A 57671-nucleotide genomic window follows, 5' to 3' on the forward strand; every position below is an offset into this window, starting at 1 on the left:
CAAAGCCGACCGATCCAAAGCCGACCGATCCAAAGCCGACCGATCCAAAGCCGACCGATCCAAAGCCGACCGATCCAAAGCCGACCGATCCAAAGCCGACCGATCCAAAGCCGACCGATCCAAAGCCAACTATTAGTTCACCGTTTGCTCAGGCTGTGTATAAGCAGTCTAATCGTTCAGCCTTAAGCCTTGCTTCTGTCTTAGATAGAGCGGTTGCAGACCGAGTAGCTAATGGTAACAATGACTTGGCTAATGATTTAATTAGCTCAACCACTAGCTTTAATCAATCGCAGTTGGCAGCAGCGGCGAATCAATTACAGCCATTATTTATGGGTGCTACTAATCGTATCATTACCGATGCTAACTATGCAGTAAGCGACGCTATTACTGAACATCGTCCAGCCACATCGCAAAGCAGCATTTGGGCCAAAATAATTGGCAATGACAGCAGTCATGATGCCGAAAATGGCGTTACAGGTTATGACTCTAAAGGTTACGGAGCTATCGTTGGTTTAGACAGCCCTGTTAGTAACAACCTAAATCTAGGACTTGCCGTATCTTATATCCAAAGTGATGCTGATACTGCTGATAGCCGCTTAGATCATGAGCTAAAAGCTAAGAGCTGGCAGGTATTAGGCTATGGTAATTATGCAGCAAGCGACGCTACTCATGTCAATTTCCATGCTGGTGCTGGTAATAGTAATGTTGATGGCGAACGTCATTTGTCAATAATATCTAACGCTACTGCAAATTCTGATTACTCAGTCGATACTTTGCAAGCAGGATTTGGCGTGAGTCATCGTATTGGTACAGAGCTACGTAATGTGACTCCTTTCACGCAAGTGAATTATGCTCGTGCTGAAAGTGATAGCTATCGCGAAACGGGCGCTGGCGTCTACAACCTAAATGTCGATGAGAACACTTATGAGTCAATGCGCTGGACCGCTGGTCTGCGTCTATCGCAAGCGTTAACCCCAACAGTCTCGGTCACTGGACAATTAGCAGCGGCTATTGAAAATGGCGATCGTCGCTCTGACATTACAGCAAGCTTTATTGATATGCCAAATGATAAGTTCACAACTATTGGTCAAGAAGTCGGTCGTGAGATTGGTATTGCAGGTATTGGTCTAAGCTATATGCCAACCATCAATACTAAGCTGTCCGTCGGCTATCGCGGCGAGTGGCGTGACAATTATGACGATCAAGGCGCGAGCATTGCCTTGCAAACCAAGTTCTAATCATAAATATCGTTATTAATTAATACGCTTATAAAATGTAAAAGCTTGAATCTAGTTATCCTAGGTTCGAGCTTTTTTTATGCTTCTCAATTAATTAAGGCCGTTTAAACATAATGACTTAATGAACTATGCATAAAGAAACACCCACTGCCTGAGCAAAGGGTGTTTTTTATTTAAAAATAAACTTTATGCTTGCTAAGTTAACTCTAAACTCTCGAAGCCTCATAGATCTCAGCAATCGAATTATTAATAGTATCAGCAAACTCTTTATCACTCTGCTGCTTGCTTAAGCCTTGAGTGAAGGCGCGCGAGAAGCTGGCAATCATCCCTGGGTTTTGCTTGAGCTTATCACAAGCATCGCTACGGCTGTAACCACCTGATAGAGCAACCACCTTTAACACTTTTGGATGGTCAATTAACTCTTGATAGAAGCCTGCTTGTTCTGGCAAGGTTAGCTTAAGTATCACTTGCTTATCCTCAGCCAAACGATCCAAATTATGCAAAAGATTGGTTTTTAATAACAGCTCACAATCATGTTTATCAACGCTATTGATGTCAACTTCTGGCTCAACGATTGGCATCAGACCCTTAGAGATAATTTGCTTGGCAACATCGAATTGCTGCTGCACCACTAACTCGATACCATCAACATTTGGCTCATAGATTACTGAACGCATTTTAGTACCGAATACTGGATATTGTTTAGCCTTGTCTAATAATAAGTCTAAATTAGTTATCGGACGCATCACTTGTACGCCACTCATTCGCTCTGCTAAACCTTTATCTACCTTTAAAAAAGGTACAATATTTTTATCTTCCCACAGATAGTTAGCGGTAGGCTTACCTTCGACTTCACGCTCCATAGTATCTTCAAATAAGATCGCTCCAAGCACGCGAGTACTATCGAAGCAGTCACAAGTCATAATACGAGAGCGCATCTCATGCACTTGACCAAACATCGCCTCGTCATTGTCATAATCTTCACTAGTAACCCCATAACTCTCTAGCGCTTTAGGCGTGCTGCCGCCACTTTGATCTAGCGCTGCAATAAATCCTGAACCTGCTTTTATACGTTGTAATTGCTTTTGATATTCCATTGAATAATTATCCTATTATCGTAATAAAAAATTTAGCTTAAATCGTTAATTTAAAGAGCTGCAAGTATGCCAATGGCTACTATCCTACATTTGTAAATCACCTTACCATATGCTGCGCAATGTGCCTATATACAATAAGTTAACAGCAAATCACCAGCCATAATTATATTGATATGAGCAGTACATCTTAAGCTAAGAATAATACTGTCACACAGCTAATAGCCAATAGTATGCCAAGCATATTGATACGATTGAGCGTTTCTTTAAAGACACTGACACCAATAAGCGTCGCTACGGTGATGACCCCAACATTCATGCCAGTAAATACGATGCTTGGTGATTCAGATAGTAACTGATGAGCGCGTACGTACGCATAAATATTGCCCATATTTAGCACACCTAATAACAGTCCTGCCGCTAAAGCATTGCCTTGCCAGCGCACCCGAGTGACCAGCAAATAAATGAGCAATAGCAAGCCTGCCAAGCCAAAGCTAACAAATAACGTTAGCGGAAATGCAACGCCTTGCTTGGCCACTTGTTTAAACAATATATCAATGACTCCATAGCCTATCCATACCCCAAACAGCCATAGAGGGGTACGTAGCGCCTGTTTATTGATCGCCTTGATCGTTGTAGCATGACTATTAATAGTTTCATTAGTTGATGGCTGCTGTGGCCGATAGACTAATGCCGCTAACGCTAACAACCCTAACGCTAGACCGAATATGCGAATGCCCGTCAGCACTTCGCCAAATAACAAAAAGGCCGCAACAATAGGAATAATTAACGATAGCCGTTGAGCTGCGTCAGTGGCGACCATACCCACTGCTGCGATTGCTCGACCCAGAATGACAAACACTAAGGGTAATAGGATAGCCAAAGCGATGATAATGCCCCAAGCGCTACCAAGAGTATTAATACTGCTAAGGTCAGGCTTTAATAACAGCCAAGTCAGTAAAAAAGCCACTGGATAACCAGCTACAATAGTCTGGCGAATATCTATATTGCGTTGACGTAGCAGTTTTAACAGGACGGAGACGGCGACACTACAAAGTACCGCAATCGTTAGATACAGCATAAAACTTCACCTTATAAATTATAATTTTTTTAGCTACTATTATTTGCTGCTAGTTATAAGATCAATATAGCCAATAGAAAGTAGTCAAATGTAACAAGGTATGTCAAAAATATCAATGGTTATATTTTCCCATTTGATACTAATACGCACACTTTTTGATCAGTAATAGTAGCCTTGGTTATAACCATGAATATTAAGCTATCTATTCAGCTGTATGCTGCCTATATACCCTTTATCTTGTGCAAATTACAATTAGCATGCAGGACTAGTTTCGAGATTTTGTTAAAATAGAAGCTATTTTAACCCCACAAGTTACAGCGCGAGATAACCTATATTGGTGTTTATCTTGACGTTCTGCTATTGATGTACTGCTATTGCCTATGAATGCTCTATTTCGTTTTTTTGAAAACCGTTTGTCCGCTTTTCCTGACACGCCTATGGTACTGCCTTCATCTCGTGATGGACTGTTGAAGTTTTTGTGGGCTTGTACTAAAGGTCTACGTGGTTGGCTGTTAGTGTTCATGATTCTATCCGCAGGGATTGGAATTTATGAGGCGATGCTGTTCGCTTGGATTGGCAATATAGTTGATTGGTTGGGTACTTATACCCCACAGAACTTATGGGCCGAAAAAGGCGATATTATGCTGTTGATGTTAGCAGTCATGATAGTCAGTCCTTTTTGGATTGCCTTGTCGTCATTCATTCACTTTCAGACTATTCAAGGCGTATTTCCAATGCAGATGCGCTGGCGGTTCCATCAGCGTATGCTTGGCCAATCGATGCAGTTTTATCAAGATGAGTTCTCTGGACGGGTCTCCGCCAAGGTGATGCAAACCGCGCTTGCTGTCCGCGACACGGTGATGACTGTCACTGACATGTTTATGTATGTCACGGTTTATTTTATTACTACAGGGGTTATTTTATTCAATCTAGATAGCCTGCTACTCATACCCTTTATTATTTGGTTCGTGCTGGTTGGCCTGACCATGTGGTACTTTATTCCTAAGCTCAAACTGACTGCTATTGTGCAAGCTGATGCCCGTGCACTGATGGTCGGACGCATCACTGATGCTTATGCCAACATCATGACGGTCAAGCTATTTAGTCATTCGCGGCGTGAGTTGGGCTATGCTCAAAATGCTATGGGCCAGTTCTTAGGTACTGTACACGCGCAAATGCGTTGGGTCAGCTATCTTGAGGTTTCAACTCACCTTATTAGTGTTATTTTGGTTAGTAGTACTGCTGGTATTGCCTTATATCTGTGGCAACAGGGTGCAGTCGGAGTGGGTGCTATTGCCGCTGCGACAGCGATGGCGCTCCGTCTCAATGGCCTAACTCAGTGGATTATGTGGCAAACGGCTAGCTTGTTTGAGAGCATCGGTACTGTACAAGACGGTATGCGCACTCTTTCTGCACCGCAAACTATCGTTGATATTCCTAATGCTCCAGAACTAAAAGTCAGCGCTGGTCATATTGTCTTTGATCATGTCAATTTTAGCTATGAAGGTCATGTCGAGGGCGTTGATATAGAAGGCGAACTAGTCGATGGAGTGCAAACGGTCGAATCAGCGCTTATTAACTCACAAACAAAACTGTTAGATGACTTTTATTTAGATATCAAAGCAGGCGAAAAAATAGGCTTAGTGGGACGCTCTGGTGCCGGTAAATCAACCTTAGTTAACTTACTATTACGCTTCTTTGATGTCGATAGCGGTAAGATCATTATCGATGGCCAAGCTATTGACGAGGTTACTCAAGAGTCATTACGTCAGCAGATCGGTATGGTGACTCAAGATACGTCTTTATTACATCGTACCGTACGCGAAAACATCGCCTATGGTCGTCCTGATGCGAGCGATGAAGAGATCATCTTTGCGGCTAAGCAGGCACAAGCATGGGACTTTATCAAAGACTTATATGACGATAAAGGCAATAAAGGTCTGGATACTCAAGTTGGTGAACGTGGGGTAAAATTGTCTGGCGGTCAGCGTCAACGTATCGCGATCTCACGAGTCATGCTTAAAAACGCGCCTATTTTATTACTCGATGAAGCTACTAGTGCTCTAGATTCTGAGATTGAGTTTGCTATTACTGAGAGCCTCAATGACATTATGACTGGCAAAACGGTTATCGCTATCGCCCATCGTCTGTCTACTATTGCCGCCCTCGATAGACTAGTAGTAATGGATCAAGGTCGTATCATCGAACAAGGCAGCCATGAAGAATTACTAAATATGAATGGCATTTATGCCGGATTGTGGCATCGTCAAAGCGGTGGCTTCTTAGGTGAGTCTGAATAGTACCAGCTGGGTACTAGTTGTTAGCTAACTACTAAGTACCAACTGCCTTAAACGGACTTCATCAGCTATTAGCTACCTTAATTTGAAAAATACTAGGATGAGTCGCTGTATGCAAGCCTTAGAAAAAAGCATCGAGATTAAGGGTAAACAAGCACTCTACTATCAACTAGAGCCGCTTGATAAGTCGGTAGTCGCTGATACTCGCCAGCCAGCGCATTTTTATGGGGGCAATGGCTTTACGGTAGGTGTCTATAGCCCACTACTAACTAACCTTGCAAGAAAATTTGATCTATCTTCGCTTGCTATGCGTGGCTACTGGTATGATAAGCCAACTGCTAAATGCCTAACTCGTGAGCAAGATGCCGACATGCTGATTGAGTTTTTAGAGCGCACGCAAAAAGCTCCTATCGTGGCTATCGGCCATTCACAAGGGGCTACTGCTACCGCTATTGCTGCTGCCAAGCGTCCTGATTTGTTTTCACAGTTGTATTTGATAGAGCCGGTGACTTTTACTAAAACCCAAACCTTGCTTTATAACTTACTACCACGCTCGCTAAAACTAAACCGTGAACCTTTCAAAAGCACGTCTACTAAACAAGCCCACTGGTCAACGGTAGCAGACTTTTATACCCATCTACGCAAGCTGCGTGCCTATCGCCGTATTAGTGATGAGCACTTGCAGATATTCGCTCAGAACAGTCTCACTCAACAACAGGACGGCAGTTATACTTTAATGTTTAGCCCTGAGCAAGAGATGGCTAACTATTTCGGCACTCCCTATATCGATAAGGCGCTAAAGAGCTTAAATAGGCTTAACTTACCTTATACCTTAATCACTGGCAAACCTACTTTATTCATTAGCGATAAAGTTCGCAATAACTGGTGTAAGTTTGTGCCGACTGAGCGCTTAGTATCTTTGACAGATTACGGCCATCTACTGCCAATTGAAGCACCAAAATTATGCGCGGACACTATCTTTACTTTAGCTAATGGCACTAATGATTAAGGCTAGTGTCTTAATTTAGACTAGACTCTAGATCAAAGTAACGCCAAAATCTAACTGTGAGCCCGCGCTATGAATGACTTATTTGGCAATGAGGCTACTGATAATTTACTGCCCTTTGATGGCCAGCTCTATGACTTGGGTACTCTAGCCTTAGACACCGTAGCAGCTAGCGATAAACAATTATATCAGCAGCTATTAGCGACTCTACCTTGGCAATCTGACATAGTGACTTTGTTCGGTAACACTCATATAACTAAGCGTCAAATAGTATGGATGGGCGATCAAGGCTTAAGCTATCGTTATGCTGGACAGACTCATAACGCTCATGACTGGTATCCTATCGTGTTTCACGTGAAACAAATTATTGAGGATAGTATTCGTACTTTGTTGGGTGCTATGAATAGCACTGATGGGCAAGCTATTAATAAACAGCACTCATATTTTAACGCTTGCTTGCTGAATTATTATCCTTCAGGTTCTGAGGGTATGGGCTACCATGCTGACGATGAAAAGGAGCTAGGTGAGCAACCACTAATCGCCGCCTTATCTCTAGGCGCTACTCGCAAAATGCTATTTAGACATAAGACATCTAGAGACAATCCTAAGTCCAATAAAGTGGATATCTATCTAAACTCAGGACAGTTAATAGTCATGGCTGGTGTGACTCAACAATATTGGAAGCATAGTATAGCCAAGACGACGACTGTCAATGAAGGCCGTATTAGCTTAACTTTTCGACGTATGATAAATATTTAGCGGCCTTACTAATTCAAAAATACTACTATACAAAAATTTTAGCCATAAAAAAACGCAACTTAAAGCATAGCTCTATTTTGCGTTTTATCTTATCTTTAATTTAAAGACTGTTGGACCAACCAGCAGAACACTGACAGAGACTGTTTTTTAAGCGCTACTCTTAAAATAATAGCAAATTAAAAGAAGCGAGCTTAATCATAAAACCATCCTGCCAGCTAGACTATTAGCTACAGTATTAGCTAGACTATTGTCACTGCTAATACTGTAAAAAATATAATCAAACCGCTAATACTATTTTGCCAAAAGTATTGCCTTTTTGTAGTTCAGTATGAGCGGTAACCACTTCTGACAAAGGATAACTGTGTTGGATATGCAACTTAAGAGTGCCCTCAGCGACTTGAGCTAACACTTTTGCCATATCGTTCCCGTTAGGTTTGACCGTATAACCCTCTATAGTCAACTCATCACTACCAGCTGCTTTGAGTTTATCAACCCAGATTGAGGGCAGCACATAAACTCGGCCATCGGACTTAAGAGTCTCTAGTGCCCTTACGCCGGCCTCATCACCAACCAAGTCTAATAGCACATCCGCTTGCAACTTTGGAAAGGCTAGGTCTTGAGTGTAGTCAATCCAACCTGCCAGCTTATCCTTATTGATTAAGTGATCGAGCTGATCATACTTTTCTGGCGAGCAAATAACGGTAACTTTAATATCATCTTTAGCAGCTTTGACCATCAATAGCTGAATCACTAATTGACCAACGCCCCCTGCTGGCGCATTCATCACTACTTGCTCACCCGCTTTGATACCGGCAAACTCGACAAATTGTAATGCTGTTTGACCCACGCAAGGTAGCGCTCCAGCTTGCTCTAAGCTTACTGCTTCGGGTACAGTAGCTAACAACTTTGCATCAACGGCCACGTACTGAGCATAACAAGCACCGCCAAAGTTCAGCGCGGCTACCCTAGCACCAACGGCAAACTCATCACTATTACTCCTGACCACAGTACCAGAGACATCGAACCCTAATCCTGCTGGTTGATTTTTGTCGAATTTCTCTTTACGTATACTATCAGCGCCCCAGCCTTTACCCTGACGGGTTTTATAATCAACAGGATTGATTCCGGCGTAGGCCACTTTTATTAATACCTGCTCAGGCATCAACTCTGGAATGGCCACATCATCTTGATACTTCATGACCTCAGGGGCACCAAACTCGGTAATAAGCACGGCCTGTTGCTGATTAGGTAGATTGTTAGTAGTGGCAGACATAAATAGTCATCCTTATAGTTATTAATCACTATGTAAAATGGCATTATTTGGCCATTATTGAAAAGCTTCGTTATAAAAACTTCAGTGTGGTAATAGCTTGCCAGCACATAAGCTATCTACAATAAGGCCAGCTCAGCGCTTATCGGCAAATGATCTGACAAAGTAGACCAAGGTTTTCCAGTATGCACCCAAGCATTTTTGACTATCAAATTGCGCACATAAATACGATCTAAACTCAGTACTGGCAACTTAGCTGGAAAAGTCGGTAATAGCTTGCCATGATGGTGTTTAAAAGCTTCTGTCAGCCCCAAGCTATTAGCCAACTTATCACAAGACATTTTTTTCCAGTCATTAAAATCCCCTGCTAAGATCAAGGGCTGATCATCACTAATTTCATGACGCACGTAATCAGTAATGGCTTGGTACTGTTTGACCCGATCATGCTCAAATAAATTAAGGTGTGCGCACAATACTACTACTGGTCTCTCCCATCCTATCGGCTGAACTTCACAATGCAATACCCCGCGCTGTTCAAGCTTATTAACGCTGATATTGACATTGTGTTTAGGATCAAGAGGAAAGCGGCTCAGTACCGCATTGCCATGATGACCGTTCTCATACTCTGAATTTTTACCATAGCTATTTTGCAACTGTAAAAACTCTCCAAACCACTCATGTTGCGACTGATCTGGGTATTCGTTATATTGCATGTTACGTTTTAAGTTCTGTCCCTGCACTTCTTGCAGGCATAAGATATCTGCGCCGACCGTTTCTAATGCTTGCGCAATACCTTGCATTTTGACTTGGCGGTTTAATGGTGACATGCCTTTGTGGATGTTATAGCTAGTTAGAACAAAGGATTTAGTATTAGTCATAGGCTTATAGTCATAAAATAAGGGGTCGGACAAAATAGATAGTGATGATTAAAATCATGCCGACTAAAGTTATAGAATCAAATCATAACAGCTTAACCCAATAACAGAGGCTAGCGAGAATTATTATATAAGCTTTTTAGAGCCACCCTACTAGAATCGTCTCAAGCATAATGTATATCTAAATAATCAATAATATCTTGCGACTCGTACATCTTAGTATCTGTATTAGGGTCTACCAGATAGGGGAACAGGAGCTTGCCCTTAATCTGCTCATTCATAAGACGATCTCTCTTGCCGCCTTTGATAGGCTGATACTGATTTAGGGTGAGATGAAAACCAAAAGCACCAATATCCTGTAGACGCTCACGAGCAACGTTATGATTGATATAACCCACTTCCAGCTCGCTAAGTTTTTCGCGTACTAAGCGACAAAAAGGACTGGCCTCAAAACCGTATAGATGCAGTAATTGCTCCGGCTTACCACGAGCATGGTTTTTTTTAGGATGGTCAGCGATAGCACCACGCATCATCGAGGCCAGGCTAGCTGCCTTATTGGCTACGGATGCATTATCTCTTTTGGTTTGACGCTGATATTTAGCGGGTGTAGACCCTTTTTTAGAATAGTTAGCAAATAGATGATCGATAATAGCTTGCGAGTCTAATATCTTATTATTTTCGTGCTCATCAGCAAAGTTCTGGTCAAGCAAAAAAGGCACTTGCGCTTTTCCCGCCAGCTCTTTTAACTCATCACGATAAAGCTGGCCTTTATGGGGACTTGGGCGACTCTCGAAGTCTAAATTAAGCAAAGTCATCACTTCTCGTACCCGACGTGAATAAGGACAAGCCTCACACTCATATAATACTAGTGCTTGCTCTGGCTGCATAGGTTTTGGCGTGCCCATGACTCCACGTCCACCACGTAGCAATAGCGAGGTAAAAGCTTGGGCACTTTTGAGTTTATGACCTAGAGCGTTATTGGGAATAATCATTATCTGGTCCTAAGTTGCCCATATAAATGGCTGCGGCAAAGGTAAAAGAGCATTGATCCGTAACGAACCAATGCTCTACTTTATATCTACTAATACTAATACCAATCTATCCGTACTTTTTATCTATACTTCTTATCAGTACTTTTATCAGTAGTCATCATACTGTACTAGTAGCGAGTTACTAGAGCAATAGGTTGATCGGCACTCATAATATCTTGTGGCATAAATACCGCTTTACCACCATTATGTATTACGTGTTCGATGATCTCACCAACTGCATCATCAGTAACGCCCTCAGCAGCATCATCCACTAGGGTTAGCGTTTGTGCTGTCTCATCAATCTTAGCAGATTGGATATAACCACGACGCACATACAGAGTCTCACCTGCACCTTGGAAAGCGGCACGATAGACATCTTGTAAGTCTGTACGTAGCATATTGGCACCACGAGCTTTATCAATCTCGCCTAGGGCAGCTTCATGTAATGAAGTACGATACTTCTCTACTGCTTCTTGCACACTATCAACGATATGCTGCGCACTGCCTTCTTCTAACTCTGTAACGTTAGATACCGTTGCAATGATGTTCTCTGGACGATCACAAACATCTTTATAGTAGCCGATGTTACGAATATCGCCAACGATTACTAGAGGCATTTTATGCTCGCCCCACAGCTCTTGCACACTCTTATCTACTTGGTTAAAGAACTCTTTTAGATAGCTACTTTCGTTATTAGATGAGCGGTCAGAGCCGCCATCACCTGTAGTATATAAGCCGTTATTATCGATAGGAAAAGGAATACTTTCCATATTGTTTTGCTTATCGTTATCTTTGTCGAACTCTGCAACCACACGGTCATTAGAAGCTTCGATCAGACGCGCACCATCACGAGTCAATACTACAATATAGTAGTGTACAGCACTGGCCATATCACGCACTAAGTCACGAGTAGCAAAGCGATAAGAAATAACCACACGCTCGGTAGTATCTAAAGGCATACGAACGATTTGCACATCATCAGTACTAGCAAAAATAGCTAAAGTGTCTAAGTTATAATTATGATTTAGCTCTTTAGTCTTAGCATGGATGTTATCAAGAATAGTAGTTGCCGTACGCTTATCGTACTCTTTAATCAGACGCTCTTCGGCTACTTTTAATTGATTTTTCAGAGCAATAGGATCTTGGTCATTAGCAGGATGCTCACGATGAGTTTTAACAAAGATGCTAACGGCTGGGTCAGCTTTAGTCTCACGTAAACTTTTGAGAGTTGCTTTCATAAAGGACACTCCTTGTTTTATTATCATTGATTTTTGGGGTTGAACAGTAAAACTAACGATTATTGTAGTGATTATGACTTATCTCGATACTAGCTTAGCTCGATACTAATTATCTAATGCTACTCATCCGATATTACTTCTTCAATACTACTCAGTACAACTAACTTCAGTAGAACAAAATTAATCGAACAATATTGTTATTTTATAAATCACTACATCATCTCTATTAGCCTACCAACTTAGGCATCTCGGCTATAGGGTTAGTTTGCAAGCAAATGATAACGCTTTGTAAGTGAGTCATTTAAAATAGTAGCTCATACAAGCTACTGTCACTGTATACCTTTGCTGTTAGCTTGTATTTTCACTCGGCCATACCCATCTTTTAGGTAACTAGTATGAATTAGTCAAACCCTGAAAGTATGGTCTAGCTATAGGACCGCTTTGAGTTGAACAAATTGTTAAAACTATAATAAATCTGATTTAGCGTTACCTATTAGATATTCACTTATTAAATTTTTACCTACTGGAAATACTTATGCCAACTTTAGATCCTAATCTACACCTCGTTGACTTTTTACAAACAGCGCCAGACACCTTAAAAACACAAGTTATTCAAGCAATAGATCAAGCCAATAGTTTTTTGGACAATCTAACAGCACGCCAAGACAAAGAGTCTACCTCTATAAGTGCTGAGCAAGCGCTACAAGATGTCATAGCCTTTGATCATATCAATTTGGGTTTGGAGCGTAGTTGGGGTGTACTCTCGCATCTTAACGGGGTGATGAGTAACGATGAGATTCGCCATATTCATCATGAGCTGTTGCCTACTTTATCAGCCTACGGTACTCGTGTTGGCCAACATCAAGCACTGTTTAACTGTTATAAAGCTATCGTCGCTGATGAGGCGTTTGTTGCACAGCTTGAGCCTGCAAGAGCTCGGGCTATCGAGCTTGCTATCCACAGTTTTGAGCTATCTGGGGTGGCGTTACCTAAAGCCCAGCAAGATAAGTTTGCGGCTATCCAAAGCGAACTCTCTACCCTATCAGCAACTTTTTCAGATAATATTTTAGATGCCACTCAAGCGTTTGCGCAGCCACTACAACCAGAACAGCTAGCAGGTCTGACTGAGAGCGGTTTGGCGCTATTAGCTGATAATGGTGAGCAATATAAAGCGCAAGCGTTATCAAAAGGCACTTTGAGCCAAGCTGAAATCGATGCGCTACCTAGCCCTTATTATGTGGCTAGCCTAAATATCCCCTTATATATTGCGGTGATGACGCACGCGGATGACCGTGAGCTACGCGAAACCTTGTATCACGCTTATGTAACTCGCGCCTCTGAATTCGACAGCCAGACTGCTGGTAAAGGTACTGAAGGTAAGTCGTTCAATAACGCTGATATCATGAGCAAAATCCTGCAATTGCGTGAGCAAAAAGCCAAGCTATTAGGCTTTAATAATTATTCTGAAGTGTCGTTATCGACTAAGATGGCGGAAGATGTGCCAGAAGTTGAGCGCTTCTTACGCGATCTAGCGGCACAAGCAACACCGACCGCCAAGCAAGATTTAGCGCAATTGCAAGCTTGTGCCCAACAGTATGGCATCGCTAAATTACAACCTTGGGACAGTGCTTATATCGCTGAAAAAGTTAAACAAAACCAGTTTAGCTTGTCGCAAGAAGAAATTCGTCCTTACTTCCCACTACCAAAAGTCGTCGACGGTTTATTTGCTATCGTCAAGCGGTTATATGGTATAACGGTAAAACAGCAACCAGTGGAGCAGAAGCAGGATAAAGAGACAGCTACTAATGCCTACGCTTCACTTTGGCACGAGGATGTGAGCTTTTATCAGTTATTCGATACTGACGATAGCTTAATTGGTGGTTTTTACTTTGACTTATTTGCACGCACTGGCAAACGTGGTGGCGCTTGGATGAGTGGCTTTCAGGCACGCTATCGTCATGATGAAACCGGTTATCAGCAGTTACCAGTATGCTTTATGGTCGGTAACTTTACCCCAGCGCTAGCAGGCAAGCCTAGTTTATTGACCCATGATGAAGTGTTAACTTTGTTCCATGAGTTTGGTCATGGTCTGCATCATCTGTTAACTCAAGTAAGCGTTGCAGATGTCGCTGGTGTCAATGGGGTTGAGTGGGACGCTGTTGAATTACCTAGTCAGTTTATGGAGAACTGGGCGTGGGATGCTGAAGGTATTGCCTTGATTAGTAGCCATGTTGAGACTGGCGAGCCGTTACCTAAAGATAAGCTCGATGCGCTACTAGCGGCTAAGAACTTCCAAAGTGGCATGCAAACTTTGCGTCAAATTGAATTTTCATTGTTCGATTTAATGATTCATGCGCAGTCACCAGCGCTTGATTATGCTGGTATCTTAGCGACCTTAGATACCGTACGTAACGATATTGCTATTATGGAAACTCCTGACTATAACCGTTTTGCTAATGGCTTTAGTCACATCTTCGCTGGGGGCTATGCAGCAGGCTATTACTCTTATAAATGGGCCGAGCTACTATCAGCCGATGCTTTTAGTAAGTTTGAAGAAGAAGGCATCTTTAATGCTAATACTGGTAAAGCCTTCCGTGATACCGTGCTGTCAGTCGGTGGTAGCTTACCTGCTAAAACCAACTTTGAGAACTTCCGTGGGCGCAGTGCCAACATTGAGGCGTTACTACGTCATAGCGGCTTTCAAGATATCAAAGCTGCCAACGTTGATAGCGAAGCTAAAAGCAATAGCGAGGCCAGCTAAATGCGCTATCAATCTACTCAGCCTAAACGTCGGTTTTTGGCCGGTGTCAGCTGTCCTAAATGCCAAGCCTTAGACGCCGTAGTACAAGTAAATATCACCGAGCCTAGCCTTGATGAGTATATTGAATGTACTAAGTGTGGTCATACAGAACATCGTCCCGATCCTGACGCTATCAGCGCTAAAAATCACCTTGAGGATCAGCTAGCACGTGATGCGATGGCTACTGGTACTAGTGGCACTGTAAAGTTTAAGATTTAAACCTTGCCACTATAAGGCTTTAGCAGCTTATAACTAGTCAGTGAACCAAGCATAGTTATTAGTGATCATTAATAGTTATTAGCGGTCATTAATAGTTATTAGTGGTCATTAATAGCTATTAGCGGTTATTATTGAATAAGATAGAAACCCTAGCCCTATTAGAAAAGAACCAAGGATAAACTCCGTGACTCAAGCCAGTACTCTAAAGTATATCGCTCATTATCCAGAGCATATTCAAAGCCAAGCAGCTGAGTTGATCAGCCAAGGCAAGCTAGGTGATTATATCGATAAAAACTACCCTACTAAGCATCAAGTACAAAGTGATAAGGCTTTATATCAGTATATTAATCAGATAAAAAATCAGTATATGCGTAAAACCAGCTCGCTCACCCAAGTGACGTATAACAGTAAGCTGGCAGTGCTTAATCAGGCACTTGGCATCCATACTTTTCAATCACGAGTACAAGGTAATAAGCTCAAAGCACATAATAGCATTACGGTTGCGAGTCTATTTAAAGAAGCGCCGCCTGAGTTTTTGCGGATGATTGTGGTACATGAGTTATCACATTTTAAAGAAAAAGATCATGATAAATCTTTTTATCAATTATGTTGTCATATGGAACCTGCATATCATCAGTTCGAGTTAGATACTAGGCTATGGTTACAATGGCGGGAGCAGCTATAGGCTACTTTTTCTGTAGTTAATGGCTAAAATATTTTGCTAATAGTTTACTTGTCATTAACGCTAGACAACATTTGCGGGCTGTTTGTAGCGGGACGAGCACTACAATGTATTCTTCTGTAGAGCTTAAGCAGTACATTTATGTCTACCTATTGCTTAATAAATGGCCCTAGCCTAATATTAACCTCAAGCAAGACTGAGATTAAATGTCTGTTAACCAAAACTTAAGTAAAGGGAAGCCGTAATGTCAAACAATGATTCTAATAACAATAATGCCAAAAACGAAAAGAAATCTATTAACAACGATGCTGTAACGGCTGTAGAAGTGGTAAAAGACGATACTGTGGTCTATGAAGACGGTGATTTCGAAGATTATAATGCTGATAAAGACTACGAAGTTAACACAGATTCTGAAAAATCTGATAAAAAAGACGATAAGTCTGAGAAGACTAGTTCTGAGAAGCCTAGTAAAGAAGAAAAAGACGATAAGTCTGACAAGGACAGTAAGTCTAAAAAAGATGACAAATCTAGCAAAGAAGAAAAGTCTGATAAAGATGATAAGTCTGATAAAAAAGACAAAGCTAGTAAAAAAGACAAGTCTTCTGAAGATGATAAATCTGGTATAACTATGGCGGGTATCTATCAATGGGCCTCTAAGCTAAAAGACGACTTTAAGTCTGAAGCTGCTGACATAACCCATGATGTTACTGAAAAAGCAGCTGCTATGACTCTTGGCAAACTGCTAGACGCTGTTGATTTTGAACTAGCAGCTTTTGATAAGAGCTTAGAAGTCGCTAAAAATTTAGTAGCTACCGCCGAAGAGCAACGCGAAAAAATTGCTAGCAAAAAAGAAAAATACCAAGGTATGATCGATAAACTAGATAAATAATTATAGAGTTATTTAGTTCGCTTATCATGCTACTAATCGCTTATCATGCTACTAATCCAATGTTAGACGTTTGAACTAAACGTTTGGCATTGGATTTTTTATGCTCTAGGATTTGGCTATTTAGCAGTAGCGCTAGTTGGTTATATGATCATTTATTGATACTGCTAGCAAAATGAGGAATAGTTCGCTGCTGAGTGCAAGTGACTACCATCACAGCGGTAATCTACGTTGGCAAAAATCAGTATAATGGTTAAGATCTCATTAAACTTACTAGTCGCAAAAGGAACATAAAGTGATAGAGGCTCAGCCAACTATTCAACCCCTACCCCCTCTCACAAAACAACAAGATGCTGCATTGAAAAGACTCACTATCATGGGCTATTTAGAAGGCAGTTCTTACTTATTATTACTCGGCATCGCCATGCCGTTAAAATATATGATGGGCATTCCCGAAGCGGTCAAATATACTGGTATGACCCATGGTATATTATTCATAGCCTATCTGTTAATACTGCTATTAGTCACTAGCAAAATTAAAATGCCACTTTGGGCTGTGCCTGCAGGCGTACTTGGATCGTTATTGCCTTTTGGTCCATTTATATTCGATTACTTACTAAAAGATAGCTTAAAGAAAAGTATTGAAATCAGAAAATAGAATAAGAAAGGATGACTTATCAAGCCCTGCTACTGGTAATTTAGGCCTCTTATATAGTCAACAAGCATAACGAGCTTGATAGAGTAAAAAATTTAATAGAGAATTACCTTGAAACTATGGTGTATACAATAGCGCCTATATAATTTCTGCTGCTAAATAACCATTTTGTGTATAGGCTAATACTTTTATAGTTACTTTTAAACTAAAGCTATCGACTGAGGTAGCAGACTTTCAACCAGCAGATAGTAAGTGCAGCCCTACTATATCGAGGAGACTAATATGCATATCGGTATTTTGACTATAAGTTTTTCTTTACCGGGGTGTGGCTCTTTAAAAGAAAAACGCCAACGTATGGGTGGCCTACATGAGCGCTTTGGACGTAATCCAGCAGTGGCAATTTGTGAGAGCGGTGAACTTGATAAGCACGAGGCTAGTGAATGGACCTTAGTGATAGTAGCAACTTCTAAAAACAAGATTGAGTCGTTATGTAGTCAAATTGAAGAAAAAATACAGCGCACGGTAGATGGACGTATCATGAATATAACACGAGAGTTTTTATAATTTTTTGTCGGATAAAATGCTATTTTGCCAATTCGTATTGCACGGCTAGCTAGTATTACGGATAGTAGCTACTGAATGCCATAAATCACTGTGACAGAGCTAATAGCTAACGTACCTTTGCTCATAAATAGTTAGTGCCCCCAAAAACAACTGATGCTTTTCTCTGCTCTATCAAGTTTTAATACTAAACTGCCTACACCATCATCTACTTCGTAGCCCTCAAGGCTATTGCTAATAACTTTGGCGATTAAATCTGGATCTTTATTAAGTTCTGGTAATTTAAATTGCCGACGTAACGCTGTAAATTTACTATCTTTAAAATATAACTTTAAGTGACTCCACTCTTGTCCTTGTAGATATTCAACTTTTGCCAAAGGGTAGCCAAACGTAGTGGCATTTTTTAAGGTATAAGTAGTTAGTATTTCTTCAAACTCATTGTTTTCATTGCCTTTTATCTTCTTATTTATAATCGATGCTTTATAATGGGTCGGTAACTTATCCGTTGGATCAGGATAATCACACCCTAACAGCATTGGTTTTAAATACGGGCTCCAGTCAGTTGTGGCATTGACAATAGTGCTCTGGCCTAAAAACACAATAGCCAAAATCATAATTGGTTTCTTCATAGAGTTTACTCTTATATTATGGCTAATAAACCGAGCTAATGACTGAGGAAAAGCATTGAGCTAACCACTAAGCGAGTAAGCACTGCACGCAAAAAACTAGATGTTGTTGCCATAAACCATTCTCCCTCTATAGCTATCATCGTTTAAATTGTACAGTAAGTAAACCGCACAGAGGTCAGCTGCGATAATAGTTATTTATAACGTTCATGACTGCTGTAGTATTGCTGAGGAAAATAACTATCTATCTATCTATCTAAGTAGCCACCAAAGTCATTGGCTAACTAGCTATTAGTTTCTTTAGCCGGGCCAATTACCAGCAAAAGCTTAGCTTCATGATAATCTACCGCTGACCGCTCATCTATTCACTCAGCCGCTAAAATTAATTTTAGGCATAAAAAAAAGCCCTACTAAGGCTTTGATCTGTCTATTTATTTTTGCTATATAACCGAAAAATGATACAAATTTAATCTAATTATGATGGCAGCTGTTAATGCAATGATTAATAAGCAGGTCGCTATTGCTTGAACTACAAACCCTTCGATCTTTATAAACTACTCCTCAGGTTATTCAATAACTATTGAATGACCTACATCATATTGATTTTTAGGTAATCAATCAATTACCCTTGGTCGGATAGATGAACGGTAAGACTAATGGTAAGTTGCTAAGCTAGTCAGTTAAGTGAAATTTGCGTTAGCTAACCCTACAAATCAGAGCTATTTTTTAATCGTCAGGCAACAGTACACAATTAAAAGAGCATCCCCTTCAACAAAGCAAAGCAAAGCAGTCTATTATTTAACCTATCAGAACCTCCTCATACATTGATGTAACCGCTTTTTAATTCTGTTAAATATTTTTTATCACTTGCTCAATGCCACCAGCATTATCGACATTCTTAATTATTTCAAAGCTATCATCAGTTGAAGCCTGCGTAAACAACCAATCACGAAATGCTTGTAGCTTGACTATGCTAGCGCTTTCAGGACGATAGACCACGTAATAAGCAAGTGAAGAGACAAACTCAATCTCAGGGAATAGTCGAACTAAGCGGCCAGTCGCCAAATCATCACGGGCCATAACACTACGAGCCAGCGCTACCCCATGTCCATTAATAACGGCTTGCAGCACTGCTGCAGAATTATTAATTTGCATACCACGAGAGGTATCTATCTCCGTTAAGCCTACTGCTGTTAAAGCTGCTTTTTTAAGCCACTCATCCCATGAAGGCAAGCCACTGTAATCAGTCATTGATAAGTCATGAATGAGCGTTTGTTGCGTTAAATCTACCCCGCCAGTCTGCTTTAATAGTTGTGGGGAACAGACAGGATACACATCTTCTGTCATTAACTTCTCGCTTATCAATCCTGACCAATCCCCTGCTCCGTAGCGCACTCCTATATCAACAGCTTGCAGGGCAAAATCAGCTGATTTAGCGCTAATATCTAAACGCATATCGATATCTGGCCAGCTGCTCTGAAAACTATCGATACGTGGCAATAACCATTTAGCAGCAAAGGCTGGACTTACAGTTACGGTAAGTACCCCGCTATCTGATCCAGCCTGCAACTTGTCTAGCCCCAACCCTAACTTATCTAAGCCTGCCCTAATATCAGGTAGAGCTAATTTAGTATTTTCAGTAGCTATCAATCGAGCTTTGCCACTAGTTTTCCTATAAAACAACGGTGCCCCTACCCATTGCTCTAGAGTACGTACCAGCTGACCCACTGCAGCAGGTGTGACTTTTAATTCCTCAGCAGCGGCAGAGAAGCTTTGATAACGCGCACTAGCTTCTAAAGCACGCAAGGCATTTAAATGAACAAGATTTGTCATAGCGATAAACATTTTCTCTTAAAGCCATAAATATTATCTGATTTGTCAGTACAAGTAAATCAGTAGATAATTTAGGATAAGTTGACCATTCGAGCACAGTATTTATACCTTTTCGTCAGCTACTATTTTTAGACGCTGATTTAGACGCTGATTTTGAGATAGCATCTAGCTTAAAAGTATCTAGCTTCTACTTATAAAATGACAGAGCTGGCAATTGCCCTAACGCTAATTTGTCACTTTCCACCTTATTTTGGGACAACCTTATGCTTATTAATGCCGATTTTTTACAACGTGCAGCGTTAGCCTTTGAAGACTACCGCTGGATTGATTCCCCACAGAATGGCGTTGAACGCGTTATGCTTGACCGCGTGGGTGCCGAAAAAGCCCGTGCTACTAGTATTGTGCGCTATGCCCCCGATTCTTATTTTCCCCATCATTTACATCCTGGTGGCGAGGAGATTTTGGTGCTATCTGGCACTTTTTCTGCTGATGATACCGATTATCCAGCTGGCTGGTATCTGCGCAATCCACCAACCTCAGGTCATAGGCCTTATAGTCGTGAAGGTGCGGTTATTTTTGTTAAACTCTGGCAGATGTCTACAGCTGAAGATCAGCCTGTGGCCATCAATACTCAGGATCCAGCAAACTGGCAGCAGCAAAATAGTGGTCAAGTCTGTCCTTTGTTCTCAGATAATAGTGAACAAGTGAGCTTGCAAAAGCTGGATGCAAATCAACTGCTATTCACCAGTGAGATAGTAGCAGGTGCAGAATTATTAGTGTTAGAGGGCGAGTTGATTGAGGATGGTCAGACTTATCAACCAGGCAGTTGGCTGCGCTTACCAGTAGCTGAACTCTCAACCATCACTGCTGGTGGCAATGGTGTCACGATCTATCTGAAGACCGGACATTTAGCCGATATAAAAGGTTTTGATCTTCAAGGCTAGTAGATTTAACCTACAATAATTTTTAAAAGTGTTAGTTATTAACTAAAGCTTTAGTTAAGGAAATCTTGAGATGAAAAATGTACCCGTAGCGATTGTAGGCGGTGGTTTAAGTGGTTTATATGCAGCACTATTATTACAACGAAAAGGTATTGAGTATATCCTGTTAGAAGCTCGGCCTACTCTGGGAGGTCGTATTGTCACTACTCAGTCTCAACAACAAACACCCACTGAGCTATTAACTGCTGAGCACTCCGACTCTAATGCAGCAGAATTAGCATTAATCAACAGTACTGACAGCTTTGATTTGGGCCCATCTTGGTTTTGGCCTGACTTTCAGCAGCAGTTAGGTAGTCTTATCGATGAGCTACAGCTACCAAGCTTTGCTCAGTTTGAAGAGGGTGACATGATGGTCGAGCACGCTGCTGATGAGCCGCCCATGCGTAGCCAAGGTTATAAGAGCTCATCGCCCTCAATGCGCCTAAAAGGCGGCATGGCAGCGCTGATTAATGCTTTATATAGCCGCTTAGATAGCACGAGTATAATTACTAATCAAATAGTCCGTCGGCTAAACAAAACTACGGAATATATTGAGATTGTCAGTGAAAACTCGTTTGGGCAACTGACCACTTGGCAAGCTCAACAGGTGCTGCTGGCGCTACCACCGCGCTTGGTAGAAGACAGTATAGAGTTCACCCCAGCGTTACCGATAGAGCTAGCAAGCCAATGGCGCAACACGGCTACTTGGATGGCCCCTCATGCGAAATACTTTGCCGTTTACGATACGCCCTTCTGGCGCAAGCAAGGACTATCAGGGGAAGCTCGCAGCGCATTAGGGCCACTAGTTGAAATTCATGATGCTTCCATAATAGACGGTAATGGCGCATTATTTGGCTTCCTTGGCGTGCTGCCATCAGCTGTACGTCAAAGCATCTGTGAAGCAGTGCTAAAGGCACATTGCCGTGCTCAATTAGTACGACTGTTTGGCGCAGCAGCAGACTCACCGAAGGCAGAGTATTTTAAAGATTGGTCGCAAGACCCATTCACCGCCACTACTGCTGATGCTAATGGCGATGGTCAACATGCCTCAGCTCCTGCTTGCAAAGCAGCATCGGGAGTTTGGGCAGCGTGCTTGACTGCTATCGGTAGTGAGTGGTCACAACAGTTCCCCGGTTATACCGCTGGTGCTATTGAAGCTGCCAGTGTAGCCGTACAGAGTTTGCCCGCTTCTTTAGCTAATGATCTCTAGCTAATAGTTGATAGCTGGTAGTTTCTAGGTAAAACCAAAGCCAAACATGCCATTAAAGGCGACTAATTGGCTTAGCTTTTACAGGCTGTGCTGTACGCACTGATAGCGGGTTTATGACCAAGCTGTCTACCCTTAGATTGAACTTTTTATCTTATATCGACTGTCTTATAGAGTGGGCGCAGCTTACGAGCACTAAGACCTTTGACCTAACTGAACTGCCAGCTGTTAATTTGAAAACACCGACCAGCCAGTTTTTTGTACTAGCAGTTCTAACGCCTTTAGTCCAAGTTTGGAGTTTCCTACAGGATCAAGCCCTGGTGACCATACTGCGATTGAGCCTTTACCTGGGGCTATGGTCAAAATACCGCCACCAACACCACTTTTACCCGGTAGGCCAACACGGTAGGCAAACTCACCAGAGCCATCATAATGACCGCACATCATCATCAACGAATTGATCCGTCGAGAGCGTTGTGGATTGATTACGCTCATCCCTGTATGTTGATTGACACCATTAGACATCAAAAAGCGACCAGCACAAGCTAACTGCTGGCAGCTCATCGCAATCGAACATTGATGGAAATAAACCCCTAGGACTTTGTCGACGTCGTGCTTTAGATGGCCAAAGGCTTTCATAAAATGGGCTAATGCCGCATTTCGATCTCTGTGCTCCATTTCAGACGCCGCTACTTTATGGTCAAAACGGATTGAATCATCGTCTGTAATAAAGTGCACAAACTGTAGAATCTCACCCAATATCTCTTTTGGCTCATGCCCCATCATAATTGCATCTACCACTGCAATCGCCCCAGCATTGATAAATGGATTACGCGGTCGCCCAGATTCGTACTCCAAGATGGTGATCGAGTTAAACGGGTCGCCAGATGGCTCACGGCCAACATGGGTCCAAAGCGCATCACCTAACTTGCCAAGAGCAATGGTTAAAGTAAACACCTTAGAGATACTTTGGATCGAAAATAATGTACTGGCATCACCTGCTGCATATACTTTTCCGTCAGGTGTCGCTACTGCAATACCAAACTGGTTTAGATCCACATGCGCCAGTTGCGGGATGTAATCCGCCACTTCTCCACGATCTGTTTCAGCCGCCATTTGGGCAGCAATATCATCAAGAATCTTTTGCATATTAGTTGGGTAACCGTATCTCTAAGGCGTGATTGAAAAATAATGATTTTAACTGAATAAAAGGGCTTAATAATAGAAAAATTATATTTTTATTAGGATAGGTTGAGCTCAATCGCATAGCAGCTTTTGCAGACTGCACATTCTATGACAACATGCCACTAAAGAGATACCTTCATGCTTCTGAGGGTAAGGCACCTGTCATTATTATGGAATACTCAGATATTGGTTAGGCGAATCTTGCGATCCTCAACCTACATCATTTAAAAGAAGGTTTTATTAAAAAATTCTCAAGAGTATTACTATAGCTAAAAACTCCTGCGCAAATAACATGCCTATACTAAAATTTATCACCTAAAAATAACAACAAAAAAAACCGCCCTGAGTGCTATTAACTAACAGCTCAGAGCGGTTTTTTATATCAGACTAAAGCATTTACTCAGCAGTTGAACCCTGATCAATACCTTTCATAGTCAACTTAATGCGACCACGGTTATCAACGTCTTGTACGAATACATTAACCTTTTGACCTTCTTTTAGATAATCAGAAACATTCTCTACACGCTCTTCAGCGATTTGTGAGATATGTACTAAACCATCCGTATTTGGTAAGACGTTAATGAACGCACCGAAATCAACGATACGAGCAACAGTACCTTCGTAAGTTTTACCTACTTCAACTTCAGCAGTCAAAGCTTCGATTTTGCCGATAGCCGCTTTAGTAGCCGCTTTGTTTTCACCAAAGATACGGATAGTACCGCCGTCATCAATATCAATAACCGCACCAGTTTCTTCAGTTAGCTGACGGATAGTTGCGCCGCCTTTACCGATAACTTCACGGATTTTGTCCGGATTTATTTGGATAACTGCATAGTTAGGCGCATGAGCATTGATTTCAGTGCGGCTTTCAGGCAATACTTTATTCATCGCCTCTAAGATATGAATACGACCAGCATGAGCTTGCTTAAGCGCTTGCTCCATGATGTCTGGAGTAATCCCTTCGATTTTGATATCCATCTGTAAAGCAGTGATACCGTCTTTTGAACCGGCTACTTTAAAGTCCATATCACCAAGATGATCTTCATCACCTAAGATATCAGACAATACTGCAAAGCGTTCGCCTTCTTTTACTAGACCCATCGCAATACCAGCTACTGGTGCTTTGATTGGTACGCCAGCGTCCATCAATGCCAAACTTGCGCCACAAACAGAAGCCATAGACGACGAACCGTTTGATTCAGTGATTTCTGATACTACACGGATGACATACGGGAAGCGTTCGCTATCTGGAAGCATCGCTTGTACACCACGGCGTGCTAGACGACCATGACCGATTTCGCGACGTTTAGGGATACCTTCACGACCAGTCTCACCTACTGAGAAATGCGGGAAGTTATAATGCAGCATGAAATGGTCACGAATAGTACCCGCTAACGAGTCAATCATGTTGACGTCACGGCTGTTACCTAGAGTAGTAGTTACCAACGCTTGGGTCTCACCACGAGTGAATAGTGCTGAACCATGAGTGAACGGCAATACCCCTACTTGCACATCAATAGCGCGAACAGTTTCTAGATCACGACCATCGATACGTGGCTTACCAGACAGGATATTGTCACGGACGGTACGATATTTTAGATCGTTATAGATTTCTTTAAGCTCAGACACGTTGCTACTATAACTGTCTGACTCAGCATCACCAGCAAGCGCATCGATAGCGGCTTGTCTAACTTCGTCAAGTTTAGCGTAACGCTGTTGCTTATCAGTAAGGGTATAAGCGTCAGCAACTTGCGCGCCGAACTGCTCTTTCATACCTTTCTCTAACGCTTCATCATGCTTAGGCGCAGTGAATTGTTGTTTAGCAGTACCGACTTCTGCTGCTAATGAGATGATGTTATCAATAACGATTTGCTGTTGTTGATGGCCATATAATACCGCACCCAACATTTGATCTTCTGATAGTTCTGCCGCTTCAGATTCAACCATCAATACTGCAGATTTTGTACCAGCAACGATCAAGTCAAGATCACTTTCTTTTAGCTGCTCGATAGTTGGGTTAAGAACGTATTCGCCATTGATAAAGCCTACACGTGCACCAGCGACAGGACCATTGAATGGCGCATCAGAAATAGCTAATGCAGCTGAAGCACCGATTAGAGCAGCGATATCAGCGTTTTGAGTCTTGTCTGATGATACAACAGTAGCGGTAATCTGAATTTCGTTCAAATAACCTTCTGGGAATAATGGACGAATAGGACGGTCAATTAGACGTGAGGTTAAAGTCTCGAATTCACTCGCACGACCTTCGCGTTTGCCATAAGCACCTGGAATCTTACCAGCGGCATACATTTTTTCTTGATAGTTAACGGTTAATGGAAAGAAGTTCTGACCTTCTCTAGCTTCAGATTTTACCACTGCTGCTACTAGGACAGAAACGCCGCCCATATGAACCATAATAGAGTTAGCTTGACGCGCTATGCGACCAGTTTCTAAAACGACTAGTTGATCGCCGTACTGGAATTCGCGAGTAATAGTATTAAACATTGTCATATAAGTTTTTTCCTAATGTTGACTGACTAAAATAACAACAGCGCTATGAATAGTCTGTTATTAGTCGTTAAAAGTTCATTATTATGTGCTAATTACTGTAGGACAATCACCAAAGAGCTAAGGGTCATCGCTACCACATCTATGTCTGTATATATCTACGTAGGACTATATAGGGCTATCTAGTACTATATTCTGTTTTGCTGTAGGCAACTATAATACCTATTGCTATGCTTATAACTTCTATATCGTGGCCTATTTTACAGGGATTTATAGCCCTTGACCAATTAATTGCAAAACTGCATATATGAGTTATTTTTCTGAGATAGTTGAATAATGTTCGATAATCGAATATCCATAAAAAAACGGCGTGAAACTATTCCACACCGTTTTTAAATTACTAATAGCTACTATCTGGCATCAATAACAACATAATTTACCTTAAGTATTATCGACGCCCTACTCTTTTATTCAACAGGCGTTGAATTAACGACGTAGACCTAATTGGCTGATCAAAGTACTATAACGACCTAAATCTTTACCTTTTAAGTAATCAAGTAATTTACGACGAGTATTAACCATACGAATAAGACCACGACGGCTATGATGATCCGCTTTGTGAGCTTTAAAATGGTTTTGTAGATCGTTAATACGCGCGCTTAATAAAGCAACTTGTACTTCAGGGGATCCAGTATCGTTTTCGCCACGTTGGTATTGGGCAATGATAGCTTCGCGATCAGTATTAGTTAACATAAATTTCTCCAGCAATGCTAAAGGCTCTACAAGATTTTCAATTTATTTGAATAGTTGTAGAACAATAGGGTAATAAAAATAGCTTACTGTCCATTCAGGATAACCCTGCATTACTAGAGTTGACCTAGTGAACCGTAAACGCTGTTTGTGAGCTCAGCAAACGTTTCTCATAGTGACAATATTATACTGACAACTATTATAAAACGCTTACCGTAACTTGGCGCAAGTATAGCAAAAAACCACTCAACTAACAGTAGTTTTCACTAATACTTTTAGTAGCCCTTTAGTCAATAACACACTACTAGCAACCGTATTGTTAGCACTATTAGTAAGCTTAATAAGGTCATATAGACTATAGCTTTAGGCTAAAAAAACTATCTAAAATTTAAATAAACGTCTAACTATAGTATGAATTAATGCATGCAAATAATAAAGTGGCAACTACTCACTACCCATCATAAGCTTTAAATATTTATTGCAATTAAGACTAAATAACTGAAAAATTAAGTCACTATTATTTTTTAACATCATCTTCAGTAGCATTGCCACCTAATGCATCATCGCTTAAAGGAGCAGTTGTTGCTTCAGCAAGACTATCAGGAGCGATGTCTCCACTAGGGTCAATATCATCAGCTAATCGCTGTATTTGTTGCTCTTGCTGATCCATATCTTTTTGAGGCTTGTTCATCTGAACTCTCCTAATCCATTAAAATTGTAATGACCTAAATAGCTCATAAATAAGGGTTAGTGACTAGCTATTAGATCCTACAACTTATGAAGGAACTATTTATGAAGGAACTATAAATGATCGAATGATCGTAAGGCTAATACTAAAAATGCTAACCATCATAGTTAGCATCTTTAGTACTATAAAAGTTAACTGTTACTTTTCTTGTTTACTGTCTTTAGCATTTTCAGCGATACGATCTGCCGCCGCTTCGCTATCTTCAGTAGAGTTACCTTCTGTTTGATTCTTTAACGAAGCTTCAGCAGCAGCAGAACGTTGTTGCTCAAGTTTGGTATCGTTTGGATTAGACTGTGCCATAGTAAATTCCTTATTATTGGGAAATTCTTGTTATCAAAATGCTGATATAAAAAGCATAGCTATAAAAATCCAACTTAACTAAATGTTAATTTAAGATGCAGCTCTAAAAACATTTTACGGTTCGAAGGTTTATAACTAATGCTCACTTTTTAATCAATGGATAATCACTATTTATGTTGTTAACTCTTGAAGTGAGTTACGCTTTTATTAATTAGCTTTTTCTTAGCCTACTTGATTATTCTTAGCTTACTTAATTATTCTTAGCTTACTCAATAAATATATAAAAAAAGCAGATTCCACCATAGGTGAAACCTGCAATTAAATGTGACGTTATGTGACTAGTGTAATACCCTAGTAAAAGGTATAGCGATTAGGTTAACTATAGCTACCGATTAGCGATGAATAATCTTTTTAGGCTGCAGGCGTCCATTAAGACTGACCGCTCCTAGACCTAAGAATTGATGGTTATCATCGATTAAACGAATATCAACAGCCAATTCATACTCTGCAACATCAGCATTGTCTGCTTCTATATCTGTAGTAACTGCATCAGTTAGCTGCACGCCCTGCTGGATATTACTAGAAATATATTGTTGTAAGGTGGGGGTCAACTGCTCAATGACGTTTAGACGCTGACCCATCTTTATGCGCTCGCATTGCTCAGAGTCCAAAATTAGTTCAGCATCAATATCGACACACGCATCGATCGCTAATAACTGTTCAAACCTTTCATCCAATGCCAATTGCTCTAACTCTGGCAAGCTCATGGCTTGCGCAATAGAGAACTTACCCACTTGTAAGCGTCTTAGTGTAACCAAATGCCCTAAAGTGCCTAGCGCTTTGGCGATATCTTCACCTAATACTCGAACATAAGTGCCTTTAGTACAAGTAACCGTCAGTTGCAGATGTTGCGGATCAAGCACTGTCAAAGTTAGTGCCTTGATAATAATATCTCTAGGTGGCCGCTCAACTTCTATACCTGCACGGGCATATTCATAAAGCTTTTTGCCATCTTTTTTTAATGCAGAGTACATCGGTGGGATTTGCTGCTGTGCTCCCATAAACTGCTTAGCGATATTATTTAGCTGGGCTTCATCAATCTCCGCAACAGCCATTTCAGCGGTTACTTTGCCATCAGCGTCACCGGTATCTGTCTGGCTACCTAATAATATAGTGGCTTGATAGCCCTTATCAGCATCTAACTGATAATGACTAAATTTAGTCGCCTCTCCTAAGCAAATAGGTAGCAAGCCAGTAGCCATTGGATCAAGGGTGCCAGTATGACCAGCTTTTTTGCTGTCATGACTGGCTGACTTAAACAGATACTTGACCTTGGATACTACTTGCTGCGAAGTCATACCTATAGGTTTATCGATTAAGATTACCCCAGATACCTTTTGCTTACCGACTGGCTGTTTAGCAGCTTGCGGCTGATCAACTTTGTTAGAGACTGTAGACATAATAGTTTTTGCTCTTAAGGGTACTCTAATATTTACTCTTGTGTTTCTTGCTCATCAGTTTCGTTTTGCTCCGTTTTAGTAACGGCCTTACTGATTAGATCCATCATATAGTTACCACGAGCAGTGACTTCATCATAATGAAAACGCAGACGTGGCGTAGTACGAGTTTTGAGACTATGACTCAACTCAGTACGCAAAAATCCAGCTGCATTATTAAGGACTTTCACACTTTCTTCATGATTAGTGATAGTCATAGAGTCATTAAGACCAGGTTCCATGATAGTGACATAGACATCAGCATAGCCAAGATCGGGACTAACTTTTACACTAGAAATAGTGACGAAACCAGTCAAGCGTGGATCATTGACTTCATCACGAATAAGCACAGCGAGTTCACGCTGGATTTGATCAGCTAAGCGTTGTAGACGTTGATTCATTTTATTATCCTAATTCTAATAAGTTTTATTATTGCTAATACTATAAAGGGTTAAGTGACCATAAAAAAGGCCTAGCAGGATTAACCTGTTAGGCCTATATACATCATGATATTAGTAAGCAATGCGATGTATATTCAGCGGATTAGGCTTATAGCATGCTTAAGCAGTCGGTTTAGATAGTACGTTCGACTTCTTGAATCTCAAAGACTTCAATCTTATCGCCCGCTTCTACGTCATAACCACGAACCGCTAGACCACATTCCATACCAGTACGTACTTCATTAACGTCTTCTTTATAACGACGTAATGATTGTAATTGACCGGTGAAAATAACTTGGTCATTACGTAGTACACGGATAGGTTTGTTACGATAGATCGTACCTTCGACCACCATACAACCAGCAGCCGCACCGAATTTACTAGAGCGGAACACTTCACGAACATCCGCAACACCTAAAATCTTCTCGCGATGCTCTGGTGCCAATAGACCACTCATAGCTGCTTTAACATCGTCAATTAAGCCATAGATAACGCTGTAATAACGAATATCCATATCAGCAGCATCTGCTTTACGGCGTGCAGTAGTATCGGCACGAACGTTGAAGCCTAATAATACCGCTTCGCTAGATTCAGCGAGACTAACATCAGATTCAGAGATTGGACCAACACCTGAACTGATAACTCTGACTTTGACTTCATCAGTAGACAAGTCATTTAAGGCTGATAGTAATGCTTCTAGCGAACCACGAACATCGGTTTTTAGCACGATGTTCAAGAACGACACATCACCTTGTTCCATTTGCTCAAACATACTCTCTAAGCGCATTTTGTTCTGACGATCAAGTTGCTGCTCACGCTCACGATTGGCTCTAAAATCTGCCACTTCGCGGGCTTTTTTCTCATCAGTTACGACTAAGAACTCGCTACCAGCTGCAGGGGTATCAGGTAATCCTAAGATCTCAACAGGGATAGAAGGACCTGCGGTCTGAATACGTTTACCGTGTTCATCAACCATGGCACGTACACGGCCATAATACTCACCGGCTAATACTAAATCGCCTTGTTTCAGAGTACCTTTTTTGACTAGTACGCTAGCTACCGGACCACGACCTTTTTCAAGTCTTGATTCAATAACCACACCTTGCGCAGCTCCATCTAATGGCGCTTCAAGCTCCATTAGCTCAGCGGTTAAGCTGATATATTCTAATAGCTCATCAATACCTTCACCAGTCTTGGCTGAGATACGGGCCATTGGAGTATCGCCGCCCCACTCTTCTGAAACTACTTGCTTAGCAGTCAATTCATTTAATACACGATCTGGATCAGCACTAGGCTTATCCATCTTGTTAATAGCTACGATAATCGGCGTACCAGCAGCACGGGCGTGATCAATAGCTTCTTCAGTCTGTGGCATCATGCCATCATCAGCGGCAACTACTAATACGACGATGTCTGTCGCTTGTGCACCACGTGAACGCATCGCACTAAAGGCGGCGTGACCTGGGGTATCAAGGAAAGTAATAACACCGCGATTGGTTTTTACATGATAAGCACCGATGTGCTGAGTAATACCGCCAGCTTCGCCAGTGGCGACTTTGGTTTCACGAATTTTATCTAGTAATGAAGTTTTACCGTGATCGACATGACCCATGATAGTAACGACTGGTGGGCGTGTTTGTACGTTACTGCTACGCTCATCAACGGCATCATGTAAATCATCTTCAACTTTAGTATCGCTTACTAAGACTGGGTTATGACCCATCTCTTCTACAATTAGACTGGCTGTCGCTTGATCAATAGTATCTGAATCAGTAACAATCTCGCCCATTTTCATAAGCAATTTAGTAACTTCGCGAGCTTTAACGGCCATACGCTGCGCTAGATCTGCTACAGCAATTTGTTCGCTAATCTCAACGTCATAGATAATTTTTTCGACTGGTTTTTCAAATTTATGCTGACCTGCTTGCGCTGAACGCAAACCGTTCTTACGGTTTTTGATCTCACGCTCATCTTGGTTCTTACGACGACGACCACGAGCACCAGTACTGTTGGCTCCACGCTTGATTTCGCGACGCTCTTTTTCGAACGACTCTTCTAGCGCATCACCCACTAGACCTTCGGCCAATGGTTCATCTTTACGAACTTCAGCAACTGGCTGATCAGTGTATTTTCCAGCCATTTTACGCATCTGCTCAAGAGTGCGCTTTTGCGCCTCTTTAGCTTGCGCTTGACGAGTTTCTGTTTCGATTTGACGCAAACGATTTTCTTCTACTTCGCGGGTCTCACGAACTTTACGCTCAATAGCTGTTTCAACTTTTGGCTTAGTAGCTGCTACTTTTTTCTTCTCTTTCTCTTTTTCTTTAGTAATAATCTCAACGGTAGCTTTGCCACCTTTTTTGACTACTACTGAAGAGTTAGCAACTTTCGCACTTTTGCCTGATGAGCTTTTGCTAGAACCAAGACTAGTACGCATAGCAGCTAAAGTAGCAGCTTGACGTTCTTCAGACTTTCTCTTAGCTTCAGAGCGCTCTTCTAAGTCTTTAGCGGCACGAGTTTGCGACTCAATCATCGCTTGTTCACGCGCAGCTAATTCTTCAGCCATCTTCTCTGGATCAGGCTTATCAAAGACTTTCTTTTTACGTACTTCAACATTGACACTCTTAGATTTGCCTGAAGAGCCAGTCACGCGAGCAGTACTAGTCGTTTTAGATTTTAGACTAATACGACGCTTGTCTTGCTGACCATGACTTTGCTTTAAATACGCCACCAGCTTCTCTTGCTCAACTTCAGTGACTGGATCACCTTCGTTTCGAGCGGGCAGCCCAGCATCCTGTAGTTGCTGTTGTACAGCACTAGCGGTTTTGCCTACCATATCTGCCAGTTCTTTGACGGTCTTATCTGCCATTTATTATCACCTACTGTCTATTGTTTGCTATATGTTCAATTCAGTTGTTGGCTACAAATGATTGCGCTAAAGCTAATATTGGTTTTACCCTTTATTGGCTTTTAATAATCGCTAGCATACCACCAAAAGACAGCGATATGCAGTTAGCGCCTATTCATTGAACCAAGATTCCCGAGCCTTCATGATGAGCTTGCCGGCTGTTTCAGTATCTAAGCCTTCAATATCTTCTAAATCAAATACCGCTTGCTCAGCTAAATCATCAACGGTAATGATATCTTTTTGCGCCATTTTATAGGCCCAACTTACTGTCATACCTTCAAGATCTTGTAGTTCTTGACTAGGCTCTTTCATGTTCTGTTGTTTAACTAACTCGTCAGCTATAACGACTTCTTTAGCACGTTCTTGAATCATATCGATAGCTTCATCATCTAGGCCATCAATATCATAAAAAGTGTCGACTGGTACATAAGCGACTTCTTCAATGCTAGTAAAACCGATATCGACTAATGCTTGTGCTAAATCTTGATCTACTTCTAAACGTTCATAGAATAGATCGATAAAGGCTTTAGTTTCATTTCTTTGACGCTGTTGATATTCTTCTTCTAGCATCATATTGAGCTTATAACCAGTCAGCTCAGAAGCTAGACGAACGTTTTGGCCTTGTGAGCCAATAGCACGAGCTAACTGATCATTAGTACTAAAGACGATATCAGCAGTCTTGGTATCTTCATCTAAAATGATACTACTAACATCAGCAGGCTCAAGCGAGCTAATGATAAATTGTGCAGGATCATCTGACCAAACTACGACATCAATACGCTCACCATCAAGCTCTTGCTGTACTGCTTGAATACGAGTACCACGCATACCAATACAAGCACCAACTGGATCAATACGATGATCGTTGGTTTTCACTGATATTTTAGCACGAGTACCAGGCAGACGAGCGACATTACGAATCTCAATAATCTGCTCAGCAATCTCAGGTACTTCTTTTTGCATTAAAGCGGATAGCATTTCAGGATGAGTACGCGATAACAGTAACTGCGCGCCGCGGTTTTCACGATTCACATGATAAAGAATAGCGTTAATACGTGATTTTACTCGTAGCTGTTCACGCGGCAACATTTGATCGCGCGATAGATAGCCTTCAGCATTATCACCTAAGTCAACAATATAACCATCTCGGGTTTGTTTTTTGACTTCGCCGTACATCATTTCGCCAACACGTGGCTCAAAAGCATCTGCTACTAGAGCACGTTCGGCTTCACGGATTTTTTGAATGATAACTTGCTTAGCTTGAGTAGCGGCAATACGACCAAATTCGATCGATTCGATTTGCTCTTCTTTAACATCACCAATTGACCATTGCTCTTGATCAAGATCAGTAATAGCTAATTGGCAAGCAGGCATCTCATGATCTTCATCAGCCACTACTGTCCAGTAACGATAAGTATCATAGTCACCAGTTTCACGGTTAATCGCTACACGTACTGCTACTTCTGGCTGTTCGGTGTATACTTTTTTCTTAGTAGAAACCACTAAAGCGTCTTCTATAGCTTCAAAGATATCTTCAGGATTTAAGCCCTTTTCATTACTGACGGTTTCTACTACCGTTAAAATTTCACGACTCATACTATGCCCGTCCTATCATTTTATAATTGGCTTAGATTTTATAATTTATGTACTAACGTTATATGGTTACCGCAAGCCCTAGGCTATTTAGCAATTTATAATACTTTAAACTACTGCTATAAATTATTTATTAATACCTATATAGCTGTGCAATAGGAATTAGCTAGAGAATTGCTCAGCTAACATCCTTCTAATCTTATAAGGTAACGCTAATACTTACTGTTTAAGCCGAAGTACTCCGTTAAGCAGTAATAGTATAACTATTACTAATTAACCGAATCTCTCAGAAACTAGCATTAGGCATTGATAAAGGGTGTATCTTCAAAAATCAAATTGGCTTTGTCAATATTACTAAAGTCAATTTCGAATGTTTCGTTATCAGTAGCGGTAAGCTGTAGTGATGAGCTATCCATACTGTCAAGCTTACCAGTGACTTTGCGGCGCTTCTTATCGCCTTCGCCTATGGCTTGTATCAAACGTAAGCTGACATTTTCACCAATATAGCCACGCATTTGCTCTTCTGAGAAAAACGCCCGATCAAAACCAGGTGAAGATACTTCTAAAATATACTCACCAGCGATAGGATCGTGAACTTCTAGGATCCCACTGACTTGATGATTTACCGCAGCACAGTTTTCGATAGTTACTTGCTTATCTTCCGCTTGCTCTTCAGGCAAAGCTTCAATATAGATACGCAGTAATGAGCGACGGCCTTGCGGTACAAACTCTACGCCCCATAGTGCGACATCGCATGCCGCTACTGCTGGAGCAATAATATTAGTTAACTCTGCAACTTTAGTCGAAAGTTTCATAATTTATTTATATTTTCCTATTTGCTTATTAATCTAATCGCTTAATCTAGCTTATTTAACATTACTGTCTTTGATTAACTATTTTTTAGCGCAATTATGTCTTTTATTAGCCTACTTCTATTGTATATTGCGCTCGTTTAAAAGTTTACAACAGATAGTTTATAATAAAAAATGACTCATGCGGTAAGTAATCGAAAGAGAGTTGAATGCTATGGTCGACTCACTACGCTACAGCGAGGATCATCGAGCTCTATGGGTTTAGAGCTTAGCATAAGTAGATAGATACCGCGGTAATACAGACTAACAGATACAAAAAAACCCACAAACATGATGGTGGGCTAATTTACACTGAGAATTTAGTGTACAACAATCAGTATTAAAAAAAGTGGTAGCGGGGGCTGGATTTGAACCAACGACCTTCGGGTTATGAGCCCGACGAGCTACCAGACTGCTCCACCCCGCAACAATTTAGAATGCATATTATAGGTAGTTTTTATAGAAGTGTCAACGTTTATTTTAAATAAACTTTTAAACTAACGCTTCTATCAATTTACTGCCTTTATTGACGCTATGCTACGTCAAAACTTGGTGCGATTGGGGGGACTTGAACCCCCACAGCTTTCGCCACCACCCCCTCAAGATGGCGTGTCTACCAATTCCACCACAATCGCTTACTGCTAAGTACTGTGTAAAATATGCTAACTGCTTTTAGAGTAGGTATCAGCTGCAAACACTGTCATGAGGATGACATCGAATCATATAGAAGTGAAAGTAATATTATATACGCTTCTATAGTAATCCTAGCTGCTGAGCTCTGAAAACAGGAGGGCATTGTAAAACGAACTTGGCGAAATAGCAAGGCTTTCAACAAAAATGACCGTAACTTTAGGATAAAGCCTAATTCAATACTGTCCAATGCTTGTATAAGCTAAGCCAAGCACGTTAATTACTGTGGATTCTGAGTGAGTGGACGTGGGGTCTGTGGCGCTGACACTGGGGCATCTAAGCGAAACTGATCTTCTGCTTGTTTACGAGCATGCACAGCTAAGGTCATACTAGTAATAAAAAACACTACTGTTAACACCGCAGTAGCGCGAGTCAAAAAGTTTGCAGTACCAGCAGCACCGAATACGGTACCCGAGGAACCTGCCCCAAAAGAAGCCCCAGCGTCTGCCCCTTTACCATGCTGAATCAAAATCAAGCCAATCATGGCAATCGCCACTATGATGTGCAGGGCTAATATAAACGTAAACATGCTGGCCTCTTTTGCCGCCTGATGACGACTGATAACGGAAATTAAATCTTCAATTGATAATAACAGCGAGCTAAGCTTGTTAAAAACCCAGTTAGCAGCTAAGCAAATTTTAACGCTAATAAACCTAAGCCCATAAAAAACCCTTATAGCACTAGATTCTATAAAAAAACATAGTTCCTACAAGCTATCCTTTATAAGAGTTAGGCTTGCTAAAAACTAGGTTGTTTAAATAAGGCGCATTGTACACGATTGCAAGGGTACTATTAAAGTGACTTTTATCGACTTATTATTGCGCAATCACCTAACTTAGGTAACCGTACTCCAATTGGGTGTTATTCATTGAAATGAGTAACTTAGGCTTTAGCGCGATTGAAGGCGGCAGCGATTGCCATAAAACTGTCAGATTTCAATGCAGCACCACCGACTAGTGCCCCATTAATCATAGGGCTAGTAGCAAAACTATCAGCATTATCTGCATTAACACTACCGCCATATAATACCGCAAACTCAGGTAGGCTAGTATCAAAACTTGCTAAGGTTTGCTTAATATAGGCATGGGTAGCTGTCACTTCAGCAACCGTAGGCACTTTACCTGTGCCTATCGCCCAAACTGGTTCATAGGCAATGATTAATCTGTCAGCTAAGCTTAGCGCTGAGTCACCTTGCAACACTGGCTGTGTTAGTAAGTCTTTGACGACCGCTAATTGCTCATCCAGCACTGCAAAAGTCTGTTGCGCGTCATACTGTTCTTGAGTCTCACCCACGCAAAACACAGCACCTAAATTTTGCGTAAGCGCATGACAGAGTTTACTTATAAGGGTGTCATTGGCTTCTTGATGATATTGACGACGCTCTGAGTGTCCCAATATTGTCCATGTAGCACCAGCATCAGCGACTTGCTGCGCTGAGCAATCGCCAGTATAAGCACCAGTACTATCGCTGTGAGCACTAATATTTTGTGCCGCACATAACATCGACGTACCCTGCAAGCGTGCACTGACTGTGGCAAGATGCACACAACTAGGCGCGACCATCAGTTGGCATTGTGCTGTGCTAGTAGAGGCAGTATCGTTTACAGCTAATAGGCTGTCTAATAGCTTATTAACATCATTATTCGTGGCCGGATTTTGCTTCCAGTTTCCAATTACCCAAGCTTGCATCACTCATCTACCTTCTGTCACGTATCATCGTCGATTTGACCTATATGCGCGCCAGTATAACAAATATTTATCAACTGCTATAGCCTAGTGTAATGATGCCGAGATATAACTCAGTTGTTTGTAAGGTGGTTAAGGGTTATTAGCGGTGATTAGCAGTCGTCAGCGGTGATTAAGTTTTTAGTATGAATCACTCTACAGCAATGATTGCAGAGCGCTTATATGGCTCACTGATGGTGACTATAAAACATAAAAAAATTAGCTCAAGCACTGAGCCGATACTCGCCGCTATAAACTGTCATGTTTCTTGCATGTATTTATCTAATAACATTTCTAATATTGTGTCTAATATTTACTTATAGCTTTATCTAAGACAGTTGCTATATAGCTTAGTTAAAGTCGCTCTCTTATTTAGACCAGCGCTGGCATGGCGAAGATTAGCACCTTTTCTAGCTATTACTTTTGGTTTAGCCGATAACCGTAAGGCGCTTGATTGCGCTTAGAGATATACCGTTACCGCTAGCGTTGCGATAGTTAAATGATGAAAAGTTAAATGATAAGACACAGCCTTATAAATATGCTTGAGCTATATCTTGTATTAAAGGAAAGCACTTATGACTACTCCCACTAACAAATTTGGCGGACTAGCTCAGCAGTTGATATATGCCGGCTTAGTCACTGAAGCCCATATGCATAGTGCCCAAACTGAAGCACAACAGCAAAAAATGGGACTAGTATCTTATTTAGTAGATAACAAGATGGCCGATGCTTATCAACTTGCTTGCTTACTATCGGAATCTTTTGGCGATCCTTTATTCGATCTTGATACTATTAGTAGCGACATTATCCCTAAAGGACTAGTCGATGAAAAAATCGTCCGTAAGTTTAACGCTTTGCCCATTTTTAAGCGTGGTCAGCGTCTTTTTGTTGCCTTAAGTGACCCTACTCGCATTGATGCTATAGATGCTATGGCGTTTAATTCACGGCTGTCTATCGAAACCGTGCTAGTTGAAGACCATAAGCTCAAAAAGTGTATCGATAGTTTCTATGCCGATACTATGCAAAGTTTCAGTAGCTTCGCTGACAGCGATCTAAGTCTTAACTTTGAAGAAAGTACCGAGGACGATAACGAAACCCGTGTTAACGATAGTGTCGATGAAGCTCCGGTAGTGAAATTTGTCAATAAAATGTTAGTTGATGCTATACGCATGGGGGCATCCGACCTACATTTTGAGCCTTATGAAAAGACTTATAGAGTACGCTTTCGCGTCGATGGGGTCATGCAAAAAATAGCTAACCCGCTAGTGCAGCTAGCCAATAAAATCGCTTCGCGTTTAAAGGTAATGTCACGAATGGACATCTCCGAGCGCCGAGTGCCACAAGATGGTCGTATCAAGCTGAAACTGTCCAAAAACAAGGCTATTGATTTTCGGGTTAACTCCTTACCTACGCTATTTGGCGAAAAAATTGTCCTGCGTATCTTAGATCCTTCGTCAGCTATGTTAGGTATCGACGCTTTAGGCTACGAACCTGACCAAAAAAGTCTATTTATGGAGGCCCTGAGCAAACCTCAAGGTATGCTATTAATTACTGGTCCTACTGGTTCAGGTAAAACTGTATCTCTTTATACGGGTATCAATATTCTTAATACGGGCGAAACTAATATTTCAACAGCAGAAGATCCGGTGGAGATTAACCTAGAAGGTATCAACCAAGTCAACGTCAATCCCAAAGTAGGGTTAACTTTTGCTAACGCTTTAAAGTCATTTTTGCGTCAAGATCCCGATATTGTCATGGTCGGCGAGATTCGTGATTTAGAAACCGCTGAAATTGCTATTAAGGCGGCACAAACGGGTCACTTAGTATTATCGACTTTGCACACCAACTCTGCCCCTGAAACCCTAACACGACTCAAAAATATGGGGGTAGCCTCATTCAATATTGCCACTTCAGTTAACTTAGTTATCGCCCAACGCTTGGCAAGACGACTGTGCAAAAACTGTAAAAAGCCCATCGATGTGCCACGCAAAAGTCTGTTAGAGCTTGGCTTTACTGCAGATCAGCTAGAGATGCCAGAAAACATTATCTATGAACCAGTAGGCTGTAGTGACTGTCGAGAGGGCTATAAGGGTCGAGTTGGTATTTATGAAGTAATGAAAGTAAGTCCAGATATCTCTCGTATCATTATGGAAGAGGGTAACGCCATTGATATAAAAGATGCGGCTGTCAAAAATGGTTTTCGTGACTTGCGTCATTCCGGTATTTTGAAGGTGTTGCATGGAGTGACTAGTATTCAGGAGATCATGTGAGTTACTTCTGATTAAGTTTAGCGCCTACTTATAGCTCAACAGGAATAACTAATACCTTATAACTTATGATTATTTAGCACAATTCGAGGACAGAGCGATGGCAAAAGTTAAAACCGATATGCTACTAGATTTCGTCTATGATGGAGTGAATCGCCGCGGACAAAAAGTGAAAGGGGAAACCACTAGTCACAGTTTAGAGCTGGCCAAAGCCACCTTACGTAAACAAGGTATTACTGTTAAAGCTATCAAAAAAAAGCCCAAGGCACTTTTCCAATTTAAAAAGCCTATCAAAGCCATCGATATTGCAATTTTTTCACGCCAGCTGGCGACTATGATGAAGGCTGGCGTGCCATTGACCCAATCTTTTGAAATCGTTGCTGATTCATTAGACAATCCCACTATGAAAATTTTGGTGTTGCAAATTAAGGCTGATATTGAGTCAGGTAGTAGCTTTTCTTCAGCACTACGCCGCCATCCCCGATATTTCGATAACCTGTTCTGCTCTTTAGTCGAATCCGGTGAACAGTCAGGAGCGCTGGAGACTATGCTTGATCGCGTTGCTACTTATAAAGAAAAAAGCGAGCTCCTAAAAGCAAAAATCAAAAAAGCAATAAAGTATCCGATAGCCGTGGTCGTAGTGGCGATTATTGTTACTATGATTTTATTGATCAAAGTAGTGCCGGTATTTTCAGATTTATTTGAGTCTTTTGGTGCTGAGCTACCGGCTTTTACCCAAATAGTAGTCAGTATCTCAGAGTGGATGCAAGCATGGTGGTTTGTGCTAATCATCCTCATTGGGGGCGCTACTATCGGTTTCTCTGAGGGTAAAAAACGCTCTAAAAAGTTGCGCGATCTTTTGGATAGGGCTATCCTAAAAACCCCAATATTTGGCAAAATTGCTTATCAAGCCGTTATCGCGCGATTTTCACGTACCCTATCGACAACTTTTGCTGCTGGTGTGCCGTTGATTGACGCTTTGCAGTCTACTGCTGGAGCCACTAATAATGTGGTGTTTTATAATGCTACTCAGCAAATAAAAAACGACGTTTCAACGGGTCAGCAGCTACAGTTCTCTATGCGCTCAACCAATTTGTTTCCTAGTATGGCCATCCAGATGGTCGGCATCGGCGAAGAGTCCAGTAGCTTAGAGGAAATGCTGGATAAAGTAGCTGTCTATTACGAAAACGAAGTTGATAATGCGATTGATGGTTTGACTAGCTTGATGGAGCCTTTTATTATGTCAGTGCTAGGGGTGCTCGTGGGCGGCTTAGTTATTGCCATGTACTTGCCAATCTTCCAGATGGGTTCAGTAATAGGCTAAAGGCTTTATTATTTACAATAAAAGCTTGTTAACTAAAACCTTAAGCTTGACACTTTACCTTGGACATTTGATGCAACTGATCGAATTATTACAACTGAATCTGACTGTAGCCCTAATAACATTCACTATATTAGGGCTGTGTGTAGGCAGTTTTTTGAACGTGGTTATCCACCGTATTCCGCTGATGATGCAGTATGAGTGGCGCCAAGAGTGCAGTCAATTTTTAGCTCAGCAGCCAGACATGCCGCAGAATCAAGCCGCGACTATAACTTCGATAGTCGCTAAAGATATACCCATCACTTTAAGTAAACCGGCATCACACTGTCCTCGCTGTACCCATAAAATACAGTGGTATGAAAACATCCCTGTTATTAGCTGGCTACTGTTGCGTGGACGCTGCTCTCACTGTAAAACGTCTATTAGCCTGCGTTACCCTAGCGTTGAATTGCTCACCGCCTTGCTCTCTGGGTTGGTTATTTATCACTTTGGTGTTAGCGCCGTTGGACTCTCAGCACTAATACTAGTATGGACTCTGATAGCGCTAACTGGTATTGACTTCGATACTCAGCTGTTGCCTGATCGTTTCACTTTTCCACTAGCTGGACTGGGCCTAGCAGTCAACTCACAAGGCTGGTTCGTCACCCCAACCCAATCAATTTGGGGCTTACTATTGGGATTCTTGTCTTTATGGATCGTGGTAAAAGTATTTTATCTAATCACCAAAAAACAAGGTATGGGGCAAGGTGATTTTAAGCTATTAGCCGTATTGGGCGCTTGGCTAGGACCGCTAATGCTGCCATTTATTATCTTACTGTCCTCACTATTAGGCTCTGTTGTCGGTATAGCTTTGCTGAAAAAACATGGCGAAAGTAAGCCTTTTGCGTTTGGCCCTTATATTGCCATCGCTGGTATCATCGCTTTGTTGTATGGTAATGATATTACCAGTTGGTATTTAAACATGTATCTCTGATAAGCGCTGATTATTAGGCTGATGAATTAGCTAGCGCTGCTTTACAATATTATAATGTAATGCCCACAAGCTTTTTGGATGCCAGCGTTAAGCTAACAACTAGACTTAATACTATAGCTAAAATCTTAAACTCTCTTTCCAGCTAAATTTATGGTAAATTACGCTAACTATCACTGTTAGCTGCTGAAATTTTTATCATTAATGGTTAGCAGCCTCTTATTCATTCATTTGTCAAATAAGTTACCTTTATGAGCATAAATAGTACCTCTTCAGCGTCCAATATAAGTCAGAAAATAACGCCTGCGCAAACTATTAGCAAAGCTAAGAGTAATAGGCTAGTGGTAGGTTTGACAGGTGGGATTGGTAGTGGCAAATCAGCTACTAGTGCTTGGTTTGCAGCGCAAGGTATCGACATTATTGATGCTGATGTCATTGCTCATCAAGTCGTAGTAAGAGGCAGTCCTACCTTACGTAAAATCCAGAAAAAATTTGGTGATTGGGTCATTAATGCTAATGGAGATATGGATCGCGCCGCAGTTCGTAATCATGTTTTTACTTCTCCTGATGCACTTATGGAGCTTGAGTCTATCACTCATCCAGCCATACGTGAGGCAGCAAAAGAGCAACTGGCGGCTAGTAACTCCGCTTATGTCGTATTGTCAGCGCCCCTATTAATAGAAGCTGCTGAAGCGGGATTGGCCAATTTATGCCAGCGTATTTTGGTGATTGATGCTACAGAAGATACGCAGCTAACGCGTGCCAGCTTGCGTGATACTCAAAGTGTACCGAAGATCAAAGCTATTATGGCTAATCAACTCAGTCGTGAACAGCGTAACAGCCATGCTGATGATGTGGTCACTAATGATGATAATCTAGCTGCATTGCATCTGCAGCTAGAACCCTTACATCAAGTTTACTTGGCCCTTACTCAGCAGCTAAGGTGCGCTGCCGATTAACTTCATATAAGGCCATGCCAGTAGCGACACTGACATTAAGGCTTTGCAAGTTGCCGTACTCATTGCCTGACATAGGGATATAGACTAGCTCGTCGCAGCTCTCAGTCGTTAATCTACGCATGCCCTCACCTTCTGAGCCCATAATCAACGCTGTTTTACCCGTTAGATCAGCAGCATGAATGGGCTTGGCATCAGCATCTAGTGCGGTACCGAAGACAAAGACTCCCGCTTGTTTGATTTTTGCTAGCGTCCGCGCCAGATTAGTCACACTGATAATAGGCATCATCTCAGCTGCCCCTACTGACACTTTAGCTACTGTTGGGGTTAAGCTGGCAGCATGATGCTTAGGACAAACTACTGCGTCCACACCCATTGCCACTGCAGTTCGTAAGCAAGCACCAAAATTATGGGCATCAGTGATTTGATCGAGTACTAATAATAAACAGTCATCACGCTCGGACAAAGTATCCAGTAATCCTTCGTCAGCAAAACCCAAAGGGCGTGCATGCAGAACTACCCCTTGATGCTGAGGACTGCCACACAGCTGAGTCAAGTTATCTTTTTGGGTCGGCTGGATACTCACTCCATTGCTTTTGGCTTGCTCGATAATAGCTTGCACACTACTGTCGCTCTCACGACCTTGCTGCACAAACAGGCTGAGGGCATCTAGAGGACGATGGTCAAGTAAGGCATCGATAGCGTGAATACCGTAGAAATAGCTGGGTTTTGCCATAATAGTTCTGCCGATTGATTAAATTATAATTGAGGGTAGCACAAGCTAGAGGCTAAAAATTTGCGACTGCTATTAGAAGTTGCAGTTGCTGCGCTGCTTAATAGCTTAATAGCTTAATAGCTTAATAGCTTAATAGCTTAATCTAAGACTATTAGTCTAGACCAATCGAAAAGAAACAAACAAGATCATGATAATCCTATTTGTTTCTGGTTAATTTATTATTTTGACTAAAATTATTTGCCATTAAGCTAGCCCAGTAAGAGTAGCTAGGCCCTTTAAGCAATCAAGCTCAAAGTTAGCCTTCTAAATGGCAGACATATTGTACGATTTCTTCGGTACGTAAATTGAAGCTACTGTTGCCCTCAACTACGAAAGACTGGCCGGCGCGATAATAGGAAAACTCTTCGTCGCCATTGATTTTGACTTCACACTCTCCGCTGATAATCTCAATACGCTCTGAGGTATTAGTACTAAATTGATATTGCTCGACAGTGGTATCTGACGGCAGAATAACGCCTAAAGTCTTGTGACGACCATCTTCGAACATAACAGTATGGCTTGAACAACGCCCATCATACGATATGCTTGCCTGAGTGTTTACGGTTACATTAGTAAATTGTGCCGCTGTCATAGTGGCTTCCTTATCAAATAATTAATGCTAAACTAAAAAATAAGTCTTGCTTTGATGCTTAGTTTTAATACTCAGCTTTGGTAATAAGTTGTAGCTACTGATCATTCTTACAATCAAAAAATATCTTGAGTGGCTATTTCCAAAATAACAACTGGTTTGTAATAATAAACTTTATATAGCAACTGCTTAAGTTATAGAGCCTATATAATTTGCTACTTAGATATCTTATCTTTCAAAACTAAGTTACTGTTTTATATACTTAATATGACTTTAGGGTTAACCTACATAAGCTTTATAGAGCTTACTAAACTACAGGTTACCTGAAGTATTTATGTGACTATTTTGCGCTTAAGTGAGATTATGCTACCACATTACGTCTGTAAAGTTTGTTATTGTGTGACTAAAAATATAGTTTTCTTAGTAGATTTAGCAAGGACTAATCGACCATAGTAAGGCTTATATGTTGCCATTAGATGACTGTCTATTTCTAGTTTATAGCTATAGAATACTGGCTAATGACTATAGTGGTTGATACTAAACATATAGGTTGAACGGTATGTTTTGTAAGGTAGACGGTATATTAATGCAAAATTTATTCTTGCCTTAATTTACAGTAACTCTGACAGAAAACCTATTTGTATTTAGCAAGCTTTGACACCATAAAGCACTGATCTTTTCTTAAGTTTTTTAGTAATATTATTTTGCATAACACCCTAAATATTTTAGCTACTAATTAGACATTAGTAACTCATCATGAGAGGCTTTGATGCTTTTATCATTAACCTTATACCAGTTTGCGCTAATTGCTAAGCATGAGTTAAGCGTTGCCGAAGGCTTCAATGTCATCACTGGTGAAACAGGTGCAGGCAAGTCGCTATTACTTGATGCTTTATCACTATGTATAGGCGAACGTGCCGATAGTGCTATGGTTAGGCACGGAGCTGATCATGCTGATATCTATGCCCAATTCGACGTCACGGCTAATAGCGTAGTCGCTGAGTGGTTCAAAGATCATGAGCGGGCTTTGGATGATCAAGAGATATTAATACGGCGTCAGCTTAGTAATAACGGTCGCTCAAAAGCTTGGCTCAACGGCACGCCCGTTAGCTTAGCAGAGCTAAAGAGCTTAGGCGCTTTGCTAGTAAATATTCATAGTCAGCACGCCCAACAAGCCTTACTTAAGCCGCAATTTGTGGTGCAGTGGCTTGATGAAATGGCGCAGATAACTGCTTTAGCGTTACAAACTGCTAGCAGCTATCAACAGTATCAACAATTAAAACGCCGCGCTGAAGATATCGCTAATCGCCAAGCCCAACGTCAAGATCGTATCCAACTGCTACACAGCCAATTGAATGATATCGCCCCACTATTAAGTGTCGATTACCATGATATTGAGTCAGAGCATGAAGAGTTGTCTAATATTGAGGCTTTGATGCAAGAGGCCAGTCATGGTTTGTACTTGCTCGATAACGATACCGATGAGCCTGACGTCATGACTCTGCTTGGGCAAGCGATCAAGCTTTGTGATCATCAGATAGGTGTTAGTCAAACTTTTGGACAAGTCTCAGAGCAGCTGCATTTAGCCCAGCAACAGATCACTGAGGTGACTGCATTACTTTCTGACTATGCTGAGCAGCAACTACCTGATCCTGAACGCTTGCAAGAGCTAGATAGCCTGATTAGTCTTGGTCATCGCTTGTCACGTAAGCACAACTTGCCAGCGAACGACTTAATTGTTGAAGCAAAAGTTTGGCAGCAACAGTTAGAGCTATTAGAAAATGAGCCTAGTAGCGATGTGCTTGCCGCACAGATTGAAGAGGCTTGGCAACAATATATGCAGTTGGCGAAGAAGCTCAATGCTAAGCGTACTAAAGCGGCGCCTACTGTTTGCGATCGGTTGGTAGCGCAGCTACAACCTCTAGCCTTACCGAATGCGCGCTGTGAGTTTGTATTCACTGCTAGAGACCCAGCTCAGTACAACGCCCAAGGCTGTTATGATATCGATTTGCTGTTTAGTGCTAACGTTGGCATGCCTATGCAACCGCTGCATAAGATCGCCTCGGGTGGTGAGCTGTCACGCATGGCGCTAGTGATGCAAGTACTACAAGTGACTAATGCTGACAATAATGCCGCTAAACCTATGCTAGTATTCGATGAAGTCGATGTCGGTATCAGTGGTGGTACTGCGCAAGTGGTTGGCGAGTTACTGCGCACTTTGGGTCAAACTCAACAGCTACTAGCCATCACCCATCAAGCGCAAGTAGCCGCCCAAGCGCACCAGCATATTTTAGTACAAAAGCATCATCATGAGCAGACCCAAAGCGAGCTGGTGATCCTAACTGAAGAAGCGCAAGTGAATGAGCTGGCACGTATGTCAGGTGGGGTGATCATTACTGATGTTACTCGTGATCACGCTCGTAGTCTGCTCACTGATGTTAAATAACTAGCTGATAACCAAGATGGCTCACTTTAGCTAAATAGCATTGAGCTAAGCTACGGCTTGCCGGTTGATTACTGCTGAGCAAGCATTTCATATGTTGATTTATTAGTTACTATCGCCATATAGTAGTGTCTCCCTTCTCTTACTTACGTTGTGCCTGTCCTTATGTCTAAAGCCAATTTGACTCATCACTTCTTAATTGCAGCACCAGAATTGTCAGACCCCAGGTTTGAACAAGCGCTGATCTATATTTGTCGTCATGACAAGCATGGAGCCTTAGGTTTGATGGTCAATCGTCCGCTTGAACAGTCTCGTGTGGGTAAACTGCTGGAAGACTTAGATATTGAAGTCACTGACTTACAGGTGATGGATGACTTAGCCTTAGAAGGTGGCCCTATGTATCCTGAGATTGGTTTTGTACTGCATACTGGTCAACCTGATTGGGCCTCTTCATTCGCTATATCAGAGAATGTCTGCATTACTACTAGTCAAGATATTCTCAAGCGTATTGCTGCTGGTCAAGGGGTTGGGCATTATCAGCTGTGCTTAGGTCATGCCAGCTGGGGCAGAAAGCAATTAGAGCAAGAGCTAAACAATGGCGACTGGTTAGTCTGCCCTGCTGATTTAACCCTATTATTCGATACCCCCTTTGATGAGCGTTGGCATTTAGCTGCTGATAAGATCGGCGTTAACTTTGACTACCTCAGTAGTGATATCGGTCATGCCTGAGGTAACAATAAAAATAGCTATTGCCGCCATTGATACTGCCAAATAGCTGATGTCAGCTAGCAAAAGTAAGTTAAACTGACTTGCATTCAACTAATAATAGTAAGAATAGAAACGTAGGACTGCCCTTTGGATAGTAATGTGCTCGCCGAAACAATCGATCAACGTGTAGATGTCTCTGCTATTAAGCCCCATTTGGTTTTAGGCTTGGATTATGGAGTCAAAAAGATGGGTATGGCGCTTGGTAATACTATTACTGAGACCGCCAGAGCTTTTGATATTTTAGTGATGCACAATGGCCAACCTGATTGGGATAACCTATTAGGAATTATAAAAGTTTGGGGCGTGACCCAAGTCATTGTTGGTTTGCCATTAAATATGGATGGCAGTAGCTCTATGCTGTCCAAGCGTGCGAATAAGTTTGCCCGGCGTTTGGCGCATCGGTTAGTCGAGCAACATTTGCCAGTGACGGTAAAAATGTGTGACGAGCGCTTGACCTCAGTAGGAGCACGTGAGATAGCTTGGGAACAAGGCTGGATTAAGCATGAGCGCGATCCTATTGATGACATTTCTGCTTGTATCCTGCTATCTACTTACTTCACTGATCCTGATAGTGCGCTGGCGATTGATACTATTAAGGCTGAGTAATAGAGCGACCAATAACGCCGATTAATAGAACGACAAGCTAGCTTTTAAAGCCTCATTACTTAACCGGATAAACTGCTAATAATTATGCCTACTGTTTCAGAGCAAGCAACCCAGCATGGCTTTGCCCCACTTGCCATAGCTCGCATCAAAGGCGCACAACGGGCCAATCAAATAGCGATCTATTTGCTGTACGCAGCGATTATCGCTTTTATGGTGTTTGGCACTATTGCTAGCATCAAGATGTTCCATGACAGCGCCCTGCTATATCGGCTATTTTTTAATCTACCTTATGCGCTGATCGCCCTTACTATCCCCATCACCCTTTATGATGCGTTGGTTATCTATCGCTATCGACTTAGTCAAGCGTCGATGGTTATTATGAGCATCGGGGTATCTACTATCATACTTATCGGTGGCTTGATCTTTGCAGATACCGCCTGGTTAGGGCTGTCTTGCTGGCTTGGCGTTGCGTTTTTATTCAAGTCTAACTTTAAGCGATTTTTTGATTTTTTAGCCTTGCAAGATGAGCTCGAAGATACCGAAGAAGGGCTATAAAATACTAGCTAACAATACTATTAGTTAATAATGCTATTAGTTGAAAAAATTCAGCTATACAATAGTTTCTAAACTTATTTACTCTAATTAATTTGTAATACTAAAACTATGACAACTCTAAGCCCCGACACTGCTATTGACCATCATTTGGACACTCAAGGGCTGATATGCCCTGAGCCGGTGATGCTGCTGCATAAAACTATCCGTAAAGCTGATGCTGGTGATATTATCGAAATACTCGCCACTGATCCGGCAACCACTCGCGATATTCCTAATTTTTGTCGCCATTTGGGTCATACGCTTGTGCATCAAGAAACCTTAGATGCCACACCAACTTATCGCTATCTAGTAAAGAAAAAGAGCGCTTAATAGTTACTATTTAGCGCTTATTAACTTGCCGATATTTAAGATAATAAATGCTAGCTATGGCGCACTTAAATTAGGACGCCACATATAGAAGTAAGCTAGCTTTGTGCTATAGACAATACATCATTCACCAGTTAAAGGTAGGCCGCGTGTTAGCAACAGAAAAGCAGTATGTGCATTGGCAACAAAACCAAAACTCACGCAGTGCTCGCTGGTTATCTGAGAGCAATCAGCTACCGCCTGCACGTATTGTGTTGGTTGATGATAAGACTACCGCAGATCAGGCTTACCGTTTAGCTTGCGAAGGCACTTCACTGCTATGGAATGGTGACTTTCATAATGCCCGACAATTACTACAAGCGCTCACTCGGCGTATTGAGCGCACTAATAAGCGTTCTGAACAGCGCAAAACCAGCAAAGCCGCTACTGCGGCTGATAATGCTGATGACACTACAAACCAATGCTTAGCAACAGCAAAACAGATACCCAACTTGTTTCATCAGCAACGCCAAGCCCAAGCCCAGCGCTCACGAATATTAAGCCGTTTGCTATTAGAGCTTGCTCCAGGTTATAGCAGCCAGCTACGTCGGGCCCCTGATATGACAGCTGCTTGTACCGCTGCTTTTGGTGAGCTAGATGAACCTTGCTTATTATCGTTTCGTGACCTGCAAGGTGCTTTAGGGGCAGCACAGTGGCGTGCCAAAGGAGTCCCGATTAAAGGCTTGGACTTATCGATTTTTCCGCATTATGGGGTCTTTGCTCCAACCCGTCATGAGTATGTGCAGCTATTACTCGACGCCCCACTGCCAGCTAGTTGTGATGTGGCCTTTGACATTGGTAGCGGCACAGGCTTACTAGCTATTATCTTAGCGCAGCGCGAATTAAAGCAAGTGATTGCGACGGACTTAAATCCGCGCGCTATGGCTTGTGCCAGTGACAACTTTATGCGCTTAGGATTATCTAATGTGCAATTGCAACAAGCAGATTTGTTCCCTACTGCGGCACCTTTGGCCAATCTGATTGTCTGTAATCCTCCTTGGTTACCCGCTAAGCCAAGCTCACCATTAGAATATGCAGTCTATGATGCTAATAGTGCGATGTTGCGTGGGTTTTTGCAGGGTGCAAAACAGCACTTAGCTGCGCAAGGAGAGGTGTGGCTGATTCTGTCAGACTTAGCGGAGCATTTGCAATTGCGAACACGTGATGAGTTATTAGGCTGGTTTGTAGCTGCCGGTTTAGCAGTGAAGTATCGTCTCGATACTCGTCCTAAGCATGGCCGTAGTCAAGACGACACTGATCCATTATTTGCTGCACGCAGTAGCGAAGTTACTTCACTATGGTGCTTGCAACCTGCGTAGAGTCTCAGTGACAAACTATAAAAAACATAAATACTATCTAGCAAATACTATCTAACAAAATTTTCCTAAAGTAGGATAAATACGCTAGCAATTCTCTATTAACATGCTGAGCATCGATGCATCATTAGTGTTATTAGTATAGCTAAGTGATAATCTTCTAAAGCCCTTAGCTATGCTATTCTGTCTTTACACCCACTGAGTATTGTCTTATGAGCCGTGATCGCGCCGTACAGCAGCGCCAACCAAAAGCGCTAGCCGTAGATGATGAACCGACTTATATCACTGAATTTCGTCAAGCGATGCTGGCGCGTGGTTTAGCGACACGCACCCGTAATGCTTATGTCCGTGATCTACGCTCTTGTGAACAAACTAGTCATAGCGCCCTGACTCGCTGGCAGTCTGATGAAGTGCTGCATTGCTTATCTGTGCTGGCCGTCGAGGGCAAAACCCCACGCACTCAAGCCCGTATGCTCTCCAGCCTACGTCAGTTCTATCTATGGATGATTGCTAGTAACTTACGTGAAGATAATCCCTGCGAACGTATAAAAACCCCGAAGATTGGCCGTCCCCTACCCAAAGACTTGTCAGAAGCTAATGTCGATAACTTACTAGCTGCGCCTGATAGCAGCACCTCACTGGGACTGCGCGATAAGGCTATGTTAGAGGTGCTCTATGCTTGTGGTCTACGAGTCAGCGAACTGGTCAATTTATCAATAGAACAAGTCAACTTAAATGCCGGCTGGCTACAAATCACTGGTAAAGGTAATAAAACCCGTTTAGTACCGTTAGGTGAATATGCCGCTGATGCCCTTGAGGATTATTTAACTCATGGTCGTAGCGACCTAATCGCTCATTTAAAAGCAGGTAATTGCCAAGCAGTGTTTTTGACGGCGCAAGGGGGCTATATGACCCGGCAAAACTTTTGGTATTTGATTAAGAAGTACGCCAAAATTGCCAGTATCGATAAAGACTTATCACCGCATACGCTACGCCACGCCTTTGCAACTCATTTATTAAACCATGGTGCAGATTTGCGTAGCGTGCAGCTATTGCTGGGTCATAGCGATTTATCAACAACGCAGATATATACCCATGTAGCGACTGCTAGATTGCAAAGGCTTCATGCTGAACATCATCCGCGTGGTTAAGGTTCTTATTTTATTAAATATTTCATCATAATAATGCTTCTAAGGACGAGAAACTATAATGAAAATTTTAAAAAATATTTCCTTTTACAGAATTGTAGTCATAGTGTTCTCATTGGGAATTACAATTCCTTCTATGGCAACATACTTTCAAACAGTTGAATCTTTAGCAAAGCAAGGTAATGCTTATGCTCAACTCGGTCTTGCAACTATGTACTATGAAGGTCAGGGTAATAGACGAGATATGATTAGAATGGCTAACAGGCTTGCAGGGTTAGACAACTATGTTGGAGACGATTTTGATAATGAAGGTATTCCTAGGGATGATAAAAAGGCATTTGAGTGGTTTGAAAAAGCAGCTAATCAGGGGCTTGTAGAGGCTCAGTACAAACTTGCAGAAGCATATGATAAAGGTATAGGTGTATCTAAGGATAAGGCTAAAGCATTTAAATGGTATCAGAGCGCAGCTAACCAAGGTTTTAGTGATGCACAAAAAAGCGTCGGTTTAGCTTATTATTTTGGTGAAGGTGTCACTCAAAGTTATACCAATGCACTTATATGGTTCAAGAAAGCAGGTTATCAAGGTAATGAAGATTCTCAATATTTTGTTGGTTGGATGTACGCTAACGGTTTAGGCGTTTCTCAAGATTTCAATCAAGCAGTTGAATGGTATCGAAAAGCTGCTGAGCAAGGCGACCTTAATTCTCAAAAAGCTCTTGGTATAATTTATGATGAAGGAAAAGGTGTGCTTAAAGACGACAAAAAAGCATTTCAATGGTACGAAAAGGCAGCCGAGCAAGGCAATACATTTTCGCAATATACTGTCGGGTCTATGTATGAAGAGGGTCGAGGTGTTAAGCAGAATTATAAGAAGGCGTTTGAATGGTATACAGAAGCAGCTGGTATGCAAGAAGGAATTGCGCAATTTAGGCTTGGTAAAATGTACTATGATGGCAAGGGTTTAGACCAGGATAAGACCAAAGCTATAAAGTGGTTTGGTAAAGCTTGTGAGAATCAAGAAGAGCGCGGGTGCGAGGCTTACCGAGAATTGAATTAGCGCGTAGGCTGGGTTTTTAACCCAGCGAATTAATAATTAAGCTAAAAAAATCACCCCATACGACACTGAGCGGAAATTCTGCTTTAATCCAGACTTTAAGTTCGATCCGTACATCTTGCTGGGTTAAAAACCCAGCCTACAGCAAAATTAACTTGATATGCAGTAGGTAGCGTAGTTATAGCACTGTATTTCGCTATTGATTGTAATCTGGAAAGATAGTATCTATAACTACTCTAAAGCTAATAACTGTTAATCGAGATAAGCTACTATGAGCGCAGAAACTAATAAAATCAGTAAATTCCTAAGCTATATCCTACGTCATGAGCCACAGTCTATTAATCTAACGCTTGATACTGAAGGCTGGGCTAATATTGACCAGCTTATTAGCCTAGCTAATGCTGCTGGTCAGCAGCTTTCTCGTGAACAAATTTTACAAGTCGTTGAATCGAGCGATAAAAAAAGATTTACCTTATCTGAAAACAACATTAGCATCAGAGCAGCACAAGGCCACTCGTTAAGGACAGTACATATCAGCTTTCAAGAGCAACAGCCACCTGCTATTTTATTGCACGGTACAGCGATAAGAAATATTGATGCTATCAAACAACAAGGGTTAATCGCTGGCGCTAGACAACATGTACATTTAACTGAAAATGATGATACTGCTAAAGCCACAGGACTTAGATATGGCAAACCTATCGTTCTCACTATCGATAGCTTGGCGATGTATCGAGCTGGCTTAGTTTTTTTTCAAGCTGACAATAAGGTTTGGCTGACTTCTAATGTACCGCCTGAATATATTAAGTTTTAGCAGCCCACAGCAAAATTAACTTGATATGCAGTAGGTAGCGTGGTTATAGCACTAACAGAATATTTAGTTATAGATTCAAAGCTTAAGCAAACAAAATAACCGCTGCCTTAAAGAGCGTTTTAGCCGTGACTGCAGCGGTATCCTGTGCCTCTAGGCAGGTTGCGGACCCTTGGCTGAGGGTAGTATCGAGAATACAGGAATGCCATCAGCCACTAGTGACCGCCCTGCCTAGGGGTGCAGATACAAGCAAAAGGCGCGATTAGCTGCTACATAACTTATAACTAAGCATACTGCCAGCGTTTAACTCACCTCATTGCTAGACGAGATTAACTTCTATCCACGCAATTGTCTCAATACGTAGCTGCAAAACTGCCTTTTTATCGTTACAATAGCGGTCATAACTTGTGAGCTGGTTGTTTATTAATGATAATGAGCTCAGCACGCCTCCCTTTTTATAGCCAATATCTGAGAAAATCATGAGCCATAGACCTCCTGCTGAACTGTTAGAAAAAGCCAAACACTGGCGCGAAGATATTAACTTTCGCCAAGACGTATTGGGTAAGCCTTTTGACTTTGCCACTACTTGGGGTATTTTTTCACCGCAAAAGATTGATGATGGTAGCTTAATGCTGCTGGATTATATTGATTTTGAAGCCGATGATGACTCGATAGATCTAGGCTGTGGTTATGGCGTACTAGGCATGGCAGCAGCGCGCGAGTGCCCGAATGGTCAGCATACGCTAATCGATAAAGATTTTATGGCGGTAGAATACGCTCGCCTTAACTGTGAGAAAAATGGTTTAGACAACGTCGATGTACATTTATCTAATGGTTTTAATCATGTGGCTAAAGATAAAAACTTCAGCTTAGTGATGTCGAACTTGCCGGCCAAAGTAGGCAAAGAGCAGCATTATCTGTATTTTCTCGATGCTCATGCACGCATGCGTAAAGGCGGCCGTTTTTATGTAGTAACTATCAATGGCTTGCGTCAATTTATGAAGCGTTCATTCACAGAAGTGTTTGGGAATAGCGAAAAGATTAAGCAAGGCAAAACTTATACTATTACTATGGCGACCAAAGACTAATTGCTAACCATAAAATAGTAAAAGAATAATGCTAAGTGAAAAAAGCACGCTAAAACAATTCAGTCTTAGCGTGCTTTTCTATGTCTAGCTCTAGTGCAACCTAACTCTCTACATCTGGCGTTTAAGCAAATAAAGCCCTAACAAGGCACTAGCGATGATCGGTGACAGCACCATTAATAGTGGTGAGAAACCAGTAGCCAAAGACACAAAGCCCACTAAGTCTTGCAGGTAGCTAAATAATAAGCCAAATAATAAGGCCACAACAATCCGCAAGCCTAAGCTATGAGTACGTAGCGAACCGAATACAAATGAGCAAGCGACAATCACTAAAGATAAGATAGATAACGGTGATAGCAGCTTTTGCCAAAATGCTAGCTCATGATTTAATGAGCGCTGCCCTTGCCCACGCATAAATTGCTTATGCTCATATAGCTGAGTCAATGATAAATCTTCAGCCTCACGAGTCAGTAAATAAACCGACTCTGGGGCAAAAGGCAAGCTTAGAGTATCTGAAGGTGACTTAGCTTGACTAGCCTCAAAACCTTGGCTGATATTCAGCTTAGTCATATTATTCAGCTGCCACTCATAATTGTATTTCTTAGCAGAATCGCTGTTCGAATCGATAGGCTTACGACCAATATATTTGCCATCTTCAGCACGGATAGCAGTTTGTAGGTTGCCATTATTATCTAGATGCCAACGCTTGACCTCACCGATGTTACCTTTTGCATCAGCATAGTCAATATATAGAATATCACTGCCATCTGGCTGAGCGTCTGTAGTGTCCGAATTACGGTCTTCGCTGCTGTCACTAGTAGCAAATCGCGGCTGCACTGTCCAATAGCCACGCACCGTAGTAATCGACACATCGCGATCTGTGTTGTTAATCTCGTGCGCCAACTGATTACTAGTAGGCAATATAAACTGATTGATCATTAAGGCTAACAGCACAAATAATAAGGCAGGCTGCAATACCCAACTGACGATACGATAGACGCTGACGCCTGAGGCGCGCATCACCACCAGCTCACTTTTATTAGCTAGCAGTCCTAAACCTACTACGGCTCCTAGCAGCGCTCCAGTCGGGATAAACTGTTCTAAGAAATAAGGCGAGCGATACAGAATATACTTGAGCGCCTCCGCCATCGTATAGCTGTCATCTAGTGAGTCCAGCTCAGATAAATAGGAGAAGACTAATTGTAGTGCCCACAATCCTATGATAGCGGCAATAATGGCTAATAAGGCATTGAGCTTGACGTAACGACTTAGCACTTTTAGATTACTAGACGAGCCGTTAGACTTATTCGCGTTAGCGGCGCTGTTGCTAAACAAAGAGCGCATTAGTACTGCCCTCTATTTGAGCCATTACTACTATTGGCCTGTTGATTAGGATTACTGGATATCGAATCACTGTCTTCTCGGCGAACCCGCAATCGGTGTTGAATACGACTACCCCAATTCATATACAGCGCTAGTGCTATAAATCCGACTATCAGCCACGCATAAGACCATACAGTGATAGTACCCTGACTCACCGGATTCTTCAGCGAGATGATACCTAGAGCACAGCTGACAAACAATAGTACTGCGGGAAATAAGCGTAGCCAGCGCCCTTGTCGCGGCCGTACTTGCGCTAGAGGTACTGCTAGCATCGGGGCAATGATCATCAGCCAAGGTAGGGCAAATCGATAGCCCAACTCGCCTTGTGCAGCGTACATAGCGCTAGTACTGTTAACCTGCGCACTACCTGTTGCTGCTTGCCATAACGGGCGCAATGTTTGAGTCTCAATGTTTTTTTCGGTGACTATTTCTTTTGATGACTCAGTCAAAGTGATGCGATAACGATCAAAACCAATTTGGTTATACTTGAGACTGCCAGCACCTACTTCGTAACGTCGCCCTTGGAACAAGTCCAATTGGGTAATGCCGCCAGCCCCGTTATCAACTTGTTCAGCACGTTTGGCGAGGGTGATCGTATCCTTACTAATAGCCTGGTTGCTGTTAACCGCTCTGACAGCCGCTTGCGCTGACCCCTCAGTAGTAAGCGAATCTGCCAACTGAGCACTATCATCTATAGCCGTTTTGCCACTAGTTTCAGCATCGTCTTTACTTTGAATTAGCACCACATCTTGCAACTGTTTTTTATCATCACTAAGACTGCCTACATACAGATGATAGTTACCGCTGCTGATAAACTCTTTAGGGCGGACCAAGTCAAAGGCACTAGTCAATGCTTGCTGCTGCCAGACACTCTCAGAGGAGCGCACGCCCCAAGGCTTACCTACTACGGATAAGCCAGCTTCGACAACAAATAATGCCAAAATAAGTGGGGTTATCAAGCGTGCTAATTTACCACGTGAGACACCACTACCATTGATAACCGCCATCTCTTGATCAACATAGAGTCGGCCGAATACCAACATCAAAGCAATAAAAAAGGCTAAGGGTAGGATAAGCTCTAAGAAATAAGGCAGATTATAGCCAATAATGCTGAATAACAAACTGATATCTAAGCGACCTTCAGCAGCAATACCGAAATAACGTATCAAACGTCCACCCAGCATCATCACTATCAAAAACCCCAATACTAAAGCGGTGGTTGAGGCAACCTGATTAGTCATGTAGCGGCGTAATATCACAATAGTTACTCTTAATAGTGGGCAGTGGTACGGTGAATTGCTTATCTATCAATAATAGGAATAAACACAGATTTAGGCTCAGAAAATATAAACGGATAGCACCAATCATGCCATTATAAGAAAGCATACCTATATGCAATAGGATAGATATTGAGTGTTATGGATACCTATTTTAGAGCTAGCAAGAATAAATTTTGTATAAATTAAACCGTTTCCATTATAAGTGATAGCGGCGACTGCTAATGCTAGCATATTTTTATAAAAATATGACGCTAAAAGATGTTCGATAACATTACTAATGCTTGTACTGTAGTTCATTTAAAAGGTTTGTGTATGCTTAGTATCTAGCTCTGATAAGCTGATAAATAGTTGTTAGAATTTAGCTTCATAACCCTTATCAACTGCTGGAGAACCTTATGTCTAACCTCGCC

51 protein-coding genes and 2 tRNA genes (1 of these 53 running past the window's edge) are annotated in these 57671 nt (G+C 41.7%); 27 read left to right on the forward strand and 26 right to left on the reverse strand.

From position 1 onward, the window contains the following. Positions 1 to 1238 (forward strand): autotransporter domain-containing protein (locus KZA12_RS08205; RefSeq protein ID WP_218689899.1); only part of this gene is annotated, 1238 nt, incomplete at its 5' end. A 206-nt stretch (positions 1239 to 1444) separates the two neighbouring features. Here the strand turns inward: KZA12_RS08205 and KZA12_RS08210 are convergent. Next, the gene (locus tag KZA12_RS08210; RefSeq protein ID WP_218689900.1) at positions 1445 to 2335 is read right to left on the reverse strand and encodes a fructose bisphosphate aldolase; all 891 of its coding nucleotides are present in this window, start codon (positions 2333 to 2335) and stop codon (positions 1445 to 1447) included. Positions 2336 to 2522: 187 nt separating this feature from the next. Then, positions 2523 to 3413, reverse strand: a complete 891-nt coding sequence (locus KZA12_RS08215) for an EamA/RhaT family transporter (protein WP_218689901.1) — start codon at positions 3411 to 3413, stop codon at positions 2523 to 2525. Positions 3414 to 3793: 380 nt separating this feature from the next. Here KZA12_RS08215 and KZA12_RS08220 point away from each other — a divergent pair, with 380 nt between their 5' ends. From KZA12_RS08220 to KZA12_RS08230, 3 genes are all read left to right on the forward strand, one after another. After that, positions 3794 to 5713, forward strand: a complete 1920-nt coding sequence (locus KZA12_RS08220; RefSeq protein WP_218689902.1) for an ABC transporter ATP-binding protein — start codon at positions 3794 to 3796, stop codon at positions 5711 to 5713. 109 nt (positions 5714 to 5822) lie between these two features. Then, positions 5823 to 6719, forward strand: a complete 897-nt coding sequence (locus KZA12_RS08225) for an alpha/beta fold hydrolase (RefSeq protein ID WP_218689903.1) — start codon at positions 5823 to 5825, stop codon at positions 6717 to 6719. A gap of 69 nt (positions 6720 to 6788) precedes the next feature. Next, positions 6789 to 7475 carry an alpha-ketoglutarate-dependent dioxygenase AlkB gene (locus KZA12_RS08230; RefSeq protein ID WP_218689904.1) on the forward strand — a complete coding sequence of 229 codons (687 nt, stop codon included), beginning with the start codon at positions 6789 to 6791 and terminating at the stop codon, positions 7473 to 7475. Positions 7476 to 7752: 277 nt separating this feature from the next. Here the strand turns inward: KZA12_RS08230 and KZA12_RS08235 are convergent, their stop codons facing one another. The 4 genes from KZA12_RS08235 to KZA12_RS08250 all read right to left on the reverse strand — a co-directional run bounded on the left by KZA12_RS08235 (position 7753) and on the right by KZA12_RS08250 (position 11889). After that, complete coding sequence (locus KZA12_RS08235; protein ID WP_218689905.1) at positions 7753 to 8748, reverse strand: NADP-dependent oxidoreductase; 996 nt, start codon at positions 8746 to 8748, stop codon at positions 7753 to 7755. A 116-nt stretch (positions 8749 to 8864) separates the two neighbouring features. Beyond that, positions 8865 to 9623, reverse strand: a complete 759-nt coding sequence (locus KZA12_RS08240; protein WP_201621558.1) for an endonuclease/exonuclease/phosphatase family protein — start codon at positions 9621 to 9623, stop codon at positions 8865 to 8867. A gap of 161 nt (positions 9624 to 9784) precedes the next feature. Then, positions 9785 to 10612 (reverse strand): glutathione S-transferase N-terminal domain-containing protein, encoded by an 828-nt coding sequence (locus KZA12_RS08245; protein ID WP_218689906.1) that lies wholly within the window; start codon positions 10610 to 10612, stop codon positions 9785 to 9787. A gap of 167 nt (positions 10613 to 10779) precedes the next feature. Continuing rightward, the gene (locus tag KZA12_RS08250; RefSeq protein ID WP_218689907.1) at positions 10780 to 11889 is read right to left on the reverse strand and encodes a hypothetical protein; all 1110 of its coding nucleotides are present in this window, start codon (positions 11887 to 11889) and stop codon (positions 10780 to 10782) included. Between the two features lie 535 nt (positions 11890 to 12424). On the opposite strand from KZA12_RS08250, the gene KZA12_RS08255 reads away from it, so the two are divergent. From KZA12_RS08255 to KZA12_RS08280, 6 genes are all read left to right on the forward strand, one after another. Beyond that, on the forward strand, positions 12425 to 14650 hold the full coding sequence (locus KZA12_RS08255; protein ID WP_218689908.1) for a M3 family metallopeptidase: 2226 nt from the start codon (positions 12425 to 12427) through the stop codon (positions 14648 to 14650). Beyond that, positions 14651 to 14908, forward strand: coding sequence for a YheV family putative metal-binding protein (locus KZA12_RS08260; RefSeq protein WP_201621554.1), 258 nt, complete (start codon positions 14651 to 14653; stop codon positions 14906 to 14908). 184 nt (positions 14909 to 15092) lie between these two features. After that, a complete protein-coding gene (locus KZA12_RS08265) occupies positions 15093 to 15593 on the forward strand; it encodes a M48 family metallopeptidase (RefSeq protein WP_218689909.1) in 501 nt (166 codons plus the stop codon). Between the two features lie 241 nt (positions 15594 to 15834). Next, positions 15835 to 16479: a hypothetical protein gene (locus KZA12_RS08270; RefSeq protein ID WP_218689910.1), complete on the forward strand. Its 645-nt coding sequence runs from the start codon at positions 15835 to 15837 to the stop codon at positions 16477 to 16479. A 295-nt stretch (positions 16480 to 16774) separates the two neighbouring features. After that, positions 16775 to 17134 (forward strand): DUF3817 domain-containing protein, encoded by a 360-nt coding sequence (locus tag KZA12_RS08275; protein WP_373416607.1) that lies wholly within the window; start codon positions 16775 to 16777, stop codon positions 17132 to 17134. A 279-nt stretch (positions 17135 to 17413) separates the two neighbouring features. Next, positions 17414 to 17695, forward strand: a complete 282-nt coding sequence (locus tag KZA12_RS08280) for a DUF503 domain-containing protein (protein ID WP_218689912.1) — start codon at positions 17414 to 17416, stop codon at positions 17693 to 17695. Between the two features lie 131 nt (positions 17696 to 17826). Here the strand turns inward: KZA12_RS08280 and KZA12_RS08285 are convergent, their stop codons facing one another. Then, positions 17827 to 18321, reverse strand: a complete 495-nt coding sequence (locus KZA12_RS08285; RefSeq protein WP_218689913.1) for a DNA polymerase — start codon at positions 18319 to 18321, stop codon at positions 17827 to 17829. A gap of 846 nt (positions 18322 to 19167) precedes the next feature. Next, positions 19168 to 20151 (reverse strand): LysR substrate-binding domain-containing protein, encoded by a 984-nt coding sequence (locus tag KZA12_RS08290; RefSeq protein ID WP_218689914.1) that lies wholly within the window; start codon positions 20149 to 20151, stop codon positions 19168 to 19170. Between the two features lie 263 nt (positions 20152 to 20414). Between KZA12_RS08290 and KZA12_RS08295 the strand changes: the two genes are divergently transcribed. Further along, entirely contained in the window at positions 20415 to 21095 is a 681-nt protein-coding gene (locus tag KZA12_RS08295; protein WP_218689915.1) for a cupin domain-containing protein, read from the forward strand. A gap of 70 nt (positions 21096 to 21165) precedes the next feature. Then, positions 21166 to 22341 carry an FAD-dependent oxidoreductase gene (locus tag KZA12_RS08300; protein ID WP_218689916.1) on the forward strand — a complete coding sequence of 392 codons (1176 nt, stop codon included), beginning with the start codon at positions 21166 to 21168 and terminating at the stop codon, positions 22339 to 22341. 225 nt (positions 22342 to 22566) lie between these two features. Here the strand turns inward: KZA12_RS08300 and KZA12_RS08305 are convergent, their stop codons facing one another. The 14 genes from KZA12_RS08305 to tpiA form a co-directional block, all read right to left on the reverse strand. Further along, positions 22567 to 23487 carry a glutaminase gene (locus tag KZA12_RS08305; RefSeq protein WP_218689917.1) on the reverse strand — a complete coding sequence of 307 codons (921 nt, stop codon included), beginning with the start codon at positions 23485 to 23487 and terminating at the stop codon, positions 22567 to 22569. A gap of 432 nt (positions 23488 to 23919) precedes the next feature. Continuing rightward, on the reverse strand, positions 23920 to 26034 hold the full coding sequence (pnp, locus tag KZA12_RS08310; RefSeq protein WP_201623465.1) for a polyribonucleotide nucleotidyltransferase: 2115 nt from the start codon (positions 26032 to 26034) through the stop codon (positions 23920 to 23922). A gap of 483 nt (positions 26035 to 26517) precedes the next feature. Then, positions 26518 to 26784, reverse strand: coding sequence for a 30S ribosomal protein S15 (rpsO, locus tag KZA12_RS08315; protein ID WP_201623464.1), 267 nt, complete (start codon positions 26782 to 26784; stop codon positions 26518 to 26520). A gap of 514 nt (positions 26785 to 27298) precedes the next feature. Further along, on the reverse strand, positions 27299 to 27472 hold the full coding sequence (locus KZA12_RS08320; protein WP_201623463.1) for a hypothetical protein: 174 nt from the start codon (positions 27470 to 27472) through the stop codon (positions 27299 to 27301). A gap of 195 nt (positions 27473 to 27667) precedes the next feature. After that, positions 27668 to 27829: a hypothetical protein gene (locus KZA12_RS08325; RefSeq protein WP_218689918.1), complete on the reverse strand. Its 162-nt coding sequence runs from the start codon at positions 27827 to 27829 to the stop codon at positions 27668 to 27670. A 392-nt stretch (positions 27830 to 28221) separates the two neighbouring features. Beyond that, positions 28222 to 29289, reverse strand: a complete 1068-nt coding sequence (gene truB / locus KZA12_RS08330) for a tRNA pseudouridine(55) synthase TruB (RefSeq protein WP_218689919.1) — start codon at positions 29287 to 29289, stop codon at positions 28222 to 28224. Positions 29290 to 29321: 32 nt separating this feature from the next. Beyond that, positions 29322 to 29726: a ribosome-binding factor A gene (locus KZA12_RS08335; protein WP_201623460.1), complete on the reverse strand. Its 405-nt coding sequence runs from the start codon at positions 29724 to 29726 to the stop codon at positions 29322 to 29324. A 172-nt stretch (positions 29727 to 29898) separates the two neighbouring features. Next, positions 29899 to 32631: a translation initiation factor IF-2 gene (infB, locus tag KZA12_RS08340; RefSeq protein ID WP_218689920.1), complete on the reverse strand. Its 2733-nt coding sequence runs from the start codon at positions 32629 to 32631 to the stop codon at positions 29899 to 29901. 150 nt (positions 32632 to 32781) lie between these two features. After that, entirely contained in the window at positions 32782 to 34266 is a 1485-nt protein-coding gene (gene nusA, locus KZA12_RS08345; RefSeq protein ID WP_201623458.1) for a transcription termination factor NusA, read from the reverse strand. A 296-nt stretch (positions 34267 to 34562) separates the two neighbouring features. Next, complete coding sequence (rimP, locus tag KZA12_RS08350) at positions 34563 to 35078, reverse strand: ribosome maturation factor RimP (RefSeq protein WP_201623457.1); 516 nt, start codon at positions 35076 to 35078, stop codon at positions 34563 to 34565. A 386-nt stretch (positions 35079 to 35464) separates the two neighbouring features. Further along, positions 35465 to 35541: transfer RNA gene (locus KZA12_RS08355), tRNA-Met, on the reverse strand. A gap of 123 nt (positions 35542 to 35664) precedes the next feature. Continuing rightward, positions 35665 to 35749: transfer RNA gene (locus tag KZA12_RS08360), tRNA-Leu, on the reverse strand. Between the two features lie 275 nt (positions 35750 to 36024). Next, the gene (secG, locus tag KZA12_RS08365) at positions 36025 to 36333 is read right to left on the reverse strand and encodes a preprotein translocase subunit SecG (RefSeq protein WP_201617119.1); all 309 of its coding nucleotides are present in this window, start codon (positions 36331 to 36333) and stop codon (positions 36025 to 36027) included. A 353-nt stretch (positions 36334 to 36686) separates the two neighbouring features. Continuing rightward, complete coding sequence (tpiA, locus tag KZA12_RS08370) at positions 36687 to 37493, reverse strand: triose-phosphate isomerase (RefSeq protein WP_218689921.1); 807 nt, start codon at positions 37491 to 37493, stop codon at positions 36687 to 36689. Positions 37494 to 38104: 611 nt separating this feature from the next. On the opposite strand from tpiA, the gene pilB reads away from it, so the two are divergent. From pilB to coaE, 4 genes are all read left to right on the forward strand, one after another. After that, positions 38105 to 39799, forward strand: coding sequence for a type IV-A pilus assembly ATPase PilB (gene pilB / locus KZA12_RS08375; protein ID WP_218689922.1), 1695 nt, complete (start codon positions 38105 to 38107; stop codon positions 39797 to 39799). A gap of 97 nt (positions 39800 to 39896) precedes the next feature. Further along, complete coding sequence (locus KZA12_RS08380; RefSeq protein ID WP_218689923.1) at positions 39897 to 41120, forward strand: type II secretion system F family protein; 1224 nt, start codon at positions 39897 to 39899, stop codon at positions 41118 to 41120. Between the two features lie 70 nt (positions 41121 to 41190). Continuing rightward, positions 41191 to 42090, forward strand: a complete 900-nt coding sequence (locus KZA12_RS08385) for an A24 family peptidase (protein WP_306301025.1) — start codon at positions 41191 to 41193, stop codon at positions 42088 to 42090. 248 nt (positions 42091 to 42338) lie between these two features. Continuing rightward, positions 42339 to 43046: a dephospho-CoA kinase gene (coaE, locus tag KZA12_RS08390; RefSeq protein WP_218689924.1), complete on the forward strand. Its 708-nt coding sequence runs from the start codon at positions 42339 to 42341 to the stop codon at positions 43044 to 43046. Here the strand turns inward: coaE and rlmB are convergent. Together rlmB and KZA12_RS08400 are read right to left on the reverse strand one after the other, a co-directional pair. Then, the gene (gene rlmB, locus KZA12_RS08395; protein WP_201623452.1) at positions 43015 to 43779 is read right to left on the reverse strand and encodes a 23S rRNA (guanosine(2251)-2'-O)-methyltransferase RlmB; all 765 of its coding nucleotides are present in this window, start codon (positions 43777 to 43779) and stop codon (positions 43015 to 43017) included. The two genes, coaE and rlmB, sit on opposite strands and share 32 nt — an antisense overlap. 295 nt (positions 43780 to 44074) lie before the next feature. Then, positions 44075 to 44410, reverse strand: coding sequence for a pyrimidine/purine nucleoside phosphorylase (locus KZA12_RS08400; protein WP_201623451.1), 336 nt, complete (start codon positions 44408 to 44410; stop codon positions 44075 to 44077). A 766-nt stretch (positions 44411 to 45176) separates the two neighbouring features. On the opposite strand from KZA12_RS08400, the gene recN reads away from it, so the two are divergent. From recN to KZA12_RS08450, 10 genes are all read left to right on the forward strand, one after another. Beyond that, positions 45177 to 46853, forward strand: a complete 1677-nt coding sequence (gene recN, locus KZA12_RS08405; protein WP_218689925.1) for a DNA repair protein RecN — start codon at positions 45177 to 45179, stop codon at positions 46851 to 46853. 162 nt (positions 46854 to 47015) lie between these two features. Next, entirely contained in the window at positions 47016 to 47579 is a 564-nt protein-coding gene (locus KZA12_RS08410; RefSeq protein WP_201623449.1) for a YqgE/AlgH family protein, read from the forward strand. A 138-nt stretch (positions 47580 to 47717) separates the two neighbouring features. Continuing rightward, complete coding sequence (gene ruvX / locus KZA12_RS08415; RefSeq protein ID WP_373416604.1) at positions 47718 to 48224, forward strand: Holliday junction resolvase RuvX; 507 nt, start codon at positions 47718 to 47720, stop codon at positions 48222 to 48224. 84 nt (positions 48225 to 48308) lie between these two features. Next, entirely contained in the window at positions 48309 to 48779 is a 471-nt protein-coding gene (locus KZA12_RS08420) for a hypothetical protein (protein ID WP_218689927.1), read from the forward strand. 108 nt (positions 48780 to 48887) lie between these two features. Next, the gene (tusA, locus tag KZA12_RS08425) at positions 48888 to 49148 is read left to right on the forward strand and encodes a sulfurtransferase TusA (RefSeq protein ID WP_218689928.1); all 261 of its coding nucleotides are present in this window, start codon (positions 48888 to 48890) and stop codon (positions 49146 to 49148) included. Between the two features lie 146 nt (positions 49149 to 49294). Further along, on the forward strand, positions 49295 to 50503 hold the full coding sequence (locus KZA12_RS08430; protein ID WP_218689929.1) for a class I SAM-dependent methyltransferase: 1209 nt from the start codon (positions 49295 to 49297) through the stop codon (positions 50501 to 50503). A gap of 209 nt (positions 50504 to 50712) precedes the next feature. After that, complete coding sequence (gene xerD, locus KZA12_RS08435; protein WP_218689930.1) at positions 50713 to 51651, forward strand: site-specific tyrosine recombinase XerD; 939 nt, start codon at positions 50713 to 50715, stop codon at positions 51649 to 51651. Positions 51652 to 51709: 58 nt separating this feature from the next. Continuing rightward, positions 51710 to 52705 carry an SEL1-like repeat protein gene (locus tag KZA12_RS08440; RefSeq protein ID WP_218689931.1) on the forward strand — a complete coding sequence of 332 codons (996 nt, stop codon included), beginning with the start codon at positions 51710 to 51712 and terminating at the stop codon, positions 52703 to 52705. 268 nt (positions 52706 to 52973) lie between these two features. Beyond that, positions 52974 to 53516 carry an RNA 2'-phosphotransferase gene (locus tag KZA12_RS08445; RefSeq protein WP_218689932.1) on the forward strand — a complete coding sequence of 181 codons (543 nt, stop codon included), beginning with the start codon at positions 52974 to 52976 and terminating at the stop codon, positions 53514 to 53516. Positions 53517 to 53992: 476 nt separating this feature from the next. Continuing rightward, positions 53993 to 54601: a class I SAM-dependent methyltransferase gene (locus tag KZA12_RS08450; protein ID WP_201623441.1), complete on the forward strand. Its 609-nt coding sequence runs from the start codon at positions 53993 to 53995 to the stop codon at positions 54599 to 54601. A 108-nt stretch (positions 54602 to 54709) separates the two neighbouring features. Here the strand turns inward: KZA12_RS08450 and lptG are convergent, their stop codons facing one another. Then, positions 54710 to 55942 (reverse strand): LPS export ABC transporter permease LptG, encoded by a 1233-nt coding sequence (gene lptG, locus KZA12_RS08455; protein ID WP_218689933.1) that lies wholly within the window; start codon positions 55940 to 55942, stop codon positions 54710 to 54712. Beyond that, positions 55942 to 57222 (reverse strand): LPS export ABC transporter permease LptF, encoded by a 1281-nt coding sequence (gene lptF, locus KZA12_RS08460; protein ID WP_218689934.1) that lies wholly within the window; start codon positions 57220 to 57222, stop codon positions 55942 to 55944. The genes lptG and lptF overlap by 1 nt, the downstream gene beginning before the upstream one ends. Positions 57223 to 57656: 434 nt before the next feature. Between lptF and KZA12_RS08465 the strand changes: the two genes are divergently transcribed. Further along, positions 57657 to 57671, forward strand: the 5' end (the start) of a protein-coding gene (locus KZA12_RS08465) for a cysteine hydrolase family protein (protein WP_218689935.1). Its footprint extends 597 nt past the window's final position; the window shows 15 of its 612 coding nt (coding positions 1-15); the start codon lies at positions 57657 to 57659; the stop codon falls past the right edge of the window.

It is taken from the genome of Psychrobacter sp. BF1 (assembly GCF_019279065.1).
Lineage (GTDB): Bacteria > Pseudomonadota > Gammaproteobacteria > Pseudomonadales > Moraxellaceae > Psychrobacter > Psychrobacter urativorans.

Coding starts and splice junctions, on each gene's coding strand:
- KZA12_RS08220 (WP_218689902.1), top strand. CDS start 3,794: ATGAATGCTCTATTTCGTTTTTTTGAAAACCGTTTGTCCGCTTTTCCT.
- KZA12_RS08300 (WP_218689916.1), top strand. CDS start 21,166: ATGAAAAATGTACCCGTAGCGATTGTAGGCGGTGGTTTAAGTGGTTTA.
- KZA12_RS08260 (WP_201621554.1), top strand. CDS start 14,651: ATGCGCTATCAATCTACTCAGCCTAAACGTCGGTTTTTGGCCGGTGTC.
- KZA12_RS08320 (WP_201623463.1), bottom strand. CDS start 27,472: ATGAACAAGCCTCAAAAAGATATGGATCAGCAAGAGCAACAAATACAG.
- KZA12_RS08245 (WP_218689906.1), bottom strand. CDS start 10,612: ATGATTATTCCCAATAACGCTCTAGGTCATAAACTCAAAAGTGCCCAA.
- rpsO (WP_201623464.1), bottom strand. CDS start 26,784: ATGTTAACTAATACTGATCGCGAAGCTATCATTGCCCAATACCAACGT.
- KZA12_RS08235 (WP_218689905.1), bottom strand. CDS start 8,748: ATGTCTGCCACTACTAACAATCTACCTAATCAGCAACAGGCCGTGCTT.
- rlmB (WP_201623452.1), bottom strand. CDS start 43,779: ATGGCAAAACCCAGCTATTTCTACGGTATTCACGCTATCGATGCCTTA.
- lptG (WP_218689933.1), bottom strand. CDS start 55,942: ATGCGCTCTTTGTTTAGCAACAGCGCCGCTAACGCGAATAAGTCTAAC.
- KZA12_RS08440 (WP_218689931.1), top strand. CDS start 51,710: ATGAAAATTTTAAAAAATATTTCCTTTTACAGAATTGTAGTCATAGTG.
- tpiA (WP_218689921.1), bottom strand. CDS start 37,493: ATGCAAGCTTGGGTAATTGGAAACTGGAAGCAAAATCCGGCCACGAAT.
- KZA12_RS08410 (WP_201623449.1), top strand. CDS start 47,016: ATGTCTAAAGCCAATTTGACTCATCACTTCTTAATTGCAGCACCAGAA.
- KZA12_RS08225 (WP_218689903.1), top strand. CDS start 5,823: ATGCAAGCCTTAGAAAAAAGCATCGAGATTAAGGGTAAACAAGCACTC.
- truB (WP_218689919.1), bottom strand. CDS start 29,289: ATGTCTACAGTCTCTAACAAAGTTGATCAGCCGCAAGCTGCTAAACAG.
- KZA12_RS08445 (WP_218689932.1), top strand. CDS start 52,974: ATGAGCGCAGAAACTAATAAAATCAGTAAATTCCTAAGCTATATCCTA.
- pilB (WP_218689922.1), top strand. CDS start 38,105: ATGACTACTCCCACTAACAAATTTGGCGGACTAGCTCAGCAGTTGATA.
- xerD (WP_218689930.1), top strand. CDS start 50,713: ATGAGCCGTGATCGCGCCGTACAGCAGCGCCAACCAAAAGCGCTAGCC.
- KZA12_RS08285 (WP_218689913.1), bottom strand. CDS start 18,321: ATGAAGAAACCAATTATGATTTTGGCTATTGTGTTTTTAGGCCAGAGC.
- KZA12_RS08400 (WP_201623451.1), bottom strand. CDS start 44,410: ATGACAGCGGCACAATTTACTAATGTAACCGTAAACACTCAGGCAAGC.
- KZA12_RS08240 (WP_201621558.1), bottom strand. CDS start 9,623: ATGACTAATACTAAATCCTTTGTTCTAACTAGCTATAACATCCACAAA.
- KZA12_RS08295 (WP_218689915.1), top strand. CDS start 20,415: ATGCTTATTAATGCCGATTTTTTACAACGTGCAGCGTTAGCCTTTGAA.
- KZA12_RS08450 (WP_201623441.1), top strand. CDS start 53,993: ATGAGCCATAGACCTCCTGCTGAACTGTTAGAAAAAGCCAAACACTGG.
- nusA (WP_201623458.1), bottom strand. CDS start 34,266: ATGAGTCGTGAAATTTTAACGGTAGTAGAAACCGTCAGTAATGAAAAG.
- pnp (WP_201623465.1), bottom strand. CDS start 26,034: ATGACAATGTTTAATACTATTACTCGCGAATTCCAGTACGGCGATCAA.
- infB (WP_218689920.1), bottom strand. CDS start 32,631: ATGGCAGATAAGACCGTCAAAGAACTGGCAGATATGGTAGGCAAAACC.
- KZA12_RS08335 (WP_201623460.1), bottom strand. CDS start 29,726: ATGAATCAACGTCTACAACGCTTAGCTGATCAAATCCAGCGTGAACTC.
- KZA12_RS08215 (WP_218689901.1), bottom strand. CDS start 3,413: ATGCTGTATCTAACGATTGCGGTACTTTGTAGTGTCGCCGTCTCCGTC.
- KZA12_RS08255 (WP_218689908.1), top strand. CDS start 12,425: ATGCCAACTTTAGATCCTAATCTACACCTCGTTGACTTTTTACAAACA.
- recN (WP_218689925.1), top strand. CDS start 45,177: ATGCTTTTATCATTAACCTTATACCAGTTTGCGCTAATTGCTAAGCAT.
- KZA12_RS08325 (WP_218689918.1), bottom strand. CDS start 27,829: ATGGCACAGTCTAATCCAAACGATACCAAACTTGAGCAACAACGTTCT.
- rimP (WP_201623457.1), bottom strand. CDS start 35,078: ATGAAACTTTCGACTAAAGTTGCAGAGTTAACTAATATTATTGCTCCA.
- KZA12_RS08230 (WP_218689904.1), top strand. CDS start 6,789: ATGAATGACTTATTTGGCAATGAGGCTACTGATAATTTACTGCCCTTT.
- KZA12_RS08250 (WP_218689907.1), bottom strand. CDS start 11,889: ATGAAAGCAACTCTCAAAAGTTTACGTGAGACTAAAGCTGACCCAGCC.
- KZA12_RS08280 (WP_218689912.1), top strand. CDS start 17,414: ATGCATATCGGTATTTTGACTATAAGTTTTTCTTTACCGGGGTGTGGC.
- KZA12_RS08380 (WP_218689923.1), top strand. CDS start 39,897: ATGGCAAAAGTTAAAACCGATATGCTACTAGATTTCGTCTATGATGGA.
- KZA12_RS08420 (WP_218689927.1), top strand. CDS start 48,309: ATGCCTACTGTTTCAGAGCAAGCAACCCAGCATGGCTTTGCCCCACTT.
- KZA12_RS08270 (WP_218689910.1), top strand. CDS start 15,835: ATGTCAAACAATGATTCTAATAACAATAATGCCAAAAACGAAAAGAAA.
- KZA12_RS08305 (WP_218689917.1), bottom strand. CDS start 23,487: ATGCAAAAGATTCTTGATGATATTGCTGCCCAAATGGCGGCTGAAACA.
- coaE (WP_218689924.1), top strand. CDS start 42,339: ATGAGCATAAATAGTACCTCTTCAGCGTCCAATATAAGTCAGAAAATA.
- KZA12_RS08290 (WP_218689914.1), bottom strand. CDS start 20,151: ATGACAAATCTTGTTCATTTAAATGCCTTGCGTGCTTTAGAAGCTAGT.
- KZA12_RS08210 (WP_218689900.1), bottom strand. CDS start 2,335: ATGGAATATCAAAAGCAATTACAACGTATAAAAGCAGGTTCAGGATTT.
- KZA12_RS08385 (WP_306301025.1), top strand. CDS start 41,191: ATGCAACTGATCGAATTATTACAACTGAATCTGACTGTAGCCCTAATA.
- lptF (WP_218689934.1), bottom strand. CDS start 57,222: ATGACTAATCAGGTTGCCTCAACCACCGCTTTAGTATTGGGGTTTTTG.
- tusA (WP_218689928.1), top strand. CDS start 48,888: ATGACAACTCTAAGCCCCGACACTGCTATTGACCATCATTTGGACACT.
- secG (WP_201617119.1), bottom strand. CDS start 36,333: ATGTTTACGTTTATATTAGCCCTGCACATCATAGTGGCGATTGCCATG.